We start from the raw sequence: 57,671 nt of genomic DNA, 5'->3' as shown, positions 1-57,671 counted from the left end.
AGCGATGGCGGCAGGCCGTCGATGCCCGCCAGGTGCACCAGGTCGCCCCATTCGGTGACGGCCTTGCGCGATGCGACCACGGAAGGCACCGGCGTGGCGTCGAGCACTTGCATGCGCCGCAGGCGTTCGGCTACAGCTTGCGCGGCGAGCTGGCTGCCGTGTTCGGTCCAGTGCGTGTCGGTCTTCAGGAAGGGCGGGGGCGATGCGCCCGCGAGCACCGGCGTCAGGTCGAGCACGGGCACGTTCGTGGCATCGAGCATGGCTGTCCATTCGCGCACCCGGCCTTCGAGTTCGGGCGGGCGCCGCAGCCGGCCCAGGTGTTGGCTTTCGATCCGGCTCTTGTCCGGCACGACCACGACCAGCAGCGCAATGCGCCGGGCAGCGAGCGCACGGGATAGTTCCGCGATGGTGGCGGCGCGATCACGGGCATTCGCAACGCGGCCGGCGTGAACGCGCAGTTCCTCGTCGAGGAAAAGCCAGTCGCCTTCGCCCCGATGCACCTCCGCGCCGAGATCGCCCAGCAGCAGCCAGCTTGCCTCTCGCTGGTAGCGCGCGAGCGTTTCGGTCAGCGGTGTCGTGACCAGCGTCTTCGTCAGCGCGCGCCGGGCTGTGGCATCGTCCAGCAGCGAAGCGTCAGCATGAGCCAGCGCGCCGGGCATGTTCGGCAATGCCGCGACGAATGCGGCACCCAGCGAGGCGATCAGCACGCCCGCCGTCGTCCAGCGGAGCAGTCCACGCAGTCGCCGGTTGGTGCGCGCTGTTGCCATGCCGGTCAGAACTGGAAGTAGAGGAACGGCACCGTGCCGCGGCTCGACACCAGCGCAAGCGACAGCAGGAAGCCGGCAATCGGCGCCAGCGTCGCAAGCACCGCGCCGCCATTGCCCGCATGCCGCCGCGCGCCGACCAGGGCCGGCGCGAGCACCCAGGCAATGCCCAGCAGATAGGCCAGCACAACGGGCAGCCGCAGCATGTTGGAAAGCGCCGCCCCCAGCGCCACGCCGTGCGCGCCGAACTGGCCGGCCAGCATGTCGCAGGCGACCGCGAAGTCAGGCGAGCGGAACAGCGTCCAGCCCAGCATCACGAACAGCATCGTCACGGCGTGCGAGAGCGGCGCGGGCAGGCCCAGCCCGCGTGCGCGGCACAGGTGCACCACGCTCAGGCCCACGCCCTGTGCCAGCCCCCAGTACAGGAAGTTCCAGCTGTCCGCGCCGTGCCAGAGCCCACCGATGGCCATCGTCAGCATCAGGTTCAGCACCGTGCGCCGGGCGCCCATGCGGCTGCCGCCGAGTGGCACGTAGAGGTAGTCGCGCAGCCAGGACGACAGCGAGATGTGCCAGCGCCGCCAGAACTCCGCCAGGTTGCGCGCAAGGTAGGGCCGGTCGAAGTTCTCGGGAAAGCGAAAGCCCAGCATCGCGCCGATGCCGATGGCCATCGCGCTGTAGCCCGCAAAGTCGAAGAACAGCTGCAGCGTGTAGGCCAGGCAGCCGAGCCATGCATCGGCCAGGCTGGGGTGCGCGGACGAAAAGACATGCTCCACCACCGGCGAGAGCGTGTCCGCCACCAGCACCTTCATCGTCATGCCGATCATGAAGCGGCGTGCACCCGTGGCGAATGCCGACGCATGCACGGCACGGTGCGCGAGGCGTTGGCGGACCCAGTCGTAGCGGATGATCGGCCCCGCGACGAGGTGGCCGAACATCGCCAGATAAGTCGCGAAGTCGATGGGCCGGCGCTCCGCCGGAAACTTGCCGCGATGCACGTCGACCAGATAAGAGATCGCCTGCAGCACGGTGAACGACAGCCCGATGGGCAGCGCGATGCGTTGCCATTCCAGCGGCATCGCGCCGGCATGCAGCAGGGCCGCGTTGAAAGTCTCGACCACGATGTTGGCGTATTTGAACCATGCGAGCACGCCGAGGTTCAGCACGATGAAAGCCACCAGCATGCCGCGCCGCCCCGGCCCCGCGCGCTCGACCAGCAGCCCGCCCACCCATGCCAGCGCCGTGAGCGCTATGAACAGCAGCAGGAACAGCGGGCTCCACCAGCCGTAGAACAGCCAGCTGGAGAGCAGCAGCAGCGTGTTCTTCGCGCGCGCCGGCGTCAGCGCATACAGCAGCAGGAACGCCGGCAGAAAGACCGAGAGGAATTCGAGCGATGCGAAAACCACGGCCCGGTCAGCGCGCGATGCGGTCCTGCAGGCCCATCAGACGGCTGCCCTTGCCGGCGGGAACGAGGAACACGCTGTAGCGCTGGCCCGCCTGCAGCGAGCCCAGGTCGACCGTGCCCTCGACGGGCTGGCCGTTGCAGGTGGCATGCACAGCCAGCTTCACCGGGTTGACGGCGCGGCGCGCGTTGGCAAGCGCCGCCTGGTTCTCGAAGATGGCCGCGTTGCCGGTGCTGGCCAGGAGGCCCGCGGCGTTGCAGCGCGCGTCGGCGTTGTAGAACGCGAGCGAGGCGCGCAGCGGATCGAAGGCGGGTGGCGGCTCGGTGAAGCTGGTGCCGGCAATTTCGCCGTTCGCGCCTTGCCATGCCAGCACCGACGCCGAGCCGCCCGACGGCACGCGCAGCGTGATGGCCATCTGCCGCTGGCCGTTTTTCCAGTAGCCGGTGACAGGCGCGTCGGAGCGCACGGGCTGGTAATCGGTGATGGGTGCCGAAGGCGCCACCACCACGCTGGCCTTTGCGGGGCCGCCGCTTTGCACCGTGAGCGCTTGCGCCCCGGCGTTGACGAAGCGCACCAGCGCCAGGTCTTGCGACGGGCCCGTGTCATACAACTGGGGCGCGGCACCGGCCACGGCGGGCAGCAGGGCACCGAGCAGCGCACGGCGCCGCACCATCAGAGCGGCGCGCCTCATGGCCGCGGGGTGCCGGCGGCAGCGGGCGCCAGGGGCAATCGGGCGACGGCCTTGGCGATGGCGCCACCCCAGGCGCGGTAGCCGCTCGCGTTGAAGTGCTGCCCGTCGATGGTCGGCCATTGGCCGCGGGTGGACATTTCCAGTGAATCGATGAAAGTGCAGGGCGCCACATTGGTCGCGAGGAAGCGGCTCACCGTTTCGGCGCGCGCGTAGGTCTTGCCGTACTGGCCGCCTTCCTGCCCCCATGCGGGGCCGACCCATGCGCACTTGGTGCCGGTGGCCGAAATGGCGCCGGTGAGTGCGCTCACCTGCTGCCACACCCAGTTCATCGGGAAGTCGGCTTGCCGGTAGGCGGCCATGGTGTCGCCGAGCACGATCAGCACCAGGTCCGGGTGCTCGGCCTTGATCAGCTGCGCCACCGCGGTCGTCTTGGCCCGGTTGCCGGGGCTCACGACCGCCGGCTTGTTGCCGATGCGTTCCGCGCTTCCGCAGGAGCCGGGCTTGGACACCGTCCAGTCGTAAGGCTGCACGCCGCACACGCCGATGGAATGCACCTTCGCGCCCTGGCGCTGGAGATCGTCATGCAGCGACGACATCAGGTAGCTCGGCTGCGACAGATGACTGTCCCCGATGATGAGGATGGAAAGACCGGCAATTGCCGCTGCGAGTGCCACCGATATCCCTTTCGTTTTCAAGGCCGGAAAATGTACCAGCCCCGGTGCTCCACCGTCCGGCGATCGAATTCGCGCGCGGTTCGTGCCACGCCCGGGCATCGATGAAAAACACATAAGCAAACTCGAAATCAGGCGTTCCCCGCAGGGCGCTGCACGGGCTCAATGTCGGGCTTTCCCGCTGCCGGCTTCGAATCTTGTCAGACCTTTCTTCCGGATTTCCCGCGCCACGGCGCCTGGGCTTCTTCAGCCGCCTGCTCGACGACACTACCGCCGCCGAGCGCTACCGCCTCGTTGCCGGGCAGATCGCGCACGCCGAGGCCCTGGGCTTCGACTCCGCGTGGGTGGCGCAGCACCATTTCCATGAACATGAAGGCGGCCTGCCGTCGCCCCTGGTCTTCCTGGCCTACGTGGCTTCGCGCACCAGGCGCATCCGCCTGGGCACTGGCATCGTTACGCTGCCGCTGGAAAACGCTGTGCGCGTGGCGGAAGACGCCGCCGTGCTCGACTTGCTCTCGGGCGGGCGGCTCGAAGTGGGCGTCGGCACGGGCGGCACGCCGGAGGCGTTCGCGGCCTTCGGGCTCGACAGCAACGAGCGCTCCGCCATCTTCGCGCGGCAGCTCGATGCGGTGCGTGCGGCATGGGCCGGCCGGCCACTGGCCGGCGGCGACACGCTGTATCCGTCGGGCACGCAACTTTCGGGGCGCATCTGGCAGGCCACCTTCTCGGTAGGCGGCGGCGCCCGCGCGGGGCTGGCCGGCGACGGCCTGATGCTGTCGCGCACGCAGCCGCGTACAGCGCAAGCGCCCGATGCGCCGCTCGCCGACCTCCAGAACCCCATCGTCGATGCCTACCTGGCCGCGCTGCCGGCCGGGGTGGCACCGCGCATCGTCGGCTCGCGCAGCGTGTTCGTGGCCGATAGCCGGCAAGAGGCGCTGCGGCTGGCCGACATCGGCCTGCGCCGCTCGGCCGCACGTTTTGCCGCCTCGGGACAGACCGGCCTGCCGGACCGCGCGGGGCCGGACGCGTCGCTCGAGGAACTGATCGCCGCCTACGACGTTCATGTCGGCTCGCCTGACGACGTGATTGCCTCGCTGCGCGCCGACAGCACGCTCGACCGCGTGACCGACCTGGTCTGCCAGGTGCACTCGGTCGATCCGCCGCATGCGGCCATCCTGCGCTCCATCGAGCTGATCGCGACCGAGGTCGCGCCGGCGCTGGGCATCCATTCTTCATCCACGCTTCGCGAGACCGCATGAACGCCGTTGCTTCTCCTCCTTCGCCTTCCGACTCCAGCGCGCCCGACGTGATCGACAGTCTTGTCGGCATCGCCTCGGGCCACCATCTCGACCACATCCGTCGGGGCCGCGAGCAGGCCCGCACCCATGCGCAGCAAAGTTACCTCTCGCTGTTCGCACCGACACCGCCGGTGGTCGGCGACTTCGGCGTCGCTGACCGGTTCGCGCTTGCTGCCTTCGTGGCCGGGCTGCACGGCCATGCGGGCGTGGCGCGTTTCTACGCGGAGCAACTGGCCGGGCAGGGCGCCCCCGCGGGCGTGGCCGATGCGATCGCGGCCGAGGTGAAACGCGGCGCCGCGCAAGGCCCCTACGGCAGCTACCCGGCCGGCCCGCTGAGCGCGGAAGACAAAGCCGGCCCGTCGTATGCCGTGAACGATGCGCACCGCGAGCTGCTGGGCGAACGGCTTTCGGCCGCGCTCGCGCATGCGCACCTGCTGGTGTTCCATCCGCGCGATGCCAGTGCGGCTGCCTTGCAGGCGCTGCTGGACGCGGGCTGGACCAGCACCGGCATCGTGACGCTGTCGCAGCTGGTGGCATTCCTCGCGTTCCAGATCCGTGTCGTCACCGGCCTGCAGGCACTGGCGCAACGTCCCGCAACCTCCATCGACTGAGCCCCGCCATGAGCAACCGCGAATCGACCCTGACCCATCCCGACAACACGCACCCGACCGTCTTCACCCAGGCGCAGCTCGAATGGCTGCCGTGGCTGGAGCCGCTGCCCGAGGCCGAACTGACCGAGCGCCACTTGGCCGGACTGGTGGACGCGGCGCGCGCCAAGTCGCCTTACTTCCGGCTGCTGGCGCGCGACCCGGACATCCTCGGCGCGCGCACGCGCACCGACAAGGACATCTTCTACAACCCCGAAGCCGGCCTGCCGCGCGCCGAGCGCGAGCTGTCCGCCGCCGCGGCCTCGCGCTACAACGGCTGCATCTATTGCGCGTCGGTGCATGCGCGCTTCGCCTCGCACTTCTCGCATCGCACGGAAGACGTGCAGCGGCTGCTGGACGAAGGCGTGGGCGCCGAGCTTGGCGAGCGCTGGAACACCATCGTCGCGGCCTCGGTGGCGCTGTCGTCCACGCCGTCCGCCTTCGGTGCGGAACACATCGAGCAGTTGCGCGCCCAGGGTCTGGACGACCTGGCCATTGCCGACGTGATCCAAGGCGCGGCCTTCTTCAACTGGGCCAACCGGCTGATGCTGTCGCTCGGCGAGCCTCAGGAGCAGACAGCAGCTTGAACGCTATTCGAGCGTGAAGCCGATCTTCAGCGTCACCTGCCAGTGCGCGACCTTGCCATCGGTCACATGGCCGCGCGTCTCGGTCACGGTGAACCACTGGATGTTGCGCACCGTCTCGTGTGCCTTGGCGATGGCGGTCTGCACCGCATCTTCGACGCCCTTTGGCGACGATCCGGTCAGTTCGAGTGTTTTGTAGACATGGTTCGACATGGTTTCTTTCTCTTTCGTTGTGCTGGTTGCAGGATGGGCGAAGCTTGCCGGGGCCTTCGTAGGTCTGCGCCCCGGCTCAGTGAACGAAGCCGCCTTTCACGAAGCGCACGGGCTCGGCGTCCATGCGGGCGATGAGTGCGCCGAGGCCGTCGGGCGCCAGCGGAATCGGGCCGGGCGCTGCGCGCGGCGCCTGTTCGGTGCGGCACAGCAGGTCGTCGTCGGTCCATGCGCCCTTGCCGGGTTCGCCGCGCGCGCGCAGCCAGCCGTCGCGGTCGACGATCAGCTGCGTGCCCGCCAGTTGCGGCGTGGCGGCAATCAGCGAGAACGCGGCCCAGGCGGTGGCCGACTCGGCGACGCATTCGCCCGCGCGCGAGGCTGCCGCGGCGGCGTCCTTTGCGAGGAACACGGTGACGAGGCGCGGGTCTTCGAGCAAGGGCTGAGCAGCGACTTGCGCATCGGCCGCCACGATCCGCAAACGCTGGCCGCGCCAGCCGCTCAGCATGCGAGGCGGCTTGCCGGCGCACTGCACGGCCACGTCGGGCGGTGATATCGGCTGCGTCCACAGGCCGGCCGCGCGCAGGCTCTGGCCGGCGCCCTGGGCCTTCATGAAGTCGATGAGCGCCCAGGCATCGCCGTCGCTGAGCCTGCCGCCGAAGGCGGGCATGGTGGGCGAGCCGCGCCGGTCGCGCATGCCGTTCAGCACATGCCAGAGCACGTCGCCATCGGCGCGCCGCCACAGCAGCGGCCCCGCCAGGTTGGGCGGCCACACCGGCTGTGCTGCCGCCAGCGGCCCCTGGCCCAGGCCGTCGCTGCCGTGGCAGGCCACGCACTGCGCCGCATAGAGCACGCGACCGCGTTCGATGCTCTCGCCAGTGAATCCGGTGGGCGAGCGCTGGAAACTGGTCGGATATGCGGGCACCAGCACCACGTTGGCATCGGGCCACGGGGCCACGACCACCAGCAGCGTGGTCAGCGCCAGCAGCCAGATGCGCCGGCGCCGCCACTGCAGCGCGAGCACCATCAGCAGCAAAGCCACCGCGAGCACGACCAGAGTGAGCCCAAGCCTGCGCGCCTGGCCGAGGTCGATCAACAGGTTCTCGCCAGACAGGCGTTGCGCCCATGGCCACGCAGGCTGGCCATGAGCCTGCGCGACAAGGCCCAGCGCGTCCAGCAGGCGCAGCAGTTGCAGCTGCGCACCCTGCAGCAGGCCGATCAGCAGGTTGAGCCAGCCGGCCTCGGGGGATGCGTTCATGTCACCACGTGGCGTCGAGTCCCAGGTGCTTGAGCGCCTCGTGCCGCAGCTCGGCCAGACGAGGATCTCCGCGATGACGCGGGTAGGGCAGGTCGACCACCAGCTCCGCCGCGATGCGCGCGGGCCGTTCGCTCAGCACGATCACGCGGTTGGCCAGGAACAGCGCCTCTTCCACGTCGTGCGTCACCAAGAGCGCCGAGAAGCCTGCGCGCTGCCACAGGTTGACCAGTTCGCTCTGCATCGCGATGCGCGTGAGCGAGTCGAGCTTGCCCAGCGGCTCGTCGAGCACCAGCAATTGCGGGTCGTTGACCAGCGCGCGGGCCAGCGCCACGCGCTGTGCCATGCCGCCCGAGAGCTGGTGCGGGAATGCCTTGGCGAAGTCGGTCAGGCCCACGAGCTTCAGTGCCTCGTCGACGCGGCCGCGCTGCTCCTTCAGCACGCCGCGCGCCTGCAGGCCGAGCGCCACGTTGTCCCACACGCTGCGCCAGGGGTAGAGCGTGGGGTCCTGGAACACGACGATGCGCGACGGGTCGGGCCGCGTGATCGGCACGCCGTCCTGCGTGATGCTGCCGGTGGTGGCGGGCTCCAGCCCGGCCACGAGCCGCAGCAGCGTCGACTTGCCGCAGCCGCTGGGGCCCAGCAGCGCGACGAATTCGCCGGGCCGCACCTGCAGGTCGATGCCGTCTAGCACCTGCAGCACGCCGCCGGACACCTCGAACCAGTGGCTCACGCCCTGGATGCCGATGTGCGCGCCGCCCGTGGCGGCGGCCTGCGAAGCCGAGGAGGAGGTCAGCGTGCTCACCATTTGACGGTTCCTTTCTGCCACGACAGCACGCGGTCGCGCACCTTGAACAGCAACGTGATGAGGCCCGAGCACAGCACCGCCATGACGAACAGCGCCGCGTACATGTTGGCGTAGGCGGCCCAGCCCTGCGCCCACTGCAGATACCAGCCGAGGCCTGCCTTGACGCCCATCATCTCGGCGGTGATCAGCACCGAGAACGAGGCGCCCAGCCCCATGAAGAGCCCGACGAACACCTGCGGCAGGGCCGCCGGAATCGCCACGCGCAGCACCAGGAAGCGCTCCGAAGCGCCCAGCGTGCGCGCCACGTCGTAGTAGCTCTTGCCGACCGAGGCCACACCCGACCAGGTGAGCACCGCCACCGGAAAGAAGGTCGCCAGGCCGACCAGGAACACGGCCGCCGAATAGCTCGAAGGCGCGAAGAAGAACGCCAGCGGCAGCAACGCGGAGGCCGGCACCGGCCCCAGGAAGCGCAGCAGCGGATGCACCCAGTACCCCGCGATGCGCGACCAGCCCACCGCCACGCCGGTGCCGAAGCCGATCAGCGCGCCCAGCACGAAGCCGTTGGCCAGCAAACGCAGCGAATACGCGGTCGACAGGCCGAGCCGCTGCCAGTCTTCATGCACCACGTCGATCAGGCTCTGCGGCGGCGCGAAGAAAGGCGAGGGCAGCACGCCGAGCTTGGCGGTGAAGGTCTCCCACAGCGCGAGCACCACGGCCAGCGCGACCAGCCATTGGCCGGCAGGCCGCAGCACCTGCGCCACCCGCCCCGCGCGAGCGCCGAGCACAGAGATGGCGAGCAGCAGCGCGGCCACGACGAGCGTGGCCAGGCCGAACTCGCGGGTGAAGGCCCAGTCGCTGAAGCCCACTTCCTTGTTGGGCCAGAGCAGCGTGAGCAGGCCCAGCGCGACCCACGCGGCAGCGGCCAGCAGGCCGGTCGCCCAGAGGCCGGAAGGCGCCGCGGCGGCTTGGGACGGGGCGGCCTGCGCGGTCGTAGTGACGGGGGTGGCCGGTGCGCGCGGCAGGCGCGGCGCTTCTAGGAACTGTTCTGCCGTGGTCATGCGAGCACGTTCTTGGCGGTTGTGGCGCCGGCCTGCAGCACGCCGCGGCGCGAGGGCGGCAATGGATCGAGAGGAACAGTCATCGGAGCTTCTCCACCGGAAAATTGGAAGCGCCGAGTGTTGGCGCGCGGGGCGCGCGCGGACAACGAATGAATGCTGCTATGGATATGCGCAGAAGAGAGAAACCGCCTTCAGCGCTGGCTGTCGCCGAAGCTCTCCACCAGGAAGTCGACGATGGCCGCCACCCGCGCCGTACGCCCCTTTCGGGTGGGTACCAGCAGCGTGACCGGCGCGCTGTCGAAGCGCCAGCCGGGCAGCACGCGCACCAGCGTGCCGCGCGCCACCGCGTCGGCCGCGTCCCATTCGGAGCGCAGCACCAGGCCCATGCCCTGTTCGGCCCATTGCCGGGCCACGCCGCCGTCGTTGGTCACGTAGGCCGGCGACACGCGCAGGGTCTCGCGGGCGGCGGCGCGCTTGCCTTCGGCCGCGCCGGCGGCATCGGCGGCCGGGCGCACGTGCCACAGCGTGACGTCTTCGTCGTTCTCGCGGATGCAGATGCAGGCATGCGTGAGCACGTCGCGCGGCGCGCGCGGCTCGCCGTGCCGGCGCAGGTAGGCCGGGCTGGCGCACAACCAGCGTTCGTTGGCGCTCAGCGTGCGCGCCACCCAGGACGAGTCGCGCACCGTGCCGATGTGGATCACAGCGTCGGCGTCGTGCCGATCGGGCCACGGGGTCTCGCGCAGGTCGAGCTGCACCCGCAGGCCCGGATGCAGCCGGGCGAAGCGCGCCAGCATCGGCGCCACGTACTGGCGGCCGTATCCGAAAGGCGCGGCGATGCGCAGCGTGCCGGTGAGCCGCTTGTCGTCGCGCTGCATCGATTCGCGCAGGCCCTCGATCTGGCCGAGCAGCGCGGCGGCCTCGCGCGCGAAACGCTCGCCTTCGGGCGTGAGGCTCAGGCGGCGCGCGGTGCGGCTGGCCAGCGAGAGGCCGAGCGTGGCCTCCAGCTTGCGCAGCCGCATCGATAGCGCGGGTGGCGTGACGTCGAGCGCGCGCGCCGCGGCGCTCAACGACGGTTCGCGCAGCAGGGCGGCGGCGAGCTGCATGTCTTCGATCTGGATCATTAATCTGTGCTTAACGATTGATGAGCCTGCATTGAAGCACAGGCGGTGCCTTCGAACGTACAGTCCGTGGCCATGCAAACACCCATCGCCCCGCCACGCTATCCCCGCGCCGTGCTGTTCGACCTGCTCACCGCGCTGCTCGATTCCTGGACCGTCTGGAACGCCGCCGCCGGCTCCGCGGAGAAGGGGCGCGCATGGCGCGCCGAGTACCTGCGCCTCACCTACGGCTGCGGCGCCTACGTGCCTTACGAGCAACTGGTGAAGGACGCGGCGCGCAACACCGGCATGGCCGACACCGCGCCCGATGCGCTGGAAGCGAAATGGGACACGCTGCCCGCCTGGGACGGCGCGCGCGAGCTGCTGCAGGCGCTCAAGCCGCACTGCAAGCTGGGCGTGGCCACCAATTGCTCGCGCCGGCTGGGCCAGCGCGCGGCGGCGCTGCTGGGCATCGAGTGGGATGCCGTCGTCACCTCGGAAGAGGCCGGCTTCTACAAGCCCGATCCGCGCCCGTACCGCATGGCGCTCGAACGCATGGGCGTGACACCTCGGGAGACGGCCTTCGTCGCCGGCTCGGGCTACGACATGTTCGGCACCTCGGTGGTCGGCCTGCGCACTTACTGGCACAACCGCGTGGGGCTGGCCCTGCCGCAGGGTGCGCCGGCACCGGAACTGCAGGGCCCGACGCTCGCGCCTGCGCTGCAGTGGCTGCAATCCTTCACGAACAAGGCATGACCATGGACACGATCCACACCATCGACACCCCCGCCGCCGTCGTCGAACAGTCCCGCATGCAGCACAACATAGCGCGCATGCAGCAGCGCATGGACGCGCTCGGCGTGCGCTTCCGGCCGCACGTCAAGACCACCAAGTGCGTCGAGGTGGCGAAGGCGCAGCAGGCGGCGGGCGCACGCGGCATCACGGTGTCGACGCTGAAGGAGGCCGAGCAGTTCTTCGCCGCCGGCTTCACCGACATCCTCTATGCCGTGGGCATGGCGCCGCACCGGCTGCCGCATGCGCTGGAACTGCGCCGGCGCGGCTGCGCGCTGGGCATCATCACTGACGGTATCGAGTCGGCACGGGCGATCGCGGAGTTCGGCCGCGCCAACGGAGAGGCCTTCGACGTGCTGATCGAGGTCGACACAGACGGCCACCGCTCGGGCATCCGGCCCGAAGAAGACCGGCTGCTGGAGGTGGCGCGCGTGCTGCACGACGGCGGCATGCGCCTGGGCGGCGTGATGACGCATGCCGGCTCCAGCTACGACTTCGACACGCCGCAGGCACTGCGCGCCGTGGCCGAGCAGGAGCGCGCGGGCTGCGTGCGCGCGGCGCAGCGGCTGCGCGACGCGGGGCTGCCGTGCCCGGTGGTCAGCGTGGGTTCCACGCCCACCGCGCTGATGGCCGAGACGCTCGACGGCGTGACCGAGGTGCGGGCCGGCGTCTATGTGTTCTTCGACCTGGTGATGCGCAACGTCGGCGTGTGCAGCGAGGAAGACATCGCGTTGAGCGTGCTCACCACGGTGATCGGCCACCAGCCTGAAAAAGGCTGGGCCATTCTCGATGCGGGCTGGATGGCCATGAGCCGCGACCGGGGCACGCAGAAGCAGAAACAAGACTTCGGCTTCGGCCAGGCCTGCGATGTGAACGGCCTGGTGCTGGACGGCTACGTGCTCAGCGGAGCGAACCAGGAGCACGGCATCCTGTCGCACGAAGGCGAGCCCGACACCGGCATTGCCGCGCGCTTTCCCATCGGCACGCGGCTGCGCATCCTGCCGAACCACGCCTGCGCGACCGGGGCGCAGTTTCCGCAATACCAGGCGCTGTCGGAAGACGGAGCCCTGCAGGCCTGGGGGCGTTTTCACGGCTGGTGAGGCTCGCGGCGCCCCCGCGCGGCTCAGTGGTTGACCGGCGCGTGCAGCACCGCAGCCGCGCCTGAACCTGCCGACGACAACGGCGGCGCCGCCGCTGCATCGGCCAGCGTGTGCACCGCCTCGCAGCGCCCGTAGGTGTCGTCGAAGCGCACGATGTCGTCCTCGCCCAGGTAGCCGCCGGTCTGCACCTCGATCACCTCGAGCATGGTCTTGCCCGGGTTCTCCAGCCGGTGGATGGCGCCCGAGGGCAGGTAGATCGACTCGTTCTCGCGCACCAGCGTGACCTCTCCGTTGCAGGTGGCGCGGGCCGTGCCCTTCACCACGATCCAGTGCTCGGCGCGGTGGTGGTGCATCTGCAGCGAGAGCTTGGCGCCAGGCTTGACCGTGAGCCGCTTCACCTGGAAGCGCTCGCCCATGTCGACGCTGTCGTAGGCGCCCCAGGGCCGCACGACGCGGCGGTGGTCGGTTGCCTCGGCGCAGCCTTCGAGCGCGAGCTTGCGCACCACGTCCGCCACCTGTTCGGCGCAGCCCGCGCCGGCCACCAGCACGGCGTCGGGTGTGTCCACGATGATCAGCCCGTCGGTGCCCAGCGCCACCACCGGCCGGTGCGGCGCATGGATGAAAGTGTTGCGCGCGTTCAGGGCGCTGGCCTTGCCGCTCAGGCGGTTGCCGTCGCCATCGGCCATTTGCAGGCTGGCCACAGCGTTCCAGCTGCCGACGTCGCTCCAGCCGCCTTCGAACTTCACCACCGCGATGTCCTCGTGCTTCTCGAGCACCGCGTAGTCGATGCTGTCGGCGCGGCAGGCCGAGAAGGCCTCGCGCTCCAGCCGCAGGAAGCTGCCGTCGACCGACACGGCGGCCGTGGCGCGTTCGCAGGCGCGCAGTATGTCGGGCGCATGCGCGCGCAGCGCGGCCAAAAGCGTGCTGGCGCGTACGAGGAAGATGCCGGCGTTCCAGAAATAGCCGCCGTGCAGGATCAGCGTCTCGGCCACGCTCGCCGTCGGCTTCTCGACGAAGCGAACCACGGCCCGGCTGTGGCCGTCGGCCGATGCCGTTTCTGCCTCGATGTAGCCATAGGCGGTGCTGGGAAAGCTGGGCACCACGCCGAAGGTGACGATCTGCCCCGCCAGCGCCGCGGCCACGCCTTCGCGCACGGTCTGCGCGAACAGCGCGGCGTCGGGAATGTGGTGGTCGGCCGGCGCGAACAGCAGCAGGTCATCGGGCTCGGCCAGCAGCGCCGCCGAGGCCATGGCCGCGGCCGTGTTGCGCGCCACCGGCTCCAGGATCTGCCGGCCGGTGACGCCCGCGCTCTCGACCGTTTCCTTCACCAGGAAGCGATGGTCTTCCGAGGCGATGCAGGTGATGTCATTGCTGAGCCTCGAGAGCCGCTCCAGCGTGAGGTGCAGCAGGCTCTTGCCGCCGAGCAGCGGCGCGAACTGCTTGGGCAGCGCCTTGCGCGAAAGCGGCCACAGGCGGGTGCCGCTGCCGCCGCACAGGACCACGGGATGGATGGTGGAGGTGGTATTCATGATGGCGCGATATGAGTTGGGTGTCGGCTCAGATGAGCCCGGAGTACGCCGCGTAGCTCACGGCCTGCGCACGCGAGTGCACGTGCAATTTCTTGTAGATGTTCTTGATGTGCGCGTTGACCGTCTGGCCCGAGATGCCGAGCTTCACGCCGATCTCCTCGGTGACCTGGCCTCGTGCCACGCAGCGCAGGATTTCGCATTCGCGCGTGGTCAGCGTGGTTTCACGCGTGGGCGGGTCGCCGGCCGGCGGCGGGCTGCCGGGCCTTGCGCTCAGGCGCGAAAGCAGCCGCCGCGCGAGCCGGGGCGTGATGGCCGCGCCGCCGTTCACCACCTGCAGCACTGCCTGCGCGAAGCTCTGCAGCCAGGCGTCTTTCAGCAGGTAGCCGGTCGCGCCCAGCTCGAAGGCATGCATCACGTGCGTCTCGTCTTCCAGCGCGGAGATCACTATGATTTCGCAGCCGGGATGCTGCTTGCTGGCCTCGCGGATCAGCTCGAAGCCGGTGCCGTCGCCCAGCCGCAGGTCGACCATGAGCACGTCGAACTCATGCGTGGCCAGCAGCCGGCGGCCGTCGCGCAGGCTGCCGCCCTGGCCTTCGAGCTGTATGCGCAGGTCCGACAGCAGTTCCTGCGCAATTACCCGGCGCATGAAGCTGTCGTCGTCCACGAGCAGCACGCGCACCGGCGCGCCTTCCTGCCCGGTCAGGAAGCCCGGCCACAGCGGCTGGGTCGGAGGGCAGACGCCGCCCGGCGGATATCCGGTCCGGGCGTCGGCCTGCTCTTCTGGAGAGCGGTGTGCGTTGTCAGGCATTGGAGTGTCCGAGGTTGGAGGTTGCGTGAAAGATCTGCAGGTCGGCGCTCAGCCACGGCGGCTGAGCCTGGGCCTGCAACGCAGGCACCGGGTCGTCGAAACCGTGCGGGTTCGCGGCTTGCCAGCGCCAGCTGTCCGAGCACATCTGGTCGAGGTCGCGGCGCGCGCGCCAGCCGAGGCGGGCCTGTGCATTGCGTGCGTCGGCCCAGTAGGCGGGTGCGTCGCCTGGTCGGCGCGGGCCGATGCGCAGCGCGATGCGCCGGCCGCTGGCGCGTTCGAAGGCGCACACCACCTCCAGCACCGAGGCGCCCCGGCCCGTGCCCAGGTTGGTCATCAGGATGCCGGGCTCGCGCGCCGCGTGGCGCAGTGCCGCCACATGGCCTTCGGCCACGTCCATCACGTGCACGTAGTCGCGCACGCCGGTGCCGTCGATGGTTTCGTAGTCGGCGCCGTGCACCATCAGGTATTCGCGCTCGCCCGCGGCCACCTGCGAGATGTAGGGCATGAGGTTGGCGGGCGGCCCGTTCGGACGCTCGCCGAGCAGGCCGCTTTCGTGCGCGCCGACCGGGTTGAAGTAGCGCAGGCAGGCAATGCCCCAGCGCGGATCGGCATGCGCGAGGTCGGCCAGCAGGTTTTCCACCATCGCCTTGGTGCGGCCGTAGGGGTTGACCGCCGCATACGGCGCGGTCTCCGGAATGGGTGAGTGCTGCGCGTCGCCGTACACCGTGGCCGACGACGAGAACACCAGCGTGCGCACGCCGGCGCGGCCCATTGCCTGCACCAGCGCCAGCGTACCGGCCAGGTTGACGTCGTAGTACGCCAGCGGATCGGCCACCGATTCGCCCACCGCCTTCAACCCCGCCAGATGCACCACCGCCTCGATCGCATGCTCGGCGAACACCCGGCCCAGCGCCGCGCCGTCGCGCACGTCGCAGCGCAGCAGCAGCGGCTGCAGTCCGGTGATGCAGCCCACCCGTTGCAGCGATCGCGCGTCGCTGTTGACCAGCGTGTCGAGGACCAGCGGCTGGTAGCCCGCCGCGATCAGCGCCACGCAGGTGTGGCTGCCGATGAAGCCTGCACCACCGGTCACGAGTATCTTGGCGTGGGGCATGGTGTGGGCTCCTTGGCGTGGACAGCGTCGGTTCAGCCGGCGACGCAGCGCAGCAGTTCCTGCTCCAGGCGCTGCAGGATGGCGTCTTCGTCGAGCGCGGACTCGGCGAAACGGCGGCCGGCCGCACCCATCTGCTCGCGCAGTTCGGGCGACATGGCAAGTTGCTCGATGGCATCGGCCAGCGCGGCGGCGTCGCCGGGCTCGACCACCATGCCGCGCCCCGTCACCACGTTGCTCAGCTCGGTGCCGGCATGCGCGGTCACGACCACGGCACGGCCGCTGGCGAGCATGCCGCCCAGCTTCGACGGCATGACCAGGTCGGCGGCGTCGGCACGCTGGGGCAGCACGTGGACGTCGGCCATGCCCAGCAGTTCGTTGAGCCGCTCGGCCGGCTGCAGCTCGAGAAAATGCACGTTGGCCAGATTGGCGCAGGCGGCGTGCAGCGACTCGCGGCTCGGCCCGCTGCCTGCGAACACAAAGTGGATGCTGCTGGAGCACACCAGCAGGTGTGCCGCCTCCGCCAGCAGCTCGATGCCTTGCTTGGTGCCGAGGCTGCCGGCATACAGCACCACCACCGCGTCGTCGGGAATGCCGAGCGCGGGCCGGTAGCCGTAGGGCGCGACCGTGCGCGGCAACGGGTGAATGGCCTTTACGTCGACCCAGTTCGGAAACAGCACCAGCCGGCTCGCGTCCACGCCCTTGCCGCGGGCCTTCTCGATCATTGCGGCCGAGATGGTCGATACCCGGTCGAAGCGGCTCATCAGCCAGCGCTCGGCCGAGCGTGCGAAGCGCAGGACGCGTTCGCCGCGCACATGGCCCAGGCCGAAGGCGGCATCGACTTCGTAGTCCTGGATGTGCAGCCACGACTTGATGCCACGCAGCCCGGCAAACAACAGCGCAGTCGGTGCGCAGAACAGCGGCGGCTCGACCACGAACACCACGTCCGGCTTCCATCGCCACTGCGCCAGCAGTACCGGAAAGCTCGACAGCATGAAAGAGAACAGATGCCCGAGCCGAGCCAGCGCGCGCGGCCGTGCGGGCACCCACAAGGGCGAGCGCCAAACGGTCACACCGTCCCAGTCGCTCTTGCGGTAGGTCCAGGCCGAGTAGCCGCGGTACACCGACCACTGCGGAAAGAACGGCGGCGCGGCAATCACGCGCACCTCGTGCCCCCTGGCATGCAGCCAGCGCGCCATCTCGCCCGAGTACTTGCCGATGCCGGTGAGCTCAGGCGCGAAGTTCATCGAGTACAGCAGGATCTTCATGGCGACCGCCTCAACAGACGGACGATGGGAAAGAAGCCGAACTGCAGCCGCATGCGGGTCTCGTACAAGGCGAAGTCGCTCAGGCAGGCGATGAAGAACACGTAGTGCGGCCGGCCCGGGAACAGCAGGATCACCGCACCGTAGGACAGCAGCCGCAGCGCCACCTCGAGCAGCGCCCAGCGCCCGAGCGAGCCCATGGAGGTCTTGAGCGACAGCACCATCTCGTGATGGATGGTGTAGGTGCGCAGCAGGAAATAAGGCGCGATGCAGAGGAAGATGGTGCGCGCCTGGTCGCCCATCTTGAGCAGCGGCGCGGCCACGCTGATCAGCCCCGCCAGCCCGACGAACAACGCGCAGCCCAGCAGGAATGAATGCCGCGCCAATTGCAGCTTCGACGCCGCGAGCTTCTCGGGGTCGGCAGCCATCATGGCCGGCGTCTTGGTGAACAGGAATGCCTGCACGAACTGCGACGGCGCCTCCGCCAGCAGGAATGCGAGCTTGAAGGCCCCCACGTAGCTCAGCGGCATGAAGAAGGCCACGATCAGCAGGTCCGACTTGCGCAGCAGGAAGGTCAGCAGCGAATACACCGTGGCGCTGGCCTGCGATGCGAGCTCGAGCACAGGGCGGCCCGCCGGCGGCGCGGCGCCGTTGGACGGAATGCAGATGGCCGCGCACACCACCACGAAAGCGAACAGGTTGATGAGCAGCAGGTGCGCCACGTCCAGCTCGAAGCCCAGCGCCGCGCAGATGCCCACGCCCAGCACCAGGATGGTCGAGCGGATGCCGGCCTCGAGATTGAGCAGCCCCGCATGGCCGAGGCCCCGGCTGTAGGCCAGCCGCAGGCAGTTGAACGAGAACACCGCCAGCGTGACCACCACCAGCACGAAGGGCACGTCGGCCACCGGCAGCCGCTGCAGCGCCAGGATCACGACGATCAAAGCGGTGGCCAGCGGCAGCCCGAAGGCCAGCGTGCGCACCACGTCGCCCTGGGTCACGCCCGGCGGCACGGCGCTCGCGTTGCGCGAGAACAGCAGTGTGCTGCCCAGCGTGCCGACCACCAGCGCCACCTCCAGCACCGACTGGTAGATCGAGTACTCGCCGAAGCGCGCGGGCGACACGTTGGCCGCCATCAGGAAGATGGCGACGAAGCCCGACAGGTAGACGTAGAGCCGCGAGACCAGCGCCCCCAGGCCGAGCAGCCGCGCCATGCGCGCTCCGGGCAATGCGAGTGAGGGGCTGAAGGGTTTCATGGGCGTGGCCGGTTCGGTCTGGTTCGGGCTACTTGGCGGCCGGGGCGTTGGCGAGGCCGAGCGCGTCCAGGGTGCGGCGCACGCGCGTGGCCAGCCGGAACGCCTTGTTCTTGGCTCGCCGCGCCACCATCAGCGCGTATGTCACGGCGGCCACGGTGCGCATGCGGCCGTGCAGCGCGTGCGGCATGGCCATCTTTGCGCTGCCCTGGAAATGCAGCGCCACCACGTTCGTCCGGCCTCCCGCCGCGGAGGTGAGCCACGGCCGGCCGTCGGAATAGGCGATGCGCTTGGCGCCGCCGCGGTAGCGGAACTCGTTCGCCAGGTGGTTGTGCGGGCTGTTGATGTTGTGGTCGATCACCTTGCCGTCGAGCACGCGGTTGATCGGATCGGCGTTGCCGCTGGCGCGCGCCCAGAGGTAGAGCAGCGTCATGTCGGACACGCCGCCGCGAATGCCCCGCGCCGCGAAGCGCGCCGCGATCTCGCGCAGCTTGCGCCGGCCCGATGGCGTTGTGTAGGTGTCGAGCACGAAGGCCACGAAGCGCCGCAGGCCGTTGGCGGTCCAGTAGCTCACGTGCGGCGAGATCTGGCAGGGGTTCCATCCGTCGATGGGGCTGATGTAGGAGCCCGAGAAGTCCGCCTTGCCCGCGAGCCTGCGCACATGCTCGCCGATGCCCTTGAACAGCAGCACGTCGCTGTCGATCAGCACGAAGGCATGGCAGTCGGGCTGGCTCGCCAGGTACTGCGCGAGCAGGAAATAGCGCCGGAAGCAGATCCGCTCGAACTCCGGCGAGTTGCTCGACAGGTGCACATAGGCATGGCGGAAGCGCTCATAGGCGGGGCCGGCGTCGGTGTCCGACAGCACCACGAGTTGTTCCTGCGCGAGCGCGGCGGACTGGCGGCACAGCGCGAGCGTGCGGTTCTGGCGGTCTTCGACCACGACGAAGGGGAGAGCGGTGTTGGTCATGTGTGACAGCATGGGTGGAGGGTTGATGCGGCTCGTCAGGGCTTGCGGGCGGTGGCGCTCTTCACCAGCGCCACGTGCGCTGGGAGGAAGCGACCGTTGTTGTCCAGGGGCATGTCCAGCGTGAAGAGGCCGCGCGCCACGCGGGCCTCGCCGATCCAGTCGCGCAACTGCTGCAGCGTGAAGCGCGGCGCTGCCTCGCGGCCCCACGAGGGCGTGAGCGGCGTGAGCACGTGGAACACAAGCTCCGAAGGCGGCGGCGCGAAATGCGCGGGCGGCTGCATGTACTCGCCGGCCATGAGGTTCTGGCAGGGCGCGCTCTTGAGGCTGAAGCGCGCCGGTCCCTCGCCGGCATTGAAGGCCAGCCAGCGGTTGGCCGCGCCGCTGCGCGCGGCGTCGCACAGCGTCTCCCAGCCCGCGGCCGAAATGCCCTGCGTGTTGTAGGTGCCGTCGAACCACCAGCCCGCGGCCAGCGGACCGTAGCGCTCCGACCAGTCGCGGATCACGCTGGACCACGCGGCAATGAAGCGCGCCGGCGGCGGTTCCTGCTCGGAAACGTCGCCCAGGCACTTCATCAGCGCGGGGTCGGCCTGCGGCGCGCGGAACGGCAGGTACAGGATCAGCGCGATGCCGTGTGCGCGCAGCGCCTCGCCTATTTCCAGCGGCAGGTCGCGCGATGGGCGGTTCCTGGCGGCACCGGGGCACAGCACCTCGAGCGCGGAATTGGGCGAGATGTACTGGCCGTTGTTCTGGCCCAGCGTGAGGATGAGGTGCGACGCACGCATCTGCGCCAACCCCGAAGCGAAGGCCTCGACGTCGAAGTTCTTGATCTGCGAGATGGACTGCTTGTCCGGCAGGTAGTGCACCATGACGCCGAAGCCGGGCACCGGTGCCTCGGCCGGCTGCACGGGCTGGGCTGGCGCAGCCGATGCCGTCGCGCACAGGAGCAGCGGCACCAGCAAGCGCCTGCACAGGACGTGGAACCCGCTCATTGCACGGCCCTCGCGAGCGGAACGGCGGCGCGCTTGAGCGCCAGATAGCGCGCGGCCACCGCGCCCGGCGCGCAGGCCTGGGCATGCAGCCACGCGGGCCTCGTGCGCTCGTGCCGGGCAAGGTAGCGCGCGAGCTGGTAGGTGTCGCAGGAGGCGCTGCCCACGAAGAAGCCGTAGCCCGAGAACAGTTCGCGGTGCACCGGAATGTCCGACAGCAGCAGCGGCACGCCCAGCGTGGCGGCTTCGGCGGCCGAGAGGTTGAAGCCCTCGAAAGTCGACAGCGAGATGAATGCAGTGGCGCCCGCATAGAGCCGCACCAGTTCCTCGCGTGACACCAGCCCGCGGTGGCGCACGCAGCCGCGCACCTCGGGCGCCAGCGCGGCGACCATGCGCTCCACCTCGGCCGCGCCGTTGCCGGTGATGTCCAGGAAGTCGACCAGGCCCGCGCGCTTCATGCGCTCGAACAGCGCGAGGATGCCGCTGAAGTTCTTGTGCGGGTAGTAGTGGTAGGCCGCGATCAGGTAGCGCTCCTGCGCCGGTTCCGCCTCGGGCGTGGCGGGGCGGACGGGCGCGCGCGGCGCGTCCACCGGGTTGAAGATCACCGAGGCATGCGCGCAGCGCGTGAAGTGCCGCTCGAAGTCGTGCAGGCTGCTCTTGCTGATGAACACCGCATTGGCCGCGCTGTGCGCGACGCGCCACAGGCTCCAGTCGAGCCACATGCGCTTTGCCCGGCTGAAGTACTCCGGGTATGCCTTGTATTGCAGGTCGTGGACGATGACGACCGCGTCCGCATGGCGCCCGAACAGCGTGAACGGGAGGAAGTAGTTCGGGAACAGCGCGTACACCCGCTCGCCGGTCAGCAGCGCGCGAATGCGGTAGAGGTTGTAGAGCAGCGTCTCCAGCAGGAAGCGGCTCACCCTGAGCCTGCGCGCCGCTTCGTACAGGCGTGGATGCCGCTCGCCGACCGACTGCACGCGGTCGCCCTGCGACAGCCGCATGTTGCGCAGCAGCACCTCGGCAACGTTCAGCACGCCGCCGGACCTCGGGTTGAGTCGAAGGGTGTCGTAGAACAGGTAGGTGGCCATGGGCTTGCTCACGAAGTCGGGAGGTCGCGGTGCACCGTGGGCGACAGGTGGCGAACGCGGCGGGCGCGGCGCGCGCGCGCGCTCAGGGCGCCGGCGATGAGCGCGGCGATCAGGCCCGAGGTTGCGAACGGACCCCAACCCAGGATCGGACCGCGCATGAACGGCACGTAGGCCGACAGCAGCACCAGCGCAGATAGATAGCTACCCGACAGTGCGCGGTGCGGATCGATCGCCTTGTCGACCAGCCGGAAGCCCGCAGAGATTGCGATGCCCAGCAGCAGAGGCCCCATCAGCCCGAAGTCGAAGTAGGCGGTGGTGAAAGGCGGCAGAGACAGGTTGCTCTGCGAGAAATTGCCCAGAATGGCCGACCAGCCGAGCGGATCGAAATCCGGAAACATCTTCAGGTCGCGCGGCAGGAAGAACGAGAACGCCGACAGCAGGTAGCGGCCCCAGCCCAGGTCTGGAATGGGCGCGCGCTCCAGGATGCCCGCCACCACGAACATCGCGTCGAAGTCCTGGCTGAACGGGAAGGTCGTGAGGCCCTCGCCCCACACGCTGCCGCGCGAGAACAGGTTCAGCACCGGCCCGAGCGCGGCGATGGCGCCGAAGATCAGCCCCGCCAGCGCCCAACGCCAGTGCCGCTGCCGCGCCAGTGCGTGGATGAACAGCGGCAGCAGCCCGATCAGCAGGATCTGCCGCGCCGTGTTGACCGGGTTGGCCGCTACGGCCGCCAGCGCCAGCGCCAGCCCCGCCGAGGCCCAGGCCCAAGGCGTGCGCCGGCGGAACGCGTGGATCGCGAGCGCCACGAAGCACATCAGCACCACCAGCTTGGGCAGCGTGGAGTACACGATGAAGTCGATGGGAACGCTGTCGTCCTCGCCCGGAATGCCGCGCGCCACGAAGTTCAGGTCGGGCCGGATGAAGAGCGTCGCGAAGGCTGCGAACGAACAGCTCAGCAGCAGCAGGAACGGGTGGGCCACGCCGACCGCGCGCGCATGGTAGAGGCCCGGCCGGTGCACCGGCGCGTCGGGCATGCCGAAGCGCGCGGCCTCCACGCCGGCCATGTACAGCAGCAGCAGCACCAGCGCCTGCGTGTGCGACGCCGTGGTGAGCACGCCCGTTTCCCAGAAATCCACGTCGTTGGCGATCTGCATCGCCGGCGCCAGCGAGAAGTAGGTCAGCATGGTTGCGTAATGGATCAGCAGGAACACGCTGCCGCCCGAAGAACCCAGCAGCGCGAGCTGCACCAGCGACAGCACGAACACCGCCGCATAGCCCCAGGCAGGGTCGACCAGCCCGCACAGGAAGCAGCAGACGATGCCGGACCAGAAGGTGAGGGTTCTCATGGCGGGTTCCGCGCTCAGGCCTCGATGCTCTGGGGCGTGTGGTAGCCATGGCGCTGCAGCAGCGCACGGCGCTTGGCCAACCCGAGGTCTGACGCGACCATCTCGGCCACCATCTGGTCGAGCGTGATCTCCGGCACCCAGCCCAGGTCGTCCGCCGCCTTGGCCGGGTTGCCGCACAGCGTCTCGACCTCCGAGGGGCGGAAGTAGCGCGGATCCACACGCACCAGCACGTCGCCGACGCAGACGGCCGGCGCATCGTCGCCTTCCACCGCGCTGACTATCGCTACTTCGTCGAGCCCGCGCCCTTCGAAGACCAGCGTGATGCCGAGCTCGCGCGCGGCCTTGGTGACGAACTCGCGGATGCTGTACTGGATGCCCGTGGCAATCACGTAGTCGACCGCCGTCGGCTGCTGCAGCATCAGCCATTGCATGCGCACGTAGTCCTTGGCGTGGCCCCAGTCGCGCAGTGCGTTCATGTTGCCGAGAAAGAGGCACTGTTCCAGCCCCTGCGCCACGTTGGCCAACCCGCGCGTGACCTTGCGCGTCACGAAGGTCTCGCCACGGCGAGGGCTTTCGTGATTGAAGAGGATGCCGTTGCAGGCATAGAAGCCGTAGGCCTCGCGGTAGTTCTTGGTGATCCAGTAGGCGTAGAGCTTGGCCGCGCCGTAGGGGCTGCGCGGATAGAAGGGCGTGCTTTCGCTCTGGCGGCCCTCCTGCACGAGGCCGTAGAGCTCGCTGGTGCTGGCCTGGTAGAAGCGCGTCTTCGATTGCAGGCCCAGCAGCCGGATCGCCTCGAGCAGCCGCAGCGTGCCCAGCGCATTGATGTCGGCCGTGTATTCCGGGCTCTCGAAGCTCACGGCCACGTGGCTCTGCGCGCCCAGGTTGTAGACCTCGTCGGGCTGGACCTCCTGAATGATCCGCGTGAGGTTGCTGCCGTCCGCCAGGTCGCCGTGGTGCAGGTGCAGGTGGCGTTGCGCGATGGCATGGACGTCGGCGTAAAGGTGGTCGATGCGTCCGGTGTTGAACTGCGAAGTGCGGCGCTTGATGCCGTGTACCTCGTAGCCCTTTTCGATCAGCAGTTCAGCAAGGTAGGAGCCATCCTGGCCCGTGATGCCGGTGATGAGTGCGCGTTTAGGCATGTTCGATCTCTTCGGTGGGCAAGGTGGTGGAGAGGTAGGCGGCATAGGCGCGGCGCAGCCCTTCGGCCAGTGGTACGGTGGCCCGCCAGCCGATGGCGGCGGCACGCGTCACGTCGAGCAGCTTGCGCGGCGCGCCATCGGGCTGTGTGGCGTCGTAGCGGATGTCGCCTTCGTAGCCGGTCACGTCGCGCACCAGTGCAGCCAGCTCGGCAATGGACACGTCTTCGCCGGTGCCGAGGTTGATGTGGCCGCACATTGGCGTGGTGTGGTGTGCGTAGACGGCTTGCGGCAGGTTCATCACCGCGATGCAGCCTTCGGCCATGTCGTCGACATGGAGGAACTCGCGCCGCGCACGGCCGCTGCCCCAGACGACCACCTGCGGCGCGCGTTCCTGCCGGGCGCGGTGGAAGCGCTGCAGCAGCGCCGGCACCACGTGGCTGTTCTGCGGGTGGTAGTTGTCGCCGGGGCCGTAGAGGTTGCTCGGCATCACGCTGCGGTAGTCGATGCCGTGGCTGGCGCCGTACTGCCGGTTGTAGCTCTCGCAGAGCTTGAGGCCGGCGATCTTGGCAATGGCATAGGGCTCGTTCGTCGGCTCGAGCGGTCCGCCGAGCAGCGCGCTTTCGGCCATCGGCTGTCCGGCCAGCCGGGGATAGATGCAGCTTGAGCCGAGGAACAGCATGCGCTTCACGCCAGCCAGGAATGCCTGGTGCGTGACGTTGGCCGCGATCATCAGGTTCTCGTAGATGAACTGTGCGGGGTAGGTCGCATTGGCATGGATGCCGCCGACCCGGGCCGCCGCCAGATACACCTGGTCGACAGGTTCTGTCGCGAAGAAACGGGCGACCGCCGCCTGGTCGAGCAGATCGAGTTCGGCACGGCTGCGCGTGACGACCTCATGGCCCGCCCGCGCGAGCCGCGTCGCCAGTGCCTGGCCAACCATTCCGCGATGTCCGGCTACAAAGATACGCATAGGTGCTTTCTTTGGAAGGGAAAGCGGGCTCAGCGCGAGCCGCGCGCCCCGGTCACGACCGCGAATGTCTTCAGCAGGATCACGAAGTCCCGCCGCAGCGACAGCGTGGACACGTACTCCGCATCCATCGCCGCGCGGCGCCGGTAGCTCACCTCGTTGCGGCCGCTGATCTGCCACAGGCCGGTGATACCGGGCCGCACCGCGCAGTAGTGGTCCCAGTAGTCCCCGTACAGCTCCTTCTGCGCGAACATGCAGGGCCGGGGGCCGACCATGCTCATGTCGCCCATCAGCACGTTCCAGAACTGCGGGAACTCGTCGATGCTGTACTTGCGCAGGAAGGCGCCGAAGCGGGTGATGCGCGGGTCGTGCTCCAGCTTCTGGTAAACGTCCCATTCGCGCCGCGCGCCCGGGTTGTCGCGCAGGTGGCGGGCCAGCACGGCGTCGGCGTCGGCCACCATGGAGCGGAACTTGAGGAAGCGGAACACCTTGCCGTCCTTGCCGTAGCGCGGCTGCATGTAGATGGCCGGGCCGCCCGAGGTCATGAGCACGCCTATCCATATCAATGCATAGGCCCAGCCGAAGAAGACGAAGAACGAGCCCGCCATCGCGATGTCGGCGGCGCGCTTGGCCACGCGCAGCCACGGGGCACCGCCGATCGGTTCGTAGACCGGCGTGTTGGCGGCCGTGCCGTGCGCGGGCCGCGCCGGTGTGTTCGATCGCAGGACGCTCATGCTGCGTGCTCCGGTTCGATCCGCTTGGGCATCACGGTGTCGGCATCGTTCACGCTCAGCGCGCCGGCGGGTTCGCGCCGGTAGGTGTCGTAGTAGCCGTAGCTGTAGCCGCGGTAGTGGCGCTGGGTGGTGTCGACCGCGTTGAACACCACGCCGTGGAACGCGGCGCCCACATGGCCCAGGCGCTTGACGCTCTCGAGCAGTTCGCCGCTCTCGCTGTGGTCGGCGCGTGCCACCAGCAGCAGCGTGCCCATGCTCGGTGCCATCGCGGCGGTCTCGGAGGCCAGCAGGGCAGGCGGTGCGTCGACGATCACCACGTCGTAGCGGCTGGACAGCGTGGCCAGCGTCTGCGCGAAGACGTCGCTGGTCATCATGCCGGCGGGGTCGGGGTGCAGCGTGCCCGAGGTCATGACGTCCAGGCGCGGCAGCACGTGGTAGTGAATGGCGCGGTCCAGCGGCACGCCGCCGGTGATGACGTCTGACAGCCCGTCCTTGCGCTGCAACCCGAACTCCTCGCTCAGGGTGCCGCGGCGAAGGTCGGCGTCGATCAGCAGCACGCGCTTGCCCGACGACGCCAGCAGCGTCGCGAAGTTGGAAGACACGAAGGTCTTGCCCGCGCCCGCGGTGGCGCTGGAGATGAGCACGCGGTTGTTGGGTGCGCCCAGCATCACGAACTTCAGCGCGGTGCGAAGGCGGCGCAGCCCCTCCAGCGCCGGGTCTTCGACGTGCAGCGCCGCCAGCACCTTCACGCCCGGCTTGCCGCCGCGGATGGCGCGGTCGAGTACGCGCTGCTGGGTGCTCAGCGCGATGGTGCTGTACACGTTGAGCCCGGTGACGGCCTCGATCTCGTCGGGGCTGCCGATCGACTTCTTCAGCGTCTTGCGCAGCAGTGCCATGGCCCCGCCCAGGAACAGCCCGGCCGCCAGCGACAGCGCCATGACGATCAGCGCCTTCGGCCGCACCGGCTTCTCGGGCAGCAGCGCCTGGTCGAGCACGCGCACGTTGGCCACCTTGCCTTCCTTGGCCAGGCGCATCTGCAGCGAACTGTTCAGCAGCGTCGCGTAGAGGTCGGTGTTGACCTTGATGTCGCGCTGCATGCGCAGCGAGTTCTGCTGCAGCATCGGCATGCGGCGGATGCGCCCGTCGACCGCGCCCAGCTCCTTCTTGAGCGAGGCGATCTGCGAGTCCAGCGTCTGCACGGCAGGGTGCGCCGCGGTGAAGCGGCCCACCAGGTCGAGGCGCTTCTGCTTCGCGTCGAGCAGCTTGGCCTGCAGGTCGACGTTCTGCGACAGCGCGTTGCGGGCCTCGTCGTCCAGGCTGATGGTGCCGTTCTGGTTGCGGTATTGGTTGTAGCTGTCTTCCGACTGCTCCAGCTGGGCCTTGAACTTGGGCAGCTCGGTGCCCAGGAAGGCCAGTGCGCGCTCGGCCTGCACCGTCTTCTGGTCGATGTTCTGGCGCACGTACAGGCGCGAGACTTCATTGAGCACGTCGGCCAGCTGGCCGCGGTCCTCGGCCTGCATGCTGACGTCCATCACGCCCGACTGCTTGCCTTTCTCGACCACCCGCAGGTCTTTCTGCAGGCCCAGCAGGGTGAGCTGCTTGGAGTTGCGCACCAGCTCGAAGGCGCCGCCGGGCTCGGCTTCGAAGGAGCCGACCAGCAGGTGCAGCGTGCCGCCCGGCACGGCGGCGTCCAGCGGCACGCCGACCTTGCCCTGCAGCGGAGCCTCCAGCCCGGAATTCGTCAGCGTGTAGTTGCCGCCGTCCTCCGCCGTCAGCAGGAACTTCTTGCCCTCGAAGGCCGGCGGCACGTCCATCTGCGCGACGGCGATGCGCTCGGTGCCCGAGACATAGTCGCCCATGCCGAAGATGCCCGGCGAAGACAGCCGGCTCGAGTGCCGCGCCAGGAACTCGCCCACCACCGGGATGTAGCGTGGCCTGGCGCTGATGTAGAGCCTGGTGTTCTCCATGGCCTGGCCCAGCACCATGCGCGAGCGCAGGATCTCGGTCTCGCCGGCCACCGGCGTCTTCGTGCCGAGGCCGGCGCCCCCGGTGGCGTCGCCGGGGAAGTTGCCGCCCGAGCGGTCCGGGTCTTCCACCTGGATCAGGATGTTGGCCTCGTAGACCCTGGGCCCGAAGAGCGCATAGCAGGCACCCGCCAGCAGCGCGAGCGCCGTGAGCGTGGCAATGAGCCAGCGGCTGTCGATGAGGATGTCCAGGTACTCCTGGAACCGGGATTCCCGGACCCAGGAAGCCTCGACCATGGGCATGGGGGTGCCCGCCGGAGCGGGAAGCGAAGGTTGCCAACGCGCGTTCATGGGGTTCACCTTTTGGTGCGGAAGACGGGGTGGGGCGCTTACCGGCGCGCTGTGTCGCGGGCCAGGTTGATGACCTGGGCCGACGGAAGAATCAGGCTGAACACGCGGCTCCACGTGGCCAGCGGCACGTGGTCGACGTACACCACGTCGCGCGGCTGCAGCTCGAAGCGGTCGGCCAGCGCGAGCGCCACCGGGTTCCTCGCGTTGAGGTTGAAGACCTGCGGCGCGCCGGAGTCGTCCGGCGTGTTGCGCACCACGTAGATCTGTCCGGTGTCAGCTGTCGTCAGGTCGGGGCCGCCCACGTCGCCCAGCGCCTCGTTCAGGCTCAGGCGGCCGTTCAGGCGCATCTGCAGCGCCGACGGCGCCCGCACCTCGCCCATCACGTAGACCCGGTTGTCCTCGCGGGTGCCGACATTCACGATGTCGCCGTTGCGCAGCGGAATGCCGTTGCCGTCGAAGCCCTGCGACTGCAGCAGCGGCAGGTTGATCAGCGTCGACACGCCGCCGCGTGTGAGCGTGACGTGCGAGCGGTCGCCGAGCTGGGTGAAGCTGCCGGCGCGGCTGATGGCTTCGGACAGCGTCATCGGCACGTCGGTGAAGATCTGCAGGCCGGGCGTGCGCACCTCGCCCTGCACGTAGGCACGCTGGCTGCGGAACGACTGGATGCGCACCGACACCTGCGGATCCTTGACGAAGGTCTTGATGCGGCTTGCCACCAGCTCCGAGGCGCCGCTCTCCGTCAGGCCCTGCACCTTGGTGCGCCCGATGTACGGAAAGAAGATCTCGCCCTTGGCGTCGACGATGAAGCCGGGCGCCACGGTCACGCCGGTCGGGTCGGACTGCTGCGCGATCACCGCGCCGGCGTTCGGCAGCAGTTCCGGGTGGTCGTACACGATGATGCCGACCACGTCGCCGGGCCCGATGGTGTAGACCGGGGCTTGCGCGAACAGTCTCTTTATGGAGTCGGGCATGCCCTGGGGCCGCTGCGCGATCTGCGTGCGGATCAGGTCGGGCGTGATCGGGATGATCTTGCCGGCGGCTGCCGAAGAGGTCGCGTCCGCGCCGCCCTGGTTGCCGTCGCCGTAGTTCAGCGGCCCCGGCGTGCCGAAGCCCGGTGCGCAGCCGGCCAGCCCCAGCGACAGCAGCAGGGCCAGGCCCAGCCATCGCAGGCGGTATTCCGCCAGGGCAAGGGCTGAGAGCGTGCGCATGCCCGGTGAGGGCTTGGCGGAATGGATGCGGTCCATGGTGATCTCCTTGACTGCCGGGGTGAACGGTTCTGTGTTGGGCGGGATGGGCTTGGCCGGATCAGGGCGCGGCCAAGGTGGCGGGCATCGCGCGCCCGGCGCCGGCCGTGGCGCGGCTGGCGCTGCGCCGCTCGGTGCTGGCGCCGAAGCAGCGCTCGGCAACCCAGTCGCCCACCGACTGCAGGAACAGCTGCTGTCCCTTCTCGGTGCAGACGGTGTGGTCGACCTCGCGCATGAACTCGTACTGCAGCGATTGCGCGAAGGGCGCGTGGCGGAAGGCGCCGAGCTGGTCGCGGTCGTAGTCGCAGACATGCAGCGAACCCGAATACAGCAGCTGCATCGCCACCTTGCGCTCGGCCAGCTGCTTCATGGTGGCGGCGAACCAGTTGGCGGTGGCCTCGGGCGAGCTTTCTTCCGTGAAGAAGCCCGGCAGCGGCTTGCCGGCCGGCTGGATGCGCAGCACGCGGCGCTTGAGCCAGCGCAGGGCCTTGCCAGCGAACGACGGGTGCACCGGCGCGGCCAGCGCGCGCCGCACGGTGCGCTCCCAGCGCGTGCGCCGCTCGGGGAAGGCAAAGCCGTCGAACATCGAGATGCCGACCACGCGCGTGTCCGCCGCGCCGGCCGACATGGCGTGCTCCGCGCCCGAGCACATGCCGACGATCACGAACTGCCGGATGCCCAGCCTGTTTTCGATCAGGTCCATGGCGGCGCGCAGGTCGTGCACGGCACGCGTGCGCAGGTCGCTGCCGGAGTCGACCGCGTCGCTGTCGCCCACGCCGCCCAGGTCGAGCCGCAGGCTGCTCACGCCGCGCGCGGCCAGAAGGTGCGCCAGCTTGACGTTGATGCGGCGCGGGCCGACCCGGTGGTTGGCGCCCATGTTGAGCATCAGGCAGCCCACCGCGGCGGCGCCCTGGCGGGCCGGCGTGGTGAGCATGCCCACCAGCGATTCGCCCTGTCCGAAGCGGACCGGGCTTTGCGTCATGTCATTCATGAAGAGCTCCCTGGAGGCGGTTGAGCGCGTCCGCCGGCACCATCGCGCTGTTGGGGTAGGGGTCGGCGGTCCACTCGAGCCGGTGCTTGAAGTACGCGAGGCGCACCGGCATGTGGCGCGACTGCTGCTCGGCAGCCCATTGCGCCGTGTATTCGTCGTCAGGCTGCGCCAGCACCAGCGTGTCGTGCAACGCGGTGAGCTGCAGCGCGTCGGGCGTGAGCGCCGCGAGCTGCGCGCGCAGCGTGCTCGAAAGCGAGGCGCCCAACGCTTCTTCGGGCACGGCGTCGGGTTCGCGCAGCAGGTTGCGGCGCCAGGCGAGGTCGGGGATGCAGAAGGTGGCGTCGATGGCCGCCACGTGCTGCTCGCGCAGGAAGCGGGCGTAGCGCCGGCCGTCGATCACCGGCTCCCAGAGCACCAGCCGCACCGGGTCGCAGCGCCCGTTGCGCGCGGCCAGCACGGCCAGGGTGGCGCCGAGCCGGGCGCCGACCCAGACGATGCGCGCGCCGGGCGCATGGCGGCGCAGTTCTTCGTGCGCCGAGCACAGGTCGCGCCGCCAGCCTTCGAACTCGCCCTGGCGCTCGTCGCCCGGGGAATCGCCGGTGCCGTAGAAGTCGAAGCGCAGCGTGGCGATGCCGGCGCGCGCCAGGCGTTCGGCCAGCACCTTGAAGAAGCGGTGCGTGCGCAGCCCCTCGGGGCCGTAGGGCGGGCAGATCAGTACCGCGGTGTCCGCGCTGCCGGTGTCTTCCGCGGGATGGAGGATGCCGAACAGCTGGCGCGAGGCCGGCCCGAACATGAGCGCGAGGGAGTTCATGCCCGTGCCTCCGCCATCGAGCTGCTCATGGTCGCGCGGCCCTGGGTCTCGCGCCATTCGGCGATCGCGCCGACGCAGTCCATGCGCGGCGGCGCGGCGCCCAGCACCAGCCACAGGATGCGCCCGGCCACCGACAGCTCGACGCTGCGGCAATCGGGCTCCAGCCCGACCTCGAAGCTCTGCGGCGACACCAGCATGCCCACGCCGATCGCCTTCAGGCAGGCTTCCTTGCGGGTCCAGCAGGTCAGGAAGGCGCGATCGCGTTCGTGCTCGGGCAGCGCGGTCAGCGCCTCGTTCTCGCGCCGCGTGAAATGCCGTGCGGCCAATGCGGCGGCGTCGGGCACCCGGCGCAGCAGCTCGACGTCGACGCCCAGCGGACCGCGCCCGCCGATGGCGATCAGCGCCAGCCCCTGGCTGTGGCTCATGGAGAACTGCGTACGCTGGCGGCCCGGCAGCGAAGGCTTGCCGAAGGCGCCGACGGCAAAGTCCAGCGCATCCGCGGGCAGGCCGGTGTGCGCGGACAGCACCTGCCGCAGCGCGATGTGCGCCGCCACGAAGCGCTGGCGGTCGGTGCCGAACCGGAAGGCGTCCGCCCGCTCGCACTCCTGCTCCGACAGGATCTGCGCGGGCAGCAGGTCGGTGAACTCGTCCAGGTCGACGTAGCGGCAGACCGATGCGTCGATGGAGCGTGCGAGGGTGGCGCTTTTCATGGCGTTCTTTCTTCTTCAGCCCTTGCGCAGCCAGCCGCCGAAGGCGCGTCCCAGCAGGCCGCCGCGCGGCGGCGTGGCGGCCGCGGGCAGGCCCTGGAGCTCCGACGGAATGCTGTCCGGGCCGGTCGTCTGCACCGGCTGGAAGGTGGACGACGCGGCGATCTGCCCGAGGTTCTCGAACAGGTAGCGGCGCGGCTCCACGCGGTAGCCCAGCAGCAGTTCGGTCTGCTGCACGGCGCGCAGCACAAGCAGCGAATCGCCGCCGAGATCGAAGAAGTTGTCGCTCGCGCGGATGTCGTTGACGTCGATGCCGACCACACCGGCCCACACCTGCGCCAGCTGCGCCTGCTCGGGGTTCATCAGGCCGGCCTTGGCCTTGGGCGCACCCGCCGCCGCGCCGGCCGGCGCCTCGGAGCGCGACGTGTCGGCCGCGAGCTTGCGCAGGTAGGCCGCGCTGGTCGAGCCTTCGGCGCTGGCGATGTAGTCGAGGCTGGCCTCGGGCCGGTCGGCGGCGCGCTGCAGCAGCTCGAGGTAGCGCTCGCGCAGTTGGGCGCCGGTTTCGCGCAGGTAGATGTCGGCGTTGTAGATCAGCGCGCCTTCCAGCCCGCCGGGCTTGTCCATCAGCCACACGCCGATGTCGTCGGTGGCGCCGCGCTGCATCAGGTGCATCTGCCGCGTCTGCAGGCTGCCGAGGCGGCGCGAGCGGTCGCGCGCGTCCTGGAACGAGAACATCGACTGGTACGGTCCCGACGCCTTGGCCTGGCCGCCGGAGCCGGGCTCCGCCATCAGGCGCTCGAACGGCACCTGCTGGTAGTTCATGAGCGTGAGCAGCTCCTGCTTCACGTAGCGCATGAACTCGGGCAGCGACTGGCGCATGTCGATCTGCAGCGACACCGGCAGCACGTTGTTGAAGACGCCCATCACGTCCTCGGTCTCCGGCTGCTGGCGCCCGCGCACCGGGTTGGCGATGACGATGGCGTCGGAGCCGATGGTGCGGGCCATGGTCAGCGCATAGAGGCCGAAGGTCAGCATGCTGAGCGTCACGTCCATGCCGCGCGCCACTTCGCGCAGCCGCTGCGTGGCCGCCAGGTCGATCTGGATCCACTGCGTGCCGCCCTGGCCGCTCTTTCCCGCGCGGCGCGGCATGTCGGTGTTGGGCAGCCGGGGCAGGGGCGCCGCGGCGAAGCGCTTGCGCCAGAACCCGATCTGCTCCTCGAACACCGGCTCCTTCATCCACTGCGCGAGCCACTCGGCGTAGTCGCCGTGCGTGGTCGCGATGGCCGGCAGGCCATGCGGACGGCCGCGTTCGGCGGCGTCGTAGAGCGCGGAAAGCTCGCGCTGCATAAGGTCGAAAGACCAGCCGTCCCACACCAGGTGGTGCGGCACGAACACGAAGGCGTGGTCTCGCTCGTCGAGCTTGAACAGCGCTGCATGCGCCATCGGCGCGCGGTGGATGTCGATGGGCCGGTCGGCCAGCTCCTGCATCTGCTCGGCCAGCTCGGCTTCGCGCTGGTCGGCGGGCAGGTCGCGCAGGTCGATCACCGGCAGCGAGAAATCCACAGACTGCGCAATCGACTGGACAGGCTCGCCGGTGCGCGGATCGGTGCCCATGCTGGTGCGCAGCGCGGGCTGGCGGCGAATGATCTCTCGCAGCACCGATTCGAAGCGCGCCGCGTCGAACTCGCCCAGCAGCCGCTGCGCCGACGGCGCGTTGTAGACCGAGCGGCCGGGGTGCAGCTCTTCCATGAAGCGGATGCGCTCCTGCGATGGCGTCATCGGCGCGCTCGTGCGGCCGGGCCGGTTGGGCAGCGGCACCTGCTCGCCGGCGCCGGTGCCCTGCAGCGCCTCGACGGCCACGGCCAGCCGCTCGGCGGTGGGCGCCTCGAACAGCGTGCGCAGCGGCAGCGTGATCTGGAACTCGCGGCTCAGCAGCGTGGCCAGCCGCGCCGCCAGCAGCGAATGGCCGCCCATGGTGAAGAAGTCGTCCTTCATGTCGAGGCCGGGCAGGCTCAGCACCTGCTCCATGGCCGCGAGCACCTTGCGTTCGCTGTCGGTACGCGGGCCGGCGCCGCGCTGCATGGTTTCGCGCGGCACGGCCTGCGGTGCCGGCAGCGAGGCGCGGTCGAGCTTGCCGTTGGGCAGGGTCGGCAGGCTGGCGAGCGTGACCACGTGCTGCGGCAGCATGAAGGCCGGCAGGCTGCCGCGCAGGTGCTGCATCAGCGCCTCGAGGTCGAAGGCGGCGCCCGCCGCATTCGGCGCCAGGGCGAGGTAGGCCACCAGCCGCACGTCGCCGGGGTTGTCTTCGCGCGCCACGACCACGCTGCGCGAGACGCCGGCAATTTCGTTGCAGCGGGCCTCGATTTCGCCGGGCTCGATGCGGTAGCCGCGCACCTTCACCTGGAAGTCGAGCCGGCCCATGTGCTCCAGCAGGCCGTCGTTGCGCCAGCGGCCGCGGTCGCCAGTGCGGTAGAGGGCCGTGGCATGGCCGAGGATGCGCGCGGTGACGAAGCGATCGGCCGTGAGTTCGGGCCGATCGTGATAGCCCAGCGTCACGCCGTCGCCGCCGATGCAGATTTCGCCCGGCACGCCGAGCGGGCAGGGGCGCAGTTCGGCGTCCAGGATCCACACCTGGGTGTTGTCGATCGGATGGCCGACCGAAACGCCGCGCGAGGCGACCACGTCGCGCTGCATGTTCCACACGGTCGACCACACGGTGGTCTCGGTCGGGCCGTAGACGTTCCACAGCTGTTCGCAGCGATCGAGCAATTCGAGGGCCAGGCGCGGGCGCACCGGCTCGCCGCCGATCCAGCCACGGAAGCCCGGGGCGCCGGGCCACTGGGCGTCGAGCAGCAGCTGCCACATGCCGGGCGTGGCCTGCAGGATGGTGACTTCTTCTTCCTCCAGCAGGGCGCGCAGGTGGTTGCCGTCCATGGCGGTCTCGCGCTGCACCATCACGATCTCGGCGCCGGCCGCGAGCGGCAGCAGCAGCTCGGCCACTGCGATGTCGAAGGACAGCGTGGTGACCGCCGCGATGCGGTCCGCCGCGCCGATGCCGGGTTCCACACGCATCGACTGCAGCAGGTTGGCCACGCCGCGGTGCGGCACGCTCACGCCCTTGGGCTTGCCGGTGGAGCCTGACGTGTAGATCACGTAGGCCGGGTCTTCGGCGCCGGCGTCAAGCTCGCCCGGCTCGAGCGCGTCGACCGGGCCCTGGTGCCAGGCGGTGTCGCGGTCGATCTCGAAGATGTGCTGGCTCGCGTCGACTCGCCACTGGCGCGGGGCGGTCGCCATGTCTGAAGTGGTGAGCAGCAGGCTGAGCCGCGAGTCTTCGGCGTAGTGGTCGAGCCGCGCCTGCGGGAAGGCCGGGTCGAGCGGCACGTAGGCGGCGCCCGACTTCAGCACCGCCAGCAAGGCCACCAGCATGTCGGTGCCGCGTTCCAGGCACAGGCCCACACGCTGGCCCCGGCCGATGCCGCGCTCGCGCAACGCATGCGCCAGCCGGTTCGATTGCGCATCGAGTTCGCCGTAGGTGCTGCGGCGTGCGCCGTCGCGCAGCGCCTGTCGCTCGGGGTGCAGCAGCGCGCGGGCCACGAAGCCGGCATGCGCCAGGGGGTCGCCCAGAAGCTCGGTGGGCGCGGGCTGCAGCGCGGCCAGCACCAGCGAGGCCTCGGTCGACAGCACCTCGAGCCGGCCGATGGTCTCGGAGGGGTCGCGCGCGGCGGAGCGCACCACGCACTCGAACATGTCGAGCCAGCGCTGCACGCTGAGTTCGTCGAACAGGCCGGTGTTGTACTGGGCCTCGATCACCAGGCCGCCTTCGAGCGGGCGCAGGTTCAGGAACAGCTCGAAGTTCTCGTACTGGCGCGGCACGGTGTCCTGCCTGACGGACAGGCCGACGAAGCTGTCGGTGCCGCTCGCCACGTCGGGGTCGACGTTGAACATCACGCTCACCAGCGGCAGCCGGCTGGCGTCGCGCTGCAGCGAGAGCTGGCCGAGCAGCGCGCCATAAGTCAGCGACTGGTGCTCGAAGGCGTCGAGCACCGCGCTGCCGCATTCGCTCATGAGCGCGTCGAAGCGCAGATGCGCATGCGCGTTCATGCGCAGCGGCAGCAGGTTGACGCAGTGGCCCACCAGGCCGGGCATGTCGCGCGCCAGCTGGCCCGAAGCCGGAATGCCGACCACGATGTCGTCCTGCCCCGTCAGCCGGTGCAGCGTGGCGACGAAGGCGCCGAGCAGGCCCGCGAACAGGCTGGTGCCGGCCTTGGTGCTGACCGAGCGCATGGCGGTGACCAGGCGGCGGTCGAGCGTTCGCTCGGTGCGCAGCGAGGTGAAGGTGCGCACGGCCGGGCGCGGGTGGTCCAGCGGCAGCTCCAGCACGGGCGGCGCGCCGCCCGAGAAGCGCTCCAGCCAGTAGTCCACGTGCTGCTGCATGTCGGGCTGCGCGGCCTCGGCGGCTTCCGCCGCGGCAAAGTCGGCGTAAGACGGCGCGGCCTTCAGCCGCAGCCCCTGGCCGATCTGTTCGGCGTACAGGTGGCCCAGTTGCTCGGTGATGACCGCCCACGACCAGCCGTCGCACACCACGTGGTGGGCCGACATGACGAGTTCATGCTCGTCCTCGCCGAGCCGGTAGAGCACCGCCCTGAACAGCGGCCCGTGCTCTAGCGAGAAGGGCGTGCACACCGCCGCGTTGTGCGCAGACGCCAGCACCTGCTCGCGCGATTGCGGGTCGAGCTTGGTGAGGTCCATCATGCTCATCGCCTCGGCCGGGGCCTGCCCGACCAGCATGCAGCTGCCGTCGGGCGAAATGGTGGCGCGCAGCGATTGGTGGCGCTCGACCAGCACGGCCATCGCAAGGCCCAGGGCGCGCGCATTCAGCGGCCCGTGCAGGCGCAGCAGCACCGACTCGTTGTAGGCCAGCGAAGCCTCCGGGCTCAGCATGGCGCCGAGCCAGACTTCGCGTTGCGATTCGGTGGTCGGGATGACGCACTCGATGATCCCGCTGGTGGCGGTGCCCGTTCCGGTGTCGGTCTCGGGGCGCAGGACGGCGTTCATGCTGCGGCCTTTCCATTGACGAGGTGGGTGGATGCCTGGGCCGCCTGCGCGTCCGGCACGTACCAGAAGGGCTGGCCGTCGACGTCGCGCGCCAGCACCGAGCCTTCTTCCGCCGGCCTGCGCACGTCGAAGCTGGTCACGACCGCGGCGCGGCGCGGCAGGAAGCCGGATTCCTGCATCTCGGCAACCGATTCCTTGAAGGCACGCTGGATGAAGGCGATGTCCTCGGCGCTGTGCGCGCTGGTGAGGAAGCACGGGAAGTTGTCCAGGATGTGCACGCCGCGGCTGCGCATCATGGCGAACAGCAGGTCCTGCAGCGGATGGTCTTCGAGCCAGCTCACGCGCCACAGCGAGCCGAAGTGGCGTATCTCGATCGGCGCGCCGACCTCCTTGCACCAGCCCGACATTTCCGCGGCCATGGCGCTGGTGCTGCCCGTGAGCCCGGCCTGCAGCGCGGGGCCGGCTTCCTTCAGATGCATGAGCGAGGCCTTGGCCGCGGCCAGCGCCAGCGGATGGCGCACGAAGGTGCCGGCGAAATAGGTCACGCCGACGCCGGGGATCGAGTCGTCGCCGTACTGCCACGGGCCGCCGTCGAGCGCGTCCATGAACTCGCGCTTGCCTGCGATCACGCCCACCGGGAAGCCGCCGCCGATCACCTTGCCGTAGGTGGCGAGGTCGGCGCGCACGCCGAACAGCTCCTGTGCGCCGCCCAGCGCGGTGCGAAAACCGGTGATGACCTCGTCGAAGATCAGCGCGCAACCGCTCTTGGCGGTGATCTCGCGCACCTCGTGCAGGAACTCGCGCGGCTGGAAGTCGGGCCGGCGGCTTTGCACCGGCTCGGCCAGCACGGCGGCCAGGTCGTCGGCGTTCTCGCGGATGAAGGCCAGCGCCTCGGGCGTGCCGTAGTCGAGCACGCGGATATCGCCGAACATGCCGCTCATCACGCCGGGTGCGGCCGACAGGCCCTTGCCGCCCTTGCCGGCGCGCACCAGCACTTCGTCGAAGGTGCCGTGGTAGGAGCCGGTGAACACCACCACCGTGCTGCGGCCGGTGACGGTGCGCGCAATGCGCAGCGCGGCCATCACGGCCTCGGAGCCGGTGTTGCACAGGCCGGCGCGGTCGCTGCCCGTGAGCTCGCAGATGAGCGCGGTGACGTCGGCGGCCAGCGGATGCTGCGGGCCGATCTCGTAGCCTTCGTCGAGCTGCTTGCGCACGGCTTCCTGCACGAAGTCGGGCTGCCAGCCGAACATGTTCATGCCGAAGCCGTTCAGCGCGTCGACGTATTCGTTGCCGTCCAGGTCCCACATCTTCGAGCCCTTGGAGCGCTCGATGACGATCTGGTAGGTGATCTCTTTGGTGACCGGGCGGAAACCGTTGACCACGCGCGGGTCGGCCATGTGCGAGCGGTTGGCCTCGGTGAACTGCTTGCTCTTGATGGTGCGCTCGATGTAGCGGCGCATGAAGGCCGCGAGGCGGGCCTTCTGGCGGCCGCTGGGCTCCGCCGTGCGCTGGGTGTGGATGCGGGCGATGGCGCCGAAGGCCTTGGCGACGTCGTAGCGCAGCGGTTCTTTCGACGGCGCGGATTCTTCGGCGGCGGGCGCTGCCGCGACCGGCGCCGCGACGGCCGGCGCGGGCACCGCCTGCAGCATGACCGGCGCGGCGGGCGCGGTGCCCGACAGCAGGGCGAGCTGCTGGCGCATCAATTCCATTTGCTGCGCAATCAGCTGGGAGATGGGGCTGGAGGCCGCGTTGCCTTGCATCGGGGCGTACACCACCGGTGCGGGCATCGCGGGAGCAGCCTCGGCCATCGGTGCCGCTGCCACGGCCGGCGCGGGCGCGGCTTCGGGCGGCAGGCTCTCGCGCAGGAACGCGGAGAGCGCATCGAAGCAGCGGTAGTTCTCCATCAGCTGCCGGAAGCTCAGGTTGACCTTGAAGTGCTTCTTGATCTGGGTGGCCGCCTGGGTCAGCGTGAGCGAGTCCAGGCCGAGTTCGCCGAAGGGCGCGTGGCCTTCCGCCTGCGCCATGTCGATGCCGGAGATGTCCTCGAACAAGGCGCGCAGGCGCGCATCGACAGGCGTGGAGGACGCGGAGGGAGGAAGGGACGAGGTCGCTGCAGCTGTCACGATCGGCTCCAAAGGGGTGGGTGTGGGGGTGGCGGAAGGGGCGGGCGAGGCGGAAAGAGGTGCGGCCGGGATCGCGTGGATCGCGGCGGTCGCGGGAACGGCGGCGATGTCGACCCAGAAGCGCTTGCGTTCGAACGGGCTGGTCGGCAGGCGCACGCGCTGGGCGCCGGTGCGGCTGGAAAGGCGCGACAGTTCGACTTCTGCGCCGCAGGTCCACAGCCGGCCGACGGCCAGGCACAGCGTGCGGTGTTCGTCGGCGGGCTCGCCGTGCAGCAGCGGCACGGCAGTGCTCGCGCCGTGCTGGCGGACCAGCGTGGAGAGGGTGTTGCGTGGACCGGCTTCGATGAAGAGCGGCTGCGCGGCGTGTTCCATCGCGGCGCGCACGGCTGGCGAGAAGCGCACCGTGCCGCGCAGGTGCCGTGCCCAGTAGGCGGGGCTGGTGGCTTCTTCCGCTTCCAGCAGCCGGCCCGTGAGGGTCGAGAAGATCGGCGTCTGCGGCGCATTCAGCTCCACCTGGCTCACCAGCGCCTCGAAGGGCGCGGCGGCGCCGTCCATCATGGCGGAGTGAAAGGCGTGCGATGTCTGCAGCGCGCGGCATGCGATGCCCTCGGCCTCCAGCGTGGCCTGCAACGCGGCGATGGCCTCGAAGGGACCGGCGGCGACGCAGGCCGTGGGGCCGTTCTCTGCAGCGAGAGAGATCGACGCGTCCAGCCTTTGCGTCAGCTCGGCCGCGCCGATGCGCACCGAGAGCATCGCGCCCGCCGGCAGCGCCTGCATGAGCGCGCCGCGCCGGGCAACGAGCCGCGCCGCATCTTCGAGCCGCATCACGCCAGCGAGCACCGCGGCGACGAACTCGCCGACGCTGTGGCCCATCAGCGCATGAGGCCGAACGCCGGTGGCCAGCAGCCGCCGCGCCAGTGCGTACTCGATGGTGAAGAGCGCGGGCTGCGTGACGGCGGTGGGCGACAGGGCCTTCGGGTCATCCGAGAACATGCGTTCGCGCAGGTCGAAGTCGGTGGTGCCGGCGATGGCGTCGAGGCAATCGTCGAAGGCGGCGGCGAACACCGGGTCGGCTGCGTGCAGCAGCCTGCCCATGCCGGCGTACTGCGCGCCCTGGCCCGGGAACATCAGCACGGGCTGCGGAGCGCGCGAGGCAAGGCGGCCGCTGGCGCGCCAGGGTGAATCGGCGGTGCGCAGGGCGGCAATGGCCTGCACCGTGTCGGCCGCCACCACCACGCGACGGAAAGCGTGGGCCTTGCGGCCGACAGCCAGCGTGTGGGCGACGTCGGCCAGCGGCTGCTCCGCATGCGCCTGCAGGTGGGCCGCGAGCTGCTCGGTGGCAACGGCCAGTGCTGCTTCCGAGCGCGCCGACAGCGGCAGCACCTGTTCGCCCGTGGCGATGGGCGATGCGGGCCGCGCCGGTGCTTCCTCGACGATGACGTGCGCATTGGTGCCGCCCACGCCGAATGAGCTGACGCCCGCGCGGCGCGGCAGGTCACCACGCGGCCACGGCTGCAGGCTGGCACTCACGCGGAAGGGCGTGCGCGCGAAGTCGATCGCCGGGTTGGGCGTCTCGAAGTGCACGGTCGGCGGGATCTGCCCGTGGTGCAGCGCCAGCGCCGTCTTGATGAGCCCCGCCGCGCCGGCAGCCGTGACCATGTGGCCAACGTTGCTCTTGAGCGAGCCCAGCGTGCAGTAGTCGAGCGCGTCGGTGTGTTCGCCGAAGGCCACGGCCAGCGCCTCGACCTCGATCGGGTCGCCCATCGGCGTGGCTGTGCCGTGCGCCTCGACGTAGGAAATGCTGCGCGCATCGACCTCCGCTGCCGCCAGCGCGGCGCGGATCACCGCCGCCTGGCCGTCGACGCTGGGCGCGGTGAAGCTGGCCTTGGCGCCGCCGTCGTTGTTCACGCTGGCGCTGCGCAGCACGGCGTAGATGGTGTCGCCGTCGGCCTGCGCGTCGGCCAGCCGCTTGAGCAGCACCACGGCCGCGCCGTCGCTGAAGACGGTGCCCTGGGCCTTCGCGTCGAAGCTGCGCGTGTGGCCGTCGGGCGAGAGCATCGAGCCCTCGTTGTAGAGGTAGCCGCTGCGCGGCGGGCAGGTGACCGATGCGCCGCCCGCCAGCGCCATGTAGCACTGGCCGGTGCGCAGCGCATGGAAGGCATGGGCCACGGCCACCAGCGAGGTCGAGCAGGCGGTGTGCACGCTGACGGCCGGGCCGGTGAGGTTGAGCCGGTTCGCCACCCGCGTGGTGATGTAGTCCTTCTCGTTGGCCAGCATCACCTGGAACTCGCCGACCGGTTCCACCAGGTCGGGCCGGGTGCTCACATGGCGCTGGAAGTAGGTGGCGTTGTACATGCCGGCATACACGCCGACCGGGCCCGGCGCGGCGTCGGGCACGTAGCCGGCGCGCTCCAGGCATTCCCAGCAGATCTCGAGGAACACCCGCTGCTGCGGGTCCATGAGCTGCGCTTCCTTGGGGCCGATGCCGAAGAAGGCGGCGTCGAAGTTCTCGATGCCGTCGATCACGCCGCGTGCGCGAACGTAGGACGGGTCGCTGCGCAGCGCCTGGCTCACGCCGGCGTCGAGCGTGGCGTCGTCGAAGAAGGTGACGGTGTCACGGCCGGCGACGAGGTTGTCCCAGAACTGCTCCACGTCGGCAGCGCCGGGGAAGCGGCCCGCGGTGGCGATGAGCGCGACCGCGTCGGAGGCCGGCGCGACGGGGCGCGGGGCAGACGGTTGCGATGCCGCCTGCACGGGTGCCTCGACCGGGGGACGCAACCGCGCGGCCATCGCCTTCGGCGTCGGGTCGCGGAAAAACAGGTTGGTTGACAGCGGCAGCGCGGTGTCGCGCTTCAGTTCGCCCAGCACCTGCAGCACCAGCAGCGAATCGCCTCCGAGGTCGAAGAAGTTGTCGTTGCGCCCGACCTTGTCGATGCGCAGCGCGCGCGCGAAGGCCTCGCACACCTGCTGTTCGACGGCGTCGTGCGGCTCCTCGTAGGGCTGCGAAAGCTCGGGGCGGCCGGCGGCGGGCTCTGGCAGTGCGCGGCGGTCGAGCTTGCCGTTGGGCGTGACGGGCAACTGCGCGAGCCATACCTGCGCTGAAGGCACCAGCGCAGCGGGCAGGCGGGCCGCAAGGTGAGTGCGCAGCGCCTGCCACGACAGCTGCGGGCCACGCGCCACGAGATAGGCCACCAGGCGCAGTTGGCCATCGGCGTCGGGCCGGGCGACAACCGCACATGACTGCACCTCGGGGTGGGCAAGGATGGCGGCCTCGATCTCGCCGGTCTCGATGCGGTGGCCGTGGATCTTGACCTGGCCGTCGCGGCGGCCGATGAACTCGATGGTGCCGTCGGGCAGCCAGCGCGCGAGGTCGCCGGTGCGGTAGAGTCGGTCGGCCGGACCACCGAAGGGATCGGGCACGAAGCGGTCGGCGCTGAGTTCGGGCTGGCGCAGGTAGCCGCGCGCCAGTCCGTGGCCGCCGATGCACAGCTCCCCGACCAGGCCGGAGGGCAGCAGCGCCATCGAGGGGCTCAGCACGCGCAGCACGGTGTCCTTGATCGGGCGGCCGAGCGGCACGGAGCGGGTGTCGGCCGGCAGCGTGGGCGCGATGCGGTGCGTGGTCGCGAAGGTGGTGCACTCGGTCGGGCCGTAGCCGTTGCTCAGTGCCAGGCCGGGCAGGGCGGCGAGCGCCCGGCGCACATGGGGCACCGAGAGCGCCTCGCCGCCGGTGAACAGGTGGCGCAGGCCCGCGAGGTGGACCGGGTCGTCGTCGATGACAGCGTTGAACAGCGCGGCCGTGAGCCAGGCGGTATACACGTCGTGGCGCGCGATGGTGCGGGCCAGGCCGGCACCGGTGGGCACGCGCTCGTCGTGCACCACGCAGCAGCCGCCGTTGAGCAGCGGGCCCCAGATTTCGAGCGTGGCCGCATCGAAACCCAGCGGAGCTGCATGCAGCATGGCGCGGCCCGGCGCGAGCTCGACATAGTCCACGCCGACCACCAGCCGCAGGATCGAGCGGTGGCAGATCTCGATGCCCTTGGGCGCACCGGTCGAGCCCGAGGTGTACATGACGTACGCGACCGATTCGCCGTCGATGGCCGGTTCATTCCATGAACTGCGTTCCTGGTTGTCCAAGGCATCGTCCAGCAGCAAAACGCGTTGTTCGGCCGGTACGAGATGGCGAAAGGCTTGTGCCGTGATCACGTGCCGGGCCTGCGCCTCGCCGAACATGTAGGCGATCCGCTCGGACGGAAAGTCGGTCGGTACGGGAACGTAGGCGCCGCCCGCCTTCAGGATGCCGATCAGCGCCACGACGGCGGCCAGCGAGCGGTCGAGCAGCAGGCCGACGCTGTCGCCGCTTCGCACGCCCAGCCGCTGGAGGTGGCGTGCGAGCTGGTCGGAGCGGCGGTCGAGCTCGGCATAGCTCATCTGCACGTCGCCTTCGACGAGGGCAACGGCCTCGGGGGTTGCGCCTGCCTGACGGCGGAACATGCCGGTGACGGTGAGCGTGCTGTCGAGCACGGACACAGGCGTGTTCCAGCGAACGAGCTGGTCGTCGGTGTCGGTGACGGGCAGGGTGCGGATGTCGTCCAGCGCGGCATCGGGGCGGGCCAGCAGGTCGGCGGCGGTGTCGGCGAGGGCAGCCAGCAGGCGCTCTGCGGACGTCACGTCCATCAGGGCCGCCGCCACATCTATATGCAGGGAGCCGGAGGCTTCGTCCAGCCAGAGGCACAGGCGGGCATCGGGCGTGGCAGTGTCGGCGGCGTCGCGCAGCCACAGCGAGGCGGGCGGCTCCATGCCGGCGGCCGCAGGGCTCGCCGCGCGACGGGCAGCATCGAGTTCCGCGAGCCACGCGCCAACAGGACAGATGGCGTCGAAGGCCACGGTCGTGGACGTGAGGACCGCTTGGGCGCCGGCCAGTTCATGCAGCACCGGCCAGAGCACGCCGAGCCACCGCGACTGCAGCAGCAGCCAGGCGCCGGCAAACATGGTGTCGGGCAACTGGCCGCCGGTTGCCGACGCTTGCGCCCGGCTTTGCAGGAATGCGGGTTCGAGCGTCAGCGAGACGGCATGCCGCCCGCCCGGCGTTTCCGGGTTTGCACGCGGCACGAACAGGTCGTCCAGAAGCGTATCTGGAGCGCTTCGCCGTGCCGTCGAAACAGATTGAATTTCCATGTAATTACCCGAAAAGAAATACGATGGAACCAATTGAATAGGCCAAATGGCCAGTGACTCAATTGAGACTTTGAATTTGTGCTTCCCGTTTTTTCGTGTCTCGATCCTAGGGTGTTTCCCCAAGCCGATGTACGAACTTTTGATCTACGTTACAGATTGACATAGTTATTTCTGAAACGTACTACCCCAATTGTCCAATCTTGGGTAACTGATGCGCCGTTTAGGGCAAAAGCAGGTGATCGGATGCCCCCCAGGGTGCCCGTGGGCGGCTCCCGAAGCGGGGTACTCATGGGGATATCGAGAGTGGGAGTGGGCCGGATCGGCCACCGCGCCCCGTGCGCCAGGGACAGCGCGGCAAGGCGGCTTCTCCAGAGGGAGAGATGCGGAAAACGCACCGCCGATGCGCTCGCAAAATGAAACAAGGCCCCAAAGCGGGCTGTTATTAAGTGGCGAAGTCTGTAACCGGATAAAAAACCGCTGTACAAGGCCGAAAAACAAACAAGACTTCATGGTGCATCCGCACTCATGCGGAATTCAACTTTGAAAGCCTCGAATGTTCAGCGACATCTTATTACCCGATGTAGTTCTCAATCGTCGCGGCCTCTATTACGAGTCTGTTATTCCGAACAATTCCGCAGGATTGACCGCCAATGCCGTTTATTTCGGCAACGAGGCATGGGCAAAGGAATACCTGGACTTCTGCCATCGCGATGCGCATTTCAGGAGCCGTTGGCTCGCGGCGGGCGGCGACTGGACGGACAAGGTGGTCATCGACCTCGGTTGCGGCCCCGGCAATGTCTTTGCCACGCTCGGCGGCAAACCCAGGATGCTGATTGGCGTGGATGTGGCCGGCGGCTCGCTCGAAATGGCTTCGCGCCTCGGTTACACGGCGGTGCTGGCCGATGCGGCGCACACGCCGTTCCGATCGCGCGTGGCGGACATCGTGGCCATCAATGCGTCGCTGCACCATTGCGACGACATGAAGGCGGTATTGCTCGAAGGCGCGCGGCTCGTGAAACCCAATGGCCTGCTCATTACCGACCACGACCCGCAATTGACCGCATGGGATTACAAGGGCCTGGCCAAATGGATGTGGGATGCGCGCCTGTGGATCTACCGCGTGACGCGGCACGGGTTTCACAAGACCGGCAACCAGCAGTCCTGCGGACTGCAGACCGAAGTGCACCACCGCCCCGGAGACGGCGTGACGCACGAACTGTTCAGGCGAACGCTGGAACCGCTGGGATTCGAGGTCCGCATCCATCCACACAACCACCAGATCGGCGCGCAGGCCCTGGAAGGCGAGGTCGGCCCGGCGCAATGGAAATACCGCATGGGCAACCGGCTGTCTGGCCGCGACCCGCGCGCGCCAGACAGCGCGCTGTCCCTCATGTGCATCGCCAGGCGCACCGCGACCTGACACGCCACCGCCACCACCACCGTCCAGCCCCGGCCGCGACGGGTCTTCAGCCACTGCTGGTAGGCTCGAACGTCTTCAGGAAAAAAGGAACGGCTAGTGGTTGTGACAGGCAGGAACTGGCGCGCGTGCATCGCGCTGATCGCGGCATTGACCCTGGCGGCGTGCTCCACCACCAAGACCCCGGTGGCGGGCCCCGGCGAATACGTGGTGCAGCCCGGAGACACGCTCTACCGTATCGCCTCCAGGACCGGCCGCTCCCCCGGCGAGATCGCCCGCTGGAGCAACCTCCAGGACCCCGACCGCCTCGAAGCTGGGCAGGTGCTGCGCGTGGCACCGCCGGGCGGTGCTTCGGCGCCGTCGCCGGATGCATCAGCGCCGCCACCGCCGCCTCCAAGGGCCGGCGGCGCAGACCGCCCGAAGCCGCCGCGCCCCGCCGCGCGGGAGCCCGACCCGGTAGTGCCGCCAGCCGCGCGGCGCAGCGACTGGGGCTGGCCGGCGCAGGGCCAGGTCGTCGCGGGCTTCAACGGCTCCAGCAACAAGGGCATCGACATCGCAGGCAACACGGGCGACCCGGTGGTGTCCATCGGCAACGGCTCGGTGGCCGTCACCGAAACGCTGCGCGGCTACGGCAGCGTGCTCATGGTCGACCACGGTGGCTCCTACATGTCGGTCTACACCAATGTGCGCTCCGTGCTGGTGAAGCAGGGCCAGCGCGTGCAGCGGGGCCAGAAGATCGCCGAGATCGGCAATGCCGATGCCGGCCACCCCAAGCTGCACTTCGAGATCCGCTACCGCGGCAAGGCCGTCGATCCCCGGCAGTACCTGCCGGCACGGTAGGCGGGCAGGGCCTTTCGACCGAAAGTTATCCCACGGATTGGGGATGTTCCCGGTCCCCCGGAGGGCGCAGACTCGCGCCCTCATTCGTTAAGGGGGTACTACATGGAACTCACGTACTGGTTGCTCGTCGGCACAGTGTTGGCGCTGTTGCCCGCTGAATGGTTTTTGCTGGCTCCGTTCAGTCTCGGCTGGCAGCCCTTGCGCGAGCAGATCGCCGAGCAGGTCGCGCTTTCCGTCGCGCTGGCCGACGAATGCGCGGGGCCGTTCGAGAAGCCCACCATCTCGTTCTGAAAGAGCGGGCCTTCGATCGGAGGCCCCGCCACTCCCTCGCTGAAATCCAGGCTGCCGCAGCACTGCCGGACCAATCGTCCGTGTCGCCAGGAGATATCGCGGGCATCTAAGATGCTCGCTGTTTTGAGACGACCGGAAGACGCGAGAGGCAAAGGGAGGGCCACGCATGATTTCTTTGCTCCATACCGCGGACTGGCAGATCGGCCGCGTGTTCTCGCAGTTCGAGCCCGACGACGCCGCGGCGCTGTTCGAGGCCCGCTTCAAGGTGGTCGAGCGGCTGGCCGCCATCGCGAGCGAACGTGCCGTCGATGCGGTACTGGTAGGGGGCGACGTGTTCGACCTGCAGACGGTGTCCGACAAGACCATCCGCCGCATGTTCAACGCGATGCAGGGCTTTGCCGGGCCTTGGCTGCTGATTCCGGGCAACCACGACTCCGCCCTCGGCGAATCGGTGTGGAGCCGGGCCGCCAGGCTTGGCGCGGTGCCGTCGAACGTCGTGTGCTGCCTGGAGCCGGTGCCGCGCACCGTGGCCGGCAAGTTCACGCTGCTGCCCGCACCGCTCACGCAGCGCCATACCTATGGCGACCTGACCGACTGGTTCGCTGCAGCATCGGGTGAAGAAGAAAGCCTGCCGCGCATCGGGCTGGCGCATGGGTGCGTGCAGGGCATTCTTTCGGAAGACATCGACTCGGCCAATCCCATTGCGGCAGACCGCGCGGCACAGGCCCGGCTCGACTACCTCGCGCTCGGCGACTGGCACGGCACGCGCCAGACCGGCGAACGGACCTGGTACGCGGGTACGCCCGAGACCGACCGCTTTCGCGCCAACGACTCCGGGCAGGCGCTGCTGGTGTCCATCGCAAGCGCAGGCGCATTGCCGCAGGTCGAGCCGGTGCGCACCGGCCAGTACGCATGGCAGCAGTGGGAGCCGCGCCTGTCCGTGGCTTCCGATATCGACGAGCTGGTGGAAAAGCTGAACCTCGTCGGCGCCAACGACGTGCTTCAACTGCGCGGGCAAGGCAGCTGCGACCTGGGCGGCCACAACAAGCTCGGCGCCGCGCTCGACGCGGCCCGCGCCCGGGCCCGCGCGCTGGTGTGGGACGGCGAGGCGCTGCGCCTCGAACCCACCGAGGAAGACATCCAGGCCCTGCATGCCGATGGCTTCGTCGGCGAGGCCCTGCAAGACCTGCGCTCGCAGCAGGACGGCGCCGATGCCGAACTGGCGCGCGACGCGCTGCTGACGCTGGCTCGCATCCTCGACGCGCAGGCGCCGCGCGCGGGAGCCGCCGCATGAGCATGAAGCTGCAACGCCTTCGCATCGAGAACTTCAAGCTGTTTCGTGCACCGCTGGAAATCGATGACCTCACCGACGGGTTGAACCTGTTCGCGGCACCCAACGAATCGGGCAAGTCCACCGTCGCGGAAGCCATTCGCGCCGCGTTCTTCGAGCGGCACCGCTCGAGCGCGGTGGAGCATCTGAGGCCGTGGGGCGAAAGCTCGGCGACGCCCACGGTCGAACTCGACTTCGAGCTCGACGGCAAGCCCTGCCGCCTGACCAAGGCCTTTCTCGGCAAGAAGCGCTGCGAACTCAGCATCGACGGCAAGGCGATGGACGGCGCGGTGGCGGAAGACCACCTGGCGGCGCTGCTGGGGTTCAAGTTTCCGGGCAAGGGCGCGAGCACGCCGGAGCACATGGGCATTCCGGGGCTGCTGTGGATCAGGCAGGGCACCTCGCACGACATCTCGAACGCGGTGGGCTTCGCGAGCGACCATCTGCGCAACGCGCTGGGCGAGTCGCTGGGCGAACTGGCGTCGAGCAACGGCGATGCGGTGTTGAAGGCGGTTGAAAGCGAGCGCAACGAACTGCTCACGCCCGCCGCCGGCACGCCGCGCGGCGCGTATGCGGATGCGATCAGGCTCAGGGATGAGCTTGACGCGGAACTGAAGCGGCTGCGCGTCGATATCGAGGCGTATCAATCGGGCGTCGACCGCCTTTCAAGCCTGCGCCGAGACCATCAGCGCGACGAGGCAGCGCGACCCTGGGCCGCGTTGCGCGAGCAGCTCGCCGGCGCGCAGCAGCGCCTGGACGATGCCAAGGGCTTGGCGGACCGCAAGGCCGTGCAGGACGCAGCGCTGCGGCAGGCCACAGTGCAGGTCAACGCCTTGCGCACCCAGTTGCAGGCAATGGAGCGGGAAGAATCGACCGTCGTCCAGCGCGAAAAGAATCTGCAGACGGTGAAGGAAGGTCTCGCCAAGGCCCTGGAAGAACTACAAGCCTGGGAGCCGCGCCATGCCGCTGCGGCGCAGGCCGACGCAGCCGCCCGGGAAGCCCTGCGGCTCGCGCGCCAGGCGGCAGCACGCATCGCACAGGAAAAAGCCGTCGAAGGCCTCGCCGAACAACTCGCGGCTCTCACGCAAAGCCACGAGAAGGCAAAGGGCGAGCAGGACAAGGTCACGCGGCTGCAAGCCGAAGCGCAGGCGCTCGCTGTGCCCGAGGGTGAACTCAAGCGCCTGCAGCGCTGCGCGGACACCCTGCGCACCGCGCAGGCCAAGCTGGATGCGGTGGCCACCGCGCTGGAGTTCGACCTGCTGCCCGGCGTCGATGTGCACGTGGCGGGCGCGGCGGTGTCGGGGCTGACGCGCCAGACCGTCATCGCCCGCACCGGCATCGAGATCGCAGGCGTTGGCCGCATCACGGTGCTGCCGGGCGGCGCCGACCTGGAAGGACTGGCCATCGAGCGCGATCGCGCGCGTGACGAGCTGGCCGAGCGGCTGCAGGCATTGCGTGCCGAGAGCGTCGCGGCCATCGAAGAGCGTGAACGACTACAGGCATCGCGCAAGAGCGAAGCCGCCGCTGCGGTGGCTGTACTGACGGCATTGGCGCCCAAGGGCCTGAGCGCATTGGCCGCCGAAATCGCCTTGCGCGAGGCACGGCTCGTGGAAGCCCGCCAGGTGCTGCAGGCCATGCCGGCATCGACCGATGCGCCGGCAACCCCGATCGCACAGGCAGAGTCGGAGGAGGGCGCCGCCCGCGCTGCGCTGTCGGACGCATCCGCCGCGCTGAATGACGCCAAGGTCGCGGCCGGCAATACGCGCGAACAGGTCAAGGCCGCCGAGGCCGAGCTTGCCGCCGTGAAAGCCACCTTGAGCGATCCGCAGCGCGCCGGCCGCAAAGCCGATGCCGGCGCGGCACTGACCGACGCGCTGGCGCAGCACTCAGCCATTCAAGACAAGGTCGGTGAACTCGCGCAGCAGCTGCAGGCTGTCAACCTGCCCGTGCTCTCGCAGGACGTGGAGCGGCTGGAACGCAGCGTGAAGCAGGCCGAGGCTGCGCACAGCCAGCGTGCGAATGAAATCATGCGACTGGAGGTTGGGCTTTACATGAATGGCGCGGCGGGCCTGGAAGAAGCCGCGTCCGAGAAGCAACGCGAACTCGATCACGCCACTCGCCGGTGCGCGGAATTCGAGCGCCGCTCGAAGGCGCTCGACCATCTGCTCAAGCTGCTGCGCGAAAAGCGCTCGGCCCTGGCGCGCCGCTTGCGGGCTCCGCTGCAGAAGCACCTGGACCACTACCTGCAGATCCTGTTTCCGGGTGCGCAGGTCGAAGTCGGCGAAGACCTTTCGCCGGGCCGCATCACACGCCAGGGCCTGCGCGGCGCCCAGAGCGGCGAGTTCGAAGAGCTGAGCGTCGGCGCGCGCGAGCAGATGGGCGTGGTCGCCCGGCTGGCCTACGCCGACCTGCTGAAAGAAGCGCGCAAGCCGACCCTGCTGATCCTCGACGACGCGCTGGTCAACACCGACGAAGAGCGCCTGAAGCAGATGAAGCGGGTGCTGTACGACGCGGCGACGCGGCACCAGATCCTGATATTCAGCTGCCACCCGGAGGCCTGGCGCGACCTTGGCGTGGTGGCGCGAAGCATTCCGTAGCGCGCCGCTTTTTCGCGCTCAGGCGATCAGCAGACGCTCGCAGGCTTTGCGCAACGGCACAAGGGCGGGCAGCGTGCGCGCCTTGGCGTCGGTGACGATCGCGTCGATGTCTTCCGTGCTCGCATAGGTCACGCGGCTGGCCTGGCCGATCTTGGCGTGGTCGGCCAGCAGCACCAGTTGCTGCGCCTGTTCGGCCATGGCGCGGGCCACCGCCGCCTCATGGTGCTCGAAGCTCATGGCGCCGTGCCTGGCATGCAGGGCCACGGGCGACAGCATCGCGACGTCGGCGCGGTAGCGGCGGATGGCCTCCACCGTGATGTCGCCGCATGTGGCCTGCGTCTTCACGTCGATCTCTCCGCCCAGCAGGATGGTCTTGTTGCCGGTCAGCCGGCCTTCGCTGGAGCCTTCGAGCTTGAGCGCGATGCTCAGCGAGTTGGTGATGACCGTCATGCCGCTCAGCGCGGCAATCTCTTCCGCCAGGATCGACATGGTGCTGCCCGCGTCGAGGAACACCGTCTGCCCCGGCTGCAGCAGCGTGATCGCCGCCTTGGCGATGGCGCGTTTCTCGCGCTGCCGCGCCACCAGCCGCACAGCCAGAGGCGGCTCGGGCTCCACACCGGTGGCGATGGCGCCGCCGTGAACGCGCCGCAACTCGCCCAGGCCCTCCAGCTCGAGCAGGTCACGGCGGACGGTCTCGCGAGACACCGCAAGATCCTGCACGATGCGGTCGACGCTGAGTCGGGAGAAAGTGGCCAGCAGGCTGCGGATGCGCAGGAATCGTTCTTCTTGAAGCATTGAAACGCCGTGGTGAAAAGAAAGAGCGGCGCCATTGTGCCTACCACCGGCGCAATGCCGGTGGGAAACAGGCGGCCTCGCGGGGCGAAGCCGCCGTCGGCATCAGAGGTCGGCCATGCCCATCGCGGGATCGCTCACCGAGTGCTTGCCGGTTTCCACGCGGCCGGCGAAGCGGCGGTAGTAGCTGGCATCGGCGTCGCATGTCACTACGAAGTCATACCAGCAGCCGCTGCCCGACAGGTCCCAATGCTGCTCGGCGACAGTGCCGCCACTCACCGTCGCGGTCCACGGACCGTCGTCGCGGTAGGCCTTGGCACGGATGGTGAACTTGCAGGCGTTCTTGCCGCCGTTGAGCATCTTCAGGTAGACGTTGCCGTTGGCGATGTCGTAGCACACGCGAACCTCGGGCACCGCCACGTCGCCCGCGCGCAGGGTGTTGAGGTTGCCCTTGAAGTGGCGGTGATAGCCGTTGGGGCCGAGCACCCAGAGGTCGTAGAAGCCGCTGTTGTCGGCCACCGGGTTCCAGGTGTCGTCGAGAGTCTTGCCGGCTTCGACCATGTAGCGGCGCGGCAGCAATCCGAGGTTGAGCTTGTCGTACACATGGAACACGGCGGCGGCCTTGCCGGTGTTGGCGAACAGCAGCTGCAGCTTGCCGTTGACGACGTCGCTGCGCGCGCTGGTGTGAAGCTCGTAGGGCAGGGCGCGCGAGGGGCGCGTGCCCGTCGCCTGGCGGGGCAGTTGCGGATCGAGCGGCACGGCAATCTGCGGCAAGGCCTGCTGGTCGGCACGCAGCTGGTTGGCCTGGTCCTTGGTCTTGCGTCCGGCCAGCACCGGCAGCGCATCGTTGTTTGGCGAGACGAAGTTGAAGGCGCTGGTCAGATCGCCGGCGATCGCGCGACGGTAAGGCGAGATGTTCATCTCCCTGACCCCGAAGCGCGCCTCGAGGAAGCGCAGAACCGAGGTGTGGTCGAACACCTGCGAGTTGACCCAGCCGCCGCGGCTCCATGGCGAGATGACATACATCGGCACGCGCGGTCCCGGGCCATAGACGCGGCCGTCAGAGGGCACGGTGGTGCTGCCGACCAGCGGGTACGTATGGCGCTCGAAGGCCACGTCGGCATCGGACAGCGTGGTCTTGCCGGCGATTGCACCCTTGGGGTTGGTGGGGTCGATCAGCGAAGGTGCCGAAGGCGAAGGCATGTGGTCGAAGTAGCCGTCGTTCTCGTCGAAGTTGACGATGAACACCGTCTTGCTCCAGACGTCGGGGTATGCGGTGAGCGCGTCCAGCACCTCCTGGATGTACCAGGCGCCCTGAACAGGGCTCGAAGGGCCGGGGTGTTCGGAGTAAGTGGCAGGCGCCACGATCCACGACACCTGCCGCAGCTTGCCGTTGGCCACGTCCTGCTTGAAGGTGCCGAGGAATCCGCCGTCCGGCATGGTGTTGGCTACGCCCTTGTAGAGCGGGTTGCCTGCGTCGTCGCTGGCAGGGTCGTAGGCAGGCACGGTCTGGCCAGCGGGCGGACTGGCGTCGCCGTCATAGCGCATGTCGTTCTTGCCGGAGAGCTTGTTGGCCACGCGGTACTGCTGGAAGCCGTGCAGCGGGTTGTCGGTGTAGTTGTCGGGCAGGTTCTGGTAGACGATCCAGCTGACCTTGGCTTCCTCCAGGCGCTCCGGATAGGTCTTCCAGTTGCAGCCGAACTTGGTGGAATCGACGTTGGGATTGCTCGTCGGGTCCCACGGCTCCCTGAGGTTCTCCCAGGTGTTGTCGATCGAGGCGGTGCCGGCAAGGCCGGTGCCGACCTGGCCCGACGGGCCGTTGGTGCCGGTCCAATGGAACAGGCGATTCGAGTTGGTGCCCGTGTGCATGCCGCAGTGATAGGCATCGCAGATCGTGAAGGCGTTGGCCAGCGCGTACTGGAACGGAAGTTCGGCTTCCATGAAGTAGCCCATCGACGCGGTGTTCTTGTAGCGCGGCCACTGGTACATGCGTCCGCCGTCCCAGGCGTTCTGCGCATCGCCCCAGCTGTGCGGCGTGCCGCTCACACGCTGCGCGTTGCCCTTGCTCTGGTCGAGGTGGTAAGGCAGCACGGGCTTGCCGTTGGCATCGCTCTGCTGCCAGACGTTCATGCCCTTGGGCAGCGGAATGGTGAAGCGGTCGCCGAAACCGCGCACGCCCATCAGCGTGCCGAAGTAGTGGTCGAACGAGCGGTTCTCCTGCATCAGGATCACGACGTGCTCGACGTCCATGATCGTGCCGGTCTTGTTGTTGGCCGGAATGGCCAGCGCACGGCGAATGCTGGGCGGAAAAGCAGTCAGCGCGACGGCGGCGAGGCCCGACGAGGCGGTGCCCTTGAGGAAGTTGCGGCGTGAATTCGTCATGGTGTTGTTGTGTGGGTTCGTGGCGTTCAGGGCGCGCAGCGCATTTCGGGTTTGACGCTCGTGTCTGGCTGCGTAGCCGGCGGCGTGGGCGTCCCGACGATGGGCACGCCGCCGCCGTTGTTGCCGCCACCGCAGGCGGAAAGCACGCAGGCCAGGGCCAGCACCGGGATCAGCCGTGGGGTCAGTGAAAGAAGGTGCATGGGGATCCTCTCTTGTGTCGTGTGTGGAGTGAGTGAGGTGGAATGGGTCAGGGCGCGAGCGTCGACAGGGGACGGGCGGCCTGGTAGATGCTCTTGATCTCATCCGCGGTGAGCGCGCGGTTCCAGATCGCGAAGTCGTTGAAGTCCATGGCGCCGCGCGGTGCGCTGGTGCCTGCGCGCTTGTAGTAGAGGCCGGTGCCGTCCTCGTTCAGGCCAATGCCGTTCTTGAGGCCGCCGAGCTTGGCGACCAGTGCGGCCGAGAGGGCCACGCCGCCGGTCTGCACGCCCTTCGCAGGATCGATCGCATAGCCCTTCATCGCGAGGCCCGACTTGTCGATGACCATCGCCACGTAGGCCCATTGGCCGGCGCTCAGGAAGTGGGCGCCGCTGATTTCGCCGCGCGAGCCGCCCAGGCCTGTGTTGAACCGCAGTTCGCAGTTGCCGAACATGCCGATGGCGATGCCCTCGTTGCTGCCACTGTCGTAGTTCTTGTTGGCGATGACCGATGCGCCGTAGCCCACCCCTTGGCTGCAGGTGGCGTCGGTGCGCATCCAGAAGCCGATGGTGAAAGCGGTGACTGCGGGATCCGTCGTCACGTCGTTGGTCTGCATCAGGCGATAGCCCGACATGCCGGCCGCGTTCACGATGCGGTTGTCCACGCGCAGCGCCTTGGCTTTGAAGCTAGGCTTGAAGCCGTCGTCGTCCACCAGCGAACCGGCCGCGGCGTCCACAGCCCAGGGCGCGAGCGTCGAGGCGCCGGTCCTGACGTCCAGGGCGGGCAGCGCATCGAGCGGGTAGTAATTGACCAGCCCGTTGAGCAGCGAAGGCGGCAGCGGCACGGGCTTGACGGCGGTGATGGCAAGCGCGGTGTCGCCTGCCGCCACTGTGTAGAGGTAGCTGAAGTTGCTGTCCTTCACGCCTTCGAGGGTGTCGATGTAGGCCGTGCTACCTGCAGCCAATGTGGCGACCGGCTTGCCATCGCGCAGGATTTGCACCGGCACATTGGTGGTGCCGGCCAGCTTCCACGAGAGCTCGACGCTGTCCCTGTCAGAGCCGGTGCGGGCGGAAAGCTCGCGGATGCTCGTGGCGCCTTGCAGCGCGATGCCGCTCCAGGCGTAGTTCGCAGGTGCTGGCGTGGCACCCAGGTGGCGCAGCACGGTCGGCGCGATGTCGGTGGCGGCGGCCAGGCGAAGCAATGTGCTGTCGGTAGGCGCGGCCGTGTCGACGGCGGGCAATGCCGGAAGGGTCTTGTTGCTGGCGATGAACACGGTCTTGTCCGCGATGCCCTGCAGACCGGCGCTGGTGCCGAAGGCATCGAGGCCGTGGCCCGTGGTGAGGATGACGAGCCAGTCTTCCTTGGAGTCGTTGGCGGTGCGCTGCGAAATGCGCGTGAGCAGCTTGCCGACGGCGGCGGAGGTGTCCGAGATGGCCTGCTGGTAGTCAGCGCCCTTCAGCCCGCTGTTTGCAACCACGGCGGCAGGCGCGCCGTATTGCGCTACCAGCAGGTCGTAGCCTGCGTCGATGAGTTGAGAGGTACGGTCCGTCACGCAGGCATCGGCCCCCGCGCAGTCGACTGCGGCGTCGATTGCGCCAGGCTCGTTGCCCAGCAGAGCAGGGTAGAGCGCGTTCGCGGTGACGGCGCCGGTCTTGTAGCCAGCCGAGGCGTTCTGCTTGGCGATGGCGAAGATCGAGGGCGCGAGCTTGGCGTCGATGCGCTGGGCGCCGCCGTTGCCGCGCACGCCGTGGCGATTGGCCCAGGTGCCTGTCAGCAGCGTGGCCCAGCCCTGGCTGTCGGATGTGGGTTGCTCGCTGAGCGTGCCGGCGACGCCGCCGGTCCATGCGGGAGCGATGCGAAGCGACTGCAGCGCAGGCGCCTTGCCTTGTGCGACTGCATCGCGCAGCGCCGCATGCGTGAGGCCGTCGATCTCGACCACCAGCACCTTCGGGCCGCTCTTTCCCTGGTTGGTGGCGGGAGTCGATGTGCCGCCGGAGACAGGCGGAATGAACGCGCTGCCATTGCCTCCGCCGCCCCCGCCGCAGCCGGAGAGCAAGAAGGCGGTGGCGGCCCCCAAAGCTGCAAGCCCGCTTCTTGCGGTCGTTCCTCTGATCATGTTGTTCCCTCAAAAAGTTGAAATTCGCTCGCGACCCGAAGTGCGTTTTCTTGTGTTTAGGCATGAAAAGGTTGTTTGCATAAATTGCCACAAACACAAGTAATGCAACCGATCTTGCGGTTGCCGAGTGACATCTCTTTGACAACGCTCACGGAACTACTCGTCGGGTGATGCGGCCCAGATGGCGGTGCCGCCGCGCGCTCTTTTTGCGCGCCGTCCTACGTATGGAAAGCGCAGCAGAAATTCAGATGGCAGACATGCAAGGCTTTCTGAATCGCGCGCTACAGCTTCTTCAGCAACTGGCGTACGCACGCGTGCTGTGCGAGTTCCATCGCATTCAGGATTTGCGTTGCAGGGCGTCCGATATCTGCAGCCACGGGTCAGTGACAGCGCAGGAGCGACTGGTGGTCTGCGAACAGCGCCTGGAAGCGTTTCAGCAGAACCTCGACAACCCCGACAAGGTGGCCGCAGTGCGCCTGGCGCGGGCGCTGTACCTGCGCATGCTGCTGGGCAGCGCCGCCAAGCGGCTGCAACCGTGGAGCGACGGGGAAGACATCACGGACATGCCGCTGTCGCACATGTTCGAATGGATCTCGCACGACTTCGAACGGCTGGAACTGGCCGCGCTTGAAGATGCGATGACGCCGGCTGAGATCGTGATGTATGCGCGCTCGATCGAAGGCGTACACGGGTGAATGAAGTGCACGCTCGGCGAGCGTAGAAAAAAGGTTTCATCCTCCATCGATTTTCGGTAGAGTGATTCGATGCCCACCGTACTTTCTTTCCCGGCCCAGGCGCGCGCGGAAGAGCTCGCGTCGAGCCTGGAAGATTGCCAGGTCCTCGAGGTTTCGTTTGCCAACGGGCCACCGATGCCGGCAATCAAGGGCGGATGCTTCCAGTTCGCCACTGTCTTCAAGGCATTCGGCGGGCAGTGGAACCATGCACGCAAGGTGCATGTTTTCTATGACTGGAGCGCTGTTGCCGCGTCGCTGGAAGCTGCGTTACGCCGGCAAGGGGATGGCGCCGAACACTCAGAGCAGGATTGGGATCAGGATTCCGGCTTCCGGGTCAGGGCACGTTGAAGCTGCCGCAAGCGGGAAACCGCTCATCTCATATATTTAACATAATGCACAGACCCGGGGTGCTGTGGGCCTGGGCTGTTCCGGTCGAAGCCTCGGCCGAAGTGGGGGAGCCTGCTATCACAAACATAGCAGCGCCCACGGCGAACATGACGGCCGCGACAGCGTGGCGCAGCTGGTTTGCCATGCGGAGCCACAGCTGGCGAAGCTCGGGCGTCTTCGCCCGCTCGGCGTGAAGTTCGGCAATCACGCTGGCCGGGTCGCGGTTGATGAGGGCGGCCAGGCGCAGGGCCACTTCATCGTCGGGCCGTGACTTGCCGTGGCGGTAGTTGGTAATCGCGTTCTTCGACACTTCCAGCAGTTGAGCTAGGCGGTAGTCGCTGTCGATGCCCTGCGCCTTTTTGGCGCGGTCCAGCAGTTGATCTAGGGTCTGCATTTCTTACTCCGTGGGGCGGGTGAATTCGAGGGCGCGCGCGCCCTGAAACTGGTAGCGGACGCCATCAGGGCGGCTCGCGGGGATTTGGAGACACGGGGCGCCATTCAGGGTGCAGCGGCCAGGGCCGAGTGCGAGTTCGACCAACGGCTGAGCGTGCATGTCGATCAGGACCTCGGCCTCTCCGGGCGCCGTTTCCTTAAAGCTCACCTCGCAGTT

At 68.9% G+C, this 57,671-nt stretch carries 45 protein-coding genes (1 of these 45 cut by a window edge); 12 read left to right on the top strand and 33 right to left on the bottom strand.

Going from position 1 to position 57,671, the window contains the following annotated elements:
* The 4 genes in view from ACWV14_RS17235 to ACWV14_RS17220 are tightly spaced (at most 7 nt apart) and all read right to left on the bottom strand, a layout consistent with a single transcriptional unit that may run on beyond the window.
* Positions 1-767, bottom strand: partial view of an alginate O-acetyltransferase AlgX-related protein gene (locus tag ACWV14_RS17235; RefSeq protein ID WP_454902780.1) — the 5' portion only. 346 nt of this gene lie to the left of the window's left edge; only the first 767 of its 1,113 coding nucleotides appear in the window; its start codon is at positions 765-767; the stop codon falls past the left edge of the window.
* A 5-nt stretch (positions 768-772) separates the two neighbouring features.
* A complete protein-coding gene (locus ACWV14_RS17230) occupies positions 773-2,167 on the bottom strand; it encodes an MBOAT family O-acyltransferase (protein ID WP_454902779.1) in 1,395 nt (464 codons plus the stop codon).
* 7 nt (positions 2,168-2,174) lie between these two features.
* Entirely contained in the window at positions 2,175-2,855 is a 681-nt protein-coding gene (locus tag ACWV14_RS17225) for a cell division protein FtsQ (protein WP_454902778.1), read from the bottom strand.
* Positions 2,852-3,550 (bottom strand): SGNH/GDSL hydrolase family protein, encoded by a 699-nt coding sequence (locus tag ACWV14_RS17220; protein ID WP_455342660.1) that lies wholly within the window; start codon positions 3,548-3,550, stop codon positions 2,852-2,854. The genes ACWV14_RS17225 and ACWV14_RS17220 overlap by 4 nt, the downstream gene beginning before the upstream one ends.
* Positions 3,551-3,723: 173 nt before the next feature.
* On the opposite strand from ACWV14_RS17220, the gene ACWV14_RS17215 reads away from it, so the two are divergent.
* From ACWV14_RS17215 to ACWV14_RS17205, 3 genes are read left to right on the top strand one after another with little or no spacing between them, the layout of a single operon-like run.
* Positions 3,724-4,785, top strand: a complete 1,062-nt coding sequence (locus ACWV14_RS17215) for a putative FMN-dependent luciferase-like monooxygenase (protein ID WP_454902777.1) — start codon at positions 3,724-3,726, stop codon at positions 4,783-4,785.
* Positions 4,782-5,435, top strand: coding sequence for a CMD domain protein (locus ACWV14_RS17210; RefSeq protein WP_454902776.1), 654 nt, complete (start codon positions 4,782-4,784; stop codon positions 5,433-5,435). Before ACWV14_RS17215 ends, ACWV14_RS17210 begins: the two co-directional genes overlap by 4 nt.
* Positions 5,436-5,443: 8 nt before the next feature.
* Positions 5,444-6,058: an alkylhydroperoxidase domain protein gene (locus ACWV14_RS17205; protein ID WP_454902775.1), complete on the top strand. Its 615-nt coding sequence runs from the start codon at positions 5,444-5,446 to the stop codon at positions 6,056-6,058.
* A 3-nt stretch (positions 6,059-6,061) separates the two neighbouring features.
* Here ACWV14_RS17205 and ACWV14_RS17200 read toward each other — a convergent pair whose 3' ends face one another.
* The 5 genes from ACWV14_RS17200 to ACWV14_RS17180 form a co-directional block, all read right to left on the bottom strand.
* On the bottom strand, positions 6,062-6,268 hold the full coding sequence (locus tag ACWV14_RS17200; RefSeq protein WP_454902774.1) for a dodecin: 207 nt from the start codon (positions 6,266-6,268) through the stop codon (positions 6,062-6,064).
* Between the two features lie 76 nt (positions 6,269-6,344).
* The gene (locus ACWV14_RS17195; protein WP_454902773.1) at positions 6,345-7,520 is read right to left on the bottom strand and encodes a c-type cytochrome; all 1,176 of its coding nucleotides are present in this window, start codon (positions 7,518-7,520) and stop codon (positions 6,345-6,347) included.
* Between the two features lies 1 nt (position 7,521).
* Positions 7,522-8,325 (bottom strand): ABC transporter ATP-binding protein, encoded by an 804-nt coding sequence (locus ACWV14_RS17190; RefSeq protein ID WP_454902772.1) that lies wholly within the window; start codon positions 8,323-8,325, stop codon positions 7,522-7,524.
* Positions 8,319-9,383, bottom strand: coding sequence for an ABC transporter permease (locus ACWV14_RS17185; RefSeq protein WP_454902771.1), 1,065 nt, complete (start codon positions 9,381-9,383; stop codon positions 8,319-8,321). The genes ACWV14_RS17190 and ACWV14_RS17185 overlap by 7 nt, the downstream gene beginning before the upstream one ends.
* A 191-nt stretch (positions 9,384-9,574) precedes the next feature.
* Positions 9,575-10,504 (bottom strand): LysR family transcriptional regulator, encoded by a 930-nt coding sequence (locus ACWV14_RS17180; protein WP_454902770.1) that lies wholly within the window; start codon positions 10,502-10,504, stop codon positions 9,575-9,577.
* A 72-nt stretch (positions 10,505-10,576) separates the two neighbouring features.
* On the opposite strand from ACWV14_RS17180, the gene ACWV14_RS17175 reads away from it, so the two are divergent.
* Complete coding sequence (locus ACWV14_RS17175; RefSeq protein ID WP_454902769.1) at positions 10,577-11,236, top strand: HAD family hydrolase; 660 nt, start codon at positions 10,577-10,579, stop codon at positions 11,234-11,236.
* A complete protein-coding gene (locus tag ACWV14_RS17170; protein WP_454902768.1) occupies positions 11,233-12,372 on the top strand; it encodes a DSD1 family PLP-dependent enzyme in 1,140 nt (379 codons plus the stop codon). The genes ACWV14_RS17175 and ACWV14_RS17170 overlap by 4 nt, the downstream gene beginning before the upstream one ends.
* 23 nt (positions 12,373-12,395) lie before the next feature.
* Here the strand turns inward: ACWV14_RS17170 and ACWV14_RS17165 are convergent, their stop codons facing one another.
* The 19 genes from ACWV14_RS17165 to ACWV14_RS17075 form a co-directional block, all read right to left on the bottom strand.
* Entirely contained in the window at positions 12,396-13,901 is a 1,506-nt protein-coding gene (locus ACWV14_RS17165) for a mannose-1-phosphate guanylyltransferase/mannose-6-phosphate isomerase (RefSeq protein WP_454902767.1), read from the bottom strand.
* Between the two features lie 28 nt (positions 13,902-13,929).
* Complete coding sequence (locus tag ACWV14_RS17160; RefSeq protein ID WP_454902766.1) at positions 13,930-14,709, bottom strand: response regulator transcription factor; 780 nt, start codon at positions 14,707-14,709, stop codon at positions 13,930-13,932.
* Positions 14,702-15,820: a UDP-glucose 4-epimerase GalE gene (galE, locus tag ACWV14_RS17155; RefSeq protein ID WP_454902765.1), complete on the bottom strand. Its 1,119-nt coding sequence runs from the start codon at positions 15,818-15,820 to the stop codon at positions 14,702-14,704. Before galE ends, ACWV14_RS17160 begins: the two co-directional genes overlap by 8 nt.
* Positions 15,821-15,852: 32 nt before the next feature.
* Positions 15,853-17,085, bottom strand: a complete 1,233-nt coding sequence (locus ACWV14_RS17150) for a WcaI family glycosyltransferase (protein ID WP_454902764.1) — start codon at positions 17,083-17,085, stop codon at positions 15,853-15,855.
* Entirely contained in the window at positions 17,082-18,335 is a 1,254-nt protein-coding gene (locus ACWV14_RS17145) for a lipopolysaccharide biosynthesis protein (protein ID WP_422086720.1), read from the bottom strand. Before ACWV14_RS17145 ends, ACWV14_RS17150 begins: the two co-directional genes overlap by 4 nt.
* 28 nt (positions 18,336-18,363) lie before the next feature.
* Positions 18,364-19,299 carry a hypothetical protein gene (locus ACWV14_RS17140; RefSeq protein WP_454902763.1) on the bottom strand — a complete coding sequence of 312 codons (936 nt, stop codon included), beginning with the start codon at positions 19,297-19,299 and terminating at the stop codon, positions 18,364-18,366.
* 35 nt (positions 19,300-19,334) lie between these two features.
* Positions 19,335-20,288 (bottom strand): hypothetical protein, encoded by a 954-nt coding sequence (locus tag ACWV14_RS17135; RefSeq protein WP_454902762.1) that lies wholly within the window; start codon positions 20,286-20,288, stop codon positions 19,335-19,337.
* On the bottom strand, positions 20,285-21,385 hold the full coding sequence (locus ACWV14_RS17130) for a glycosyltransferase (RefSeq protein ID WP_454902761.1): 1,101 nt from the start codon (positions 21,383-21,385) through the stop codon (positions 20,285-20,287). Before ACWV14_RS17130 ends, ACWV14_RS17135 begins: the two co-directional genes overlap by 4 nt.
* Positions 21,382-22,719, bottom strand: a complete 1,338-nt coding sequence (locus ACWV14_RS17125; protein ID WP_454902760.1) for a hypothetical protein — start codon at positions 22,717-22,719, stop codon at positions 21,382-21,384. Before ACWV14_RS17125 ends, ACWV14_RS17130 begins: the two co-directional genes overlap by 4 nt.
* A gap of 14 nt (positions 22,720-22,733) precedes the next feature.
* Positions 22,734-23,858, bottom strand: a complete 1,125-nt coding sequence (gene gmd / locus ACWV14_RS17120; RefSeq protein WP_422086715.1) for a GDP-mannose 4,6-dehydratase — start codon at positions 23,856-23,858, stop codon at positions 22,734-22,736.
* Positions 23,851-24,828 (bottom strand): GDP-L-fucose synthase family protein, encoded by a 978-nt coding sequence (locus tag ACWV14_RS17115; RefSeq protein ID WP_454902759.1) that lies wholly within the window; start codon positions 24,826-24,828, stop codon positions 23,851-23,853. The genes gmd and ACWV14_RS17115 overlap by 8 nt, the downstream gene beginning before the upstream one ends.
* A 29-nt stretch (positions 24,829-24,857) precedes the next feature.
* The gene (locus tag ACWV14_RS17110; protein ID WP_454902758.1) at positions 24,858-25,559 is read right to left on the bottom strand and encodes a sugar transferase; all 702 of its coding nucleotides are present in this window, start codon (positions 25,557-25,559) and stop codon (positions 24,858-24,860) included.
* Entirely contained in the window at positions 25,556-27,874 is a 2,319-nt protein-coding gene (locus tag ACWV14_RS17105; RefSeq protein WP_454902757.1) for a polysaccharide biosynthesis tyrosine autokinase, read from the bottom strand. Before ACWV14_RS17105 ends, ACWV14_RS17110 begins: the two co-directional genes overlap by 4 nt.
* A gap of 38 nt (positions 27,875-27,912) precedes the next feature.
* Positions 27,913-29,118: a polysaccharide biosynthesis/export family protein gene (locus ACWV14_RS17100; protein ID WP_454902756.1), complete on the bottom strand. Its 1,206-nt coding sequence runs from the start codon at positions 29,116-29,118 to the stop codon at positions 27,913-27,915.
* Between the two features lie 61 nt (positions 29,119-29,179).
* Positions 29,180-30,109, bottom strand: coding sequence for a hypothetical protein (locus tag ACWV14_RS17095; protein WP_454902755.1), 930 nt, complete (start codon positions 30,107-30,109; stop codon positions 29,180-29,182).
* On the bottom strand, positions 30,102-30,920 hold the full coding sequence (locus ACWV14_RS17090) for an alpha/beta fold hydrolase (RefSeq protein ID WP_454902754.1): 819 nt from the start codon (positions 30,918-30,920) through the stop codon (positions 30,102-30,104). The genes ACWV14_RS17095 and ACWV14_RS17090 overlap by 8 nt, the downstream gene beginning before the upstream one ends.
* Entirely contained in the window at positions 30,917-31,630 is a 714-nt protein-coding gene (locus ACWV14_RS17085; RefSeq protein ID WP_454902753.1) for a 4'-phosphopantetheinyl transferase family protein, read from the bottom strand. Before ACWV14_RS17085 ends, ACWV14_RS17090 begins: the two co-directional genes overlap by 4 nt.
* Before the next feature lie 15 nt (positions 31,631-31,645).
* On the bottom strand, positions 31,646-36,682 hold the full coding sequence (locus ACWV14_RS17080; protein ID WP_454902752.1) for an amino acid adenylation domain-containing protein: 5,037 nt from the start codon (positions 36,680-36,682) through the stop codon (positions 31,646-31,648).
* On the bottom strand, positions 36,679-43,980 hold the full coding sequence (locus ACWV14_RS17075; protein WP_454902751.1) for an amino acid adenylation domain-containing protein: 7,302 nt from the start codon (positions 43,978-43,980) through the stop codon (positions 36,679-36,681). Before ACWV14_RS17075 ends, ACWV14_RS17080 begins: the two co-directional genes overlap by 4 nt.
* Positions 43,981-44,533: 553 nt before the next feature.
* On the opposite strand from ACWV14_RS17075, the gene ACWV14_RS17070 reads away from it, so the two are divergent.
* The 5 genes from ACWV14_RS17070 (at position 44,534) to ACWV14_RS17050 (ending at position 50,455) form a co-directional block, all read left to right on the top strand.
* Positions 44,534-45,400: a class I SAM-dependent methyltransferase gene (locus ACWV14_RS17070; RefSeq protein ID WP_454902750.1), complete on the top strand. Its 867-nt coding sequence runs from the start codon at positions 44,534-44,536 to the stop codon at positions 45,398-45,400.
* A gap of 102 nt (positions 45,401-45,502) precedes the next feature.
* Positions 45,503-46,237: a peptidoglycan DD-metalloendopeptidase family protein gene (locus ACWV14_RS17065; RefSeq protein WP_454902749.1), complete on the top strand. Its 735-nt coding sequence runs from the start codon at positions 45,503-45,505 to the stop codon at positions 46,235-46,237.
* 102 nt (positions 46,238-46,339) lie between these two features.
* Positions 46,340-46,528, top strand: a complete 189-nt coding sequence (locus ACWV14_RS17060; protein ID WP_422086704.1) for a hypothetical protein — start codon at positions 46,340-46,342, stop codon at positions 46,526-46,528.
* Positions 46,529-46,694: 166 nt separating this feature from the next.
* Positions 46,695-47,822, top strand: coding sequence for a metallophosphoesterase family protein (locus ACWV14_RS17055; protein ID WP_454902748.1), 1,128 nt, complete (start codon positions 46,695-46,697; stop codon positions 47,820-47,822).
* Positions 47,819-50,455, top strand: a complete 2,637-nt coding sequence (locus ACWV14_RS17050) for an AAA family ATPase (RefSeq protein WP_454902747.1) — start codon at positions 47,819-47,821, stop codon at positions 50,453-50,455. Before ACWV14_RS17055 ends, ACWV14_RS17050 begins: the two co-directional genes overlap by 4 nt.
* A gap of 18 nt (positions 50,456-50,473) precedes the next feature.
* Here ACWV14_RS17050 and ACWV14_RS17045 read toward each other — a convergent pair whose 3' ends face one another.
* From ACWV14_RS17045 to ACWV14_RS17030, 4 genes are all read right to left on the bottom strand, one after another.
* Positions 50,474-51,250, bottom strand: coding sequence for a DeoR/GlpR family DNA-binding transcription regulator (locus tag ACWV14_RS17045; protein WP_454902746.1), 777 nt, complete (start codon positions 51,248-51,250; stop codon positions 50,474-50,476).
* Between the two features lie 102 nt (positions 51,251-51,352).
* Positions 51,353-53,629 carry a phosphocholine-specific phospholipase C gene (locus ACWV14_RS17040; protein ID WP_454902745.1) on the bottom strand — a complete coding sequence of 759 codons (2,277 nt, stop codon included), beginning with the start codon at positions 53,627-53,629 and terminating at the stop codon, positions 51,353-51,355.
* Positions 53,630-53,655: 26 nt separating this feature from the next.
* Entirely contained in the window at positions 53,656-53,829 is a 174-nt protein-coding gene (locus ACWV14_RS17035) for a hypothetical protein (RefSeq protein WP_454902744.1), read from the bottom strand.
* Between the two features lie 47 nt (positions 53,830-53,876).
* Positions 53,877-55,940, bottom strand: coding sequence for a LamG-like jellyroll fold domain-containing protein (locus tag ACWV14_RS17030; protein WP_454902743.1), 2,064 nt, complete (start codon positions 55,938-55,940; stop codon positions 53,877-53,879).
* 224 nt (positions 55,941-56,164) lie between these two features.
* Here ACWV14_RS17030 and ACWV14_RS17025 point away from each other — a divergent pair, with 224 nt between their 5' ends.
* Together ACWV14_RS17025 and ACWV14_RS17020 are read left to right on the top strand one after the other, a co-directional pair.
* Positions 56,165-56,635: a hypothetical protein gene (locus tag ACWV14_RS17025; RefSeq protein ID WP_454902742.1), complete on the top strand. Its 471-nt coding sequence runs from the start codon at positions 56,165-56,167 to the stop codon at positions 56,633-56,635.
* 69 nt (positions 56,636-56,704) lie between these two features.
* Positions 56,705-57,022 (top strand): hypothetical protein, encoded by a 318-nt coding sequence (locus tag ACWV14_RS17020; protein WP_454902741.1) that lies wholly within the window; start codon positions 56,705-56,707, stop codon positions 57,020-57,022.
* Positions 57,023-57,050: 28 nt separating this feature from the next.
* Here ACWV14_RS17020 and ACWV14_RS17015 read toward each other — a convergent pair whose 3' ends face one another.
* Positions 57,051-57,455 (bottom strand): DUF3693 domain-containing protein, encoded by a 405-nt coding sequence (locus ACWV14_RS17015; RefSeq protein WP_455342460.1) that lies wholly within the window; start codon positions 57,453-57,455, stop codon positions 57,051-57,053.
* Positions 57,456-57,671: the final 216 nt, after the last annotated feature.

Source organism: Variovorax durovernensis (assembly GCF_977011995.1).
The sequence above is the reverse complement of the archived record's forward strand: the minus strand, read 5'-3'. Positions and strand labels throughout refer to the sequence as shown.

Bases quoted from the DNA above. Each gene is read 5' to 3' on its own strand.
- ACWV14_RS17075 (WP_454902751.1), bottom strand. From the start codon at position 43,980: ATGGAAATTCAATCTGTTTCGACGGCACGGCGAAGCGCTCCAGATACG.
- ACWV14_RS17040 (WP_454902745.1), bottom strand. From the start codon at position 53,629: ATGACGAATTCACGCCGCAACTTCCTCAAGGGCACCGCCTCGTCGGGC.
- ACWV14_RS17025 (WP_454902742.1), top strand. From the start codon at position 56,165: ATGGAAAGCGCAGCAGAAATTCAGATGGCAGACATGCAAGGCTTTCTG.
- ACWV14_RS17105 (WP_454902757.1), bottom strand. From the start codon at position 27,874: ATGAACGCGCGTTGGCAACCTTCGCTTCCCGCTCCGGCGGGCACCCCC.
- ACWV14_RS17205 (WP_454902775.1), top strand. From the start codon at position 5,444: ATGAGCAACCGCGAATCGACCCTGACCCATCCCGACAACACGCACCCG.
- ACWV14_RS17030 (WP_454902743.1), bottom strand. From the start codon at position 55,940: ATGATCAGAGGAACGACCGCAAGAAGCGGGCTTGCAGCTTTGGGGGCC.
- ACWV14_RS17050 (WP_454902747.1), top strand. From the start codon at position 47,819: ATGAGCATGAAGCTGCAACGCCTTCGCATCGAGAACTTCAAGCTGTTT.
- ACWV14_RS17090 (WP_454902754.1), bottom strand. From the start codon at position 30,920: ATGAACTCCCTCGCGCTCATGTTCGGGCCGGCCTCGCGCCAGCTGTTC.
- ACWV14_RS17110 (WP_454902758.1), bottom strand. From the start codon at position 25,559: ATGAGCGTCCTGCGATCGAACACACCGGCGCGGCCCGCGCACGGCACG.
- ACWV14_RS17160 (WP_454902766.1), bottom strand. From the start codon at position 14,709: ATGCCTGACAACGCACACCGCTCTCCAGAAGAGCAGGCCGACGCCCGG.
- ACWV14_RS17195 (WP_454902773.1), bottom strand. From the start codon at position 7,520: ATGAACGCATCCCCCGAGGCCGGCTGGCTCAACCTGCTGATCGGCCTG.
- ACWV14_RS17175 (WP_454902769.1), top strand. From the start codon at position 10,577: ATGCAAACACCCATCGCCCCGCCACGCTATCCCCGCGCCGTGCTGTTC.
- ACWV14_RS17165 (WP_454902767.1), bottom strand. From the start codon at position 13,901: ATGAATACCACCTCCACCATCCATCCCGTGGTCCTGTGCGGCGGCAGC.
- ACWV14_RS17125 (WP_454902760.1), bottom strand. From the start codon at position 22,719: ATGAGAACCCTCACCTTCTGGTCCGGCATCGTCTGCTGCTTCCTGTGC.
- ACWV14_RS17070 (WP_454902750.1), top strand. From the start codon at position 44,534: ATGTTCAGCGACATCTTATTACCCGATGTAGTTCTCAATCGTCGCGGC.
- ACWV14_RS17135 (WP_454902762.1), bottom strand. From the start codon at position 20,288: ATGAGCGGGTTCCACGTCCTGTGCAGGCGCTTGCTGGTGCCGCTGCTC.
- ACWV14_RS17150 (WP_454902764.1), bottom strand. From the start codon at position 17,085: ATGAAGATCCTGCTGTACTCGATGAACTTCGCGCCTGAGCTCACCGGC.
- ACWV14_RS17200 (WP_454902774.1), bottom strand. From the start codon at position 6,268: ATGTCGAACCATGTCTACAAAACACTCGAACTGACCGGATCGTCGCCA.
- ACWV14_RS17180 (WP_454902770.1), bottom strand. From the start codon at position 10,504: ATGATCCAGATCGAAGACATGCAGCTCGCCGCCGCCCTGCTGCGCGAA.
- ACWV14_RS17055 (WP_454902748.1), top strand. From the start codon at position 46,695: ATGATTTCTTTGCTCCATACCGCGGACTGGCAGATCGGCCGCGTGTTC.
- ACWV14_RS17190 (WP_454902772.1), bottom strand. From the start codon at position 8,325: ATGGTGAGCACGCTGACCTCCTCCTCGGCTTCGCAGGCCGCCGCCACG.
- ACWV14_RS17035 (WP_454902744.1), bottom strand. From the start codon at position 53,829: ATGCACCTTCTTTCACTGACCCCACGGCTGATCCCGGTGCTGGCCCTG.
- ACWV14_RS17115 (WP_454902759.1), bottom strand. From the start codon at position 24,828: ATGCGTATCTTTGTAGCCGGACATCGCGGAATGGTTGGCCAGGCACTG.
- ACWV14_RS17100 (WP_454902756.1), bottom strand. From the start codon at position 29,118: ATGGACCGCATCCATTCCGCCAAGCCCTCACCGGGCATGCGCACGCTC.
- ACWV14_RS17210 (WP_454902776.1), top strand. From the start codon at position 4,782: ATGAACGCCGTTGCTTCTCCTCCTTCGCCTTCCGACTCCAGCGCGCCC.
- ACWV14_RS17185 (WP_454902771.1), bottom strand. From the start codon at position 9,383: ATGACCACGGCAGAACAGTTCCTAGAAGCGCCGCGCCTGCCGCGCGCA.
- ACWV14_RS17045 (WP_454902746.1), bottom strand. From the start codon at position 51,250: ATGCTTCAAGAAGAACGATTCCTGCGCATCCGCAGCCTGCTGGCCACT.
- ACWV14_RS17060 (WP_422086704.1), top strand. From the start codon at position 46,340: ATGGAACTCACGTACTGGTTGCTCGTCGGCACAGTGTTGGCGCTGTTG.
- ACWV14_RS17140 (WP_454902763.1), bottom strand. From the start codon at position 19,299: ATGACCAACACCGCTCTCCCCTTCGTCGTGGTCGAAGACCGCCAGAAC.
- ACWV14_RS17015 (WP_455342460.1), bottom strand. From the start codon at position 57,455: ATGCAGACCCTAGATCAACTGCTGGACCGCGCCAAAAAGGCGCAGGGC.
- ACWV14_RS17020 (WP_454902741.1), top strand. From the start codon at position 56,705: ATGCCCACCGTACTTTCTTTCCCGGCCCAGGCGCGCGCGGAAGAGCTC.
- ACWV14_RS17095 (WP_454902755.1), bottom strand. From the start codon at position 30,109: ATGAATGACATGACGCAAAGCCCGGTCCGCTTCGGACAGGGCGAATCG.
- ACWV14_RS17170 (WP_454902768.1), top strand. From the start codon at position 11,233: ATGACCATGGACACGATCCACACCATCGACACCCCCGCCGCCGTCGTC.
- ACWV14_RS17085 (WP_454902753.1), bottom strand. From the start codon at position 31,630: ATGAAAAGCGCCACCCTCGCACGCTCCATCGACGCATCGGTCTGCCGC.
- ACWV14_RS17080 (WP_454902752.1), bottom strand. From the start codon at position 36,682: ATGAACGCCGTCCTGCGCCCCGAGACCGACACCGGAACGGGCACCGCC.
- ACWV14_RS17145 (WP_422086720.1), bottom strand. From the start codon at position 18,335: ATGAAACCCTTCAGCCCCTCACTCGCATTGCCCGGAGCGCGCATGGCG.
- galE (WP_454902765.1), bottom strand. From the start codon at position 15,820: ATGCCCCACGCCAAGATACTCGTGACCGGTGGTGCAGGCTTCATCGGC.
- ACWV14_RS17225 (WP_454902778.1), bottom strand. From the start codon at position 2,855: ATGAGGCGCGCCGCTCTGATGGTGCGGCGCCGTGCGCTGCTCGGTGCC.
- gmd (WP_422086715.1), bottom strand. From the start codon at position 23,858: ATGCCTAAACGCGCACTCATCACCGGCATCACGGGCCAGGATGGCTCC.